Source organism: Rhodococcus olei, assembly GCF_039540555.1.
GTDB lineage: Bacteria > Actinomycetota > Actinomycetes > Mycobacteriales > Mycobacteriaceae > Rhodococcus_G > Rhodococcus_G olei.
In genome coordinates, this window is the sequence record NZ_BAABFB010000023.1 from 115344 (window position 1) to 173014 (window position 57671).

General features: G+C 69.8%; 53 protein-coding genes (2 of these 53 cut by a window edge). 33 read left to right on the top strand and 20 right to left on the bottom strand.

Going from position 1 to position 57671, the window contains the following annotated elements; all coding sequences use genetic code 11:
* The 11 genes from ABD951_RS05175 to ABD951_RS05225 form a co-directional block, all read right to left on the bottom strand.
* On the bottom strand, nucleotides 1-607 hold the 5' portion of the coding sequence (locus ABD951_RS05175) for a TIGR02677 family protein (protein ID WP_345342767.1). Its footprint begins 830 nt before the window's first position; only the first 607 of its 1437 coding nucleotides appear in the window; its start codon is at nucleotides 605-607; its stop codon lies off the left edge, out of view.
* Nucleotides 608-838: 231 nt separating this feature from the next.
* Nucleotides 839-1537: an MspA family porin gene (locus ABD951_RS05180; protein WP_345342676.1), complete on the bottom strand. Its 699-nt coding sequence runs from the start codon at nucleotides 1535-1537 to the stop codon at nucleotides 839-841.
* A gap of 169 nt (nucleotides 1538-1706) precedes the next feature.
* Complete coding sequence (locus ABD951_RS05185; RefSeq protein ID WP_345342678.1) at nucleotides 1707-2405, bottom strand: MspA family porin; 699 nt, start codon at nucleotides 2403-2405, stop codon at nucleotides 1707-1709.
* A 134-nt stretch (nucleotides 2406-2539) separates the two neighbouring features.
* The gene (gene narI / locus ABD951_RS05190; RefSeq protein WP_345342679.1) at nucleotides 2540-3274 is read right to left on the bottom strand and encodes a respiratory nitrate reductase subunit gamma; all 735 of its coding nucleotides are present in this window, start codon (nucleotides 3272-3274) and stop codon (nucleotides 2540-2542) included.
* The gene (gene narJ / locus ABD951_RS05195) at nucleotides 3271-3978 is read right to left on the bottom strand and encodes a nitrate reductase molybdenum cofactor assembly chaperone (protein ID WP_345342680.1); all 708 of its coding nucleotides are present in this window, start codon (nucleotides 3976-3978) and stop codon (nucleotides 3271-3273) included. The genes narI and narJ overlap by 4 nt, the downstream gene beginning before the upstream one ends.
* Entirely contained in the window at nucleotides 3978-5624 is a 1647-nt protein-coding gene (gene narH, locus ABD951_RS05200; RefSeq protein ID WP_425569780.1) for a nitrate reductase subunit beta, read from the bottom strand. Before narH ends, narJ begins: the two co-directional genes overlap by 1 nt.
* 1 nt (nucleotide 5625) lies before the next feature.
* Nucleotides 5626-9300, bottom strand: coding sequence for a nitrate reductase subunit alpha (locus tag ABD951_RS05205; protein WP_345342682.1), 3675 nt, complete (start codon nucleotides 9298-9300; stop codon nucleotides 5626-5628).
* 45 nt (nucleotides 9301-9345) lie between these two features.
* The gene (locus tag ABD951_RS05210; protein ID WP_345342683.1) at nucleotides 9346-9666 is read right to left on the bottom strand and encodes a Rieske (2Fe-2S) protein; all 321 of its coding nucleotides are present in this window, start codon (nucleotides 9664-9666) and stop codon (nucleotides 9346-9348) included.
* On the bottom strand, nucleotides 9663-12161 hold the full coding sequence (gene nirB, locus ABD951_RS05215) for a nitrite reductase large subunit NirB (protein WP_345342684.1): 2499 nt from the start codon (nucleotides 12159-12161) through the stop codon (nucleotides 9663-9665). Before nirB ends, ABD951_RS05210 begins: the two co-directional genes overlap by 4 nt.
* A 138-nt stretch (nucleotides 12162-12299) precedes the next feature.
* Nucleotides 12300-13157: a haloalkane dehalogenase gene (locus ABD951_RS05220; protein WP_345342685.1), complete on the bottom strand. Its 858-nt coding sequence runs from the start codon at nucleotides 13155-13157 to the stop codon at nucleotides 12300-12302.
* Nucleotides 13158-13187: 30 nt separating this feature from the next.
* Entirely contained in the window at nucleotides 13188-15518 is a 2331-nt protein-coding gene (locus tag ABD951_RS05225; protein ID WP_425569781.1) for an amino acid permease, read from the bottom strand.
* Between the two features lie 210 nt (nucleotides 15519-15728).
* Between ABD951_RS05225 and ABD951_RS05230 the strand changes: the two genes are divergently transcribed.
* Genes ABD951_RS05230 through ABD951_RS05240 form a run of 3 tightly spaced genes read left to right on the top strand, consistent with a single transcriptional unit; the run spans nucleotide 15729 to nucleotide 17630 of the window.
* Nucleotides 15729-16115 carry an ArsR/SmtB family transcription factor gene (locus ABD951_RS05230; protein WP_345342687.1) on the top strand — a complete coding sequence of 129 codons (387 nt, stop codon included), beginning with the start codon at nucleotides 15729-15731 and terminating at the stop codon, nucleotides 16113-16115.
* On the top strand, nucleotides 16112-17215 hold the full coding sequence (arsB, locus tag ABD951_RS05235; protein WP_345342688.1) for an ACR3 family arsenite efflux transporter: 1104 nt from the start codon (nucleotides 16112-16114) through the stop codon (nucleotides 17213-17215). Before ABD951_RS05230 ends, arsB begins: the two co-directional genes overlap by 4 nt.
* A 4-nt stretch (nucleotides 17216-17219) precedes the next feature.
* Entirely contained in the window at nucleotides 17220-17630 is a 411-nt protein-coding gene (locus ABD951_RS05240; RefSeq protein ID WP_345342689.1) for an arsenate reductase ArsC, read from the top strand.
* 49 nt (nucleotides 17631-17679) lie between these two features.
* On the opposite strand, the gene ABD951_RS05245 is transcribed toward ABD951_RS05240, so the two are convergent.
* Nucleotides 17680-18165: an ArsI/CadI family heavy metal resistance metalloenzyme gene (locus ABD951_RS05245; protein WP_345342690.1), complete on the bottom strand. Its 486-nt coding sequence runs from the start codon at nucleotides 18163-18165 to the stop codon at nucleotides 17680-17682.
* 93 nt (nucleotides 18166-18258) lie between these two features.
* On the opposite strand from ABD951_RS05245, the gene ABD951_RS05250 reads away from it, so the two are divergent.
* On the top strand, nucleotides 18259-18618 hold the full coding sequence (locus ABD951_RS05250; protein WP_345342691.1) for an Rv2640c family ArsR-like transcriptional regulator: 360 nt from the start codon (nucleotides 18259-18261) through the stop codon (nucleotides 18616-18618).
* Between the two features lie 175 nt (nucleotides 18619-18793).
* Here ABD951_RS05250 and ABD951_RS05255 read toward each other — a convergent pair whose 3' ends face one another.
* Together ABD951_RS05255 and ABD951_RS05260 are read right to left on the bottom strand one after the other, a co-directional pair.
* The gene (locus ABD951_RS05255) at nucleotides 18794-19930 is read right to left on the bottom strand and encodes an MFS transporter (RefSeq protein WP_345342692.1); all 1137 of its coding nucleotides are present in this window, start codon (nucleotides 19928-19930) and stop codon (nucleotides 18794-18796) included.
* Nucleotides 19931-19934: 4 nt separating this feature from the next.
* Complete coding sequence (locus tag ABD951_RS05260) at nucleotides 19935-20846, bottom strand: PAC2 family protein (protein ID WP_425569782.1); 912 nt, start codon at nucleotides 20844-20846, stop codon at nucleotides 19935-19937.
* A gap of 51 nt (nucleotides 20847-20897) precedes the next feature.
* Between ABD951_RS05260 and metH the strand changes: the two genes are divergently transcribed.
* The 4 genes from metH to ABD951_RS05280 are packed head-to-tail and all read left to right on the top strand — an operon-like array spanning nucleotide 20898 to nucleotide 26907.
* A complete protein-coding gene (metH, locus tag ABD951_RS05265; RefSeq protein ID WP_345342693.1) occupies nucleotides 20898-24467 on the top strand; it encodes a methionine synthase in 3570 nt (1189 codons plus the stop codon).
* Nucleotides 24460-25134, top strand: coding sequence for an HAD family hydrolase (locus ABD951_RS05270; RefSeq protein WP_345342694.1), 675 nt, complete (start codon nucleotides 24460-24462; stop codon nucleotides 25132-25134). The genes metH and ABD951_RS05270 overlap by 8 nt, the downstream gene beginning before the upstream one ends.
* Entirely contained in the window at nucleotides 25135-25986 is an 852-nt protein-coding gene (trhO, locus tag ABD951_RS05275) for an oxygen-dependent tRNA uridine(34) hydroxylase TrhO (protein WP_345342695.1), read from the top strand.
* Between the two features lie 6 nt (nucleotides 25987-25992).
* Nucleotides 25993-26907 (top strand): pseudouridine synthase, encoded by a 915-nt coding sequence (locus ABD951_RS05280; RefSeq protein WP_345342696.1) that lies wholly within the window; start codon nucleotides 25993-25995, stop codon nucleotides 26905-26907.
* 75 nt (nucleotides 26908-26982) lie between these two features.
* Here ABD951_RS05280 and ABD951_RS05285 read toward each other — a convergent pair whose 3' ends face one another.
* Complete coding sequence (locus tag ABD951_RS05285) at nucleotides 26983-28155, bottom strand: adenine nucleotide alpha hydrolase family protein (protein WP_345342697.1); 1173 nt, start codon at nucleotides 28153-28155, stop codon at nucleotides 26983-26985.
* Between the two features lie 227 nt (nucleotides 28156-28382).
* Here ABD951_RS05285 and ABD951_RS05290 point away from each other — a divergent pair, with 227 nt between their 5' ends.
* The 12 genes from ABD951_RS05290 (at nucleotide 28383) to ABD951_RS05345 (ending at nucleotide 40371) form a co-directional block, all read left to right on the top strand.
* Nucleotides 28383-29849: a wax ester/triacylglycerol synthase domain-containing protein gene (locus tag ABD951_RS05290; RefSeq protein WP_345342698.1), complete on the top strand. Its 1467-nt coding sequence runs from the start codon at nucleotides 28383-28385 to the stop codon at nucleotides 29847-29849.
* 63 nt (nucleotides 29850-29912) lie between these two features.
* The gene (locus ABD951_RS05295; RefSeq protein WP_345342699.1) at nucleotides 29913-31076 is read left to right on the top strand and encodes an adenine nucleotide alpha hydrolase family protein; all 1164 of its coding nucleotides are present in this window, start codon (nucleotides 29913-29915) and stop codon (nucleotides 31074-31076) included.
* A 72-nt stretch (nucleotides 31077-31148) separates the two neighbouring features.
* Nucleotides 31149-32621, top strand: coding sequence for an ABC transporter substrate-binding protein (locus ABD951_RS05300; RefSeq protein WP_345342700.1), 1473 nt, complete (start codon nucleotides 31149-31151; stop codon nucleotides 32619-32621).
* 5 nt (nucleotides 32622-32626) lie between these two features.
* Nucleotides 32627-33574, top strand: coding sequence for an ABC transporter permease (locus tag ABD951_RS05305; protein ID WP_345342701.1), 948 nt, complete (start codon nucleotides 32627-32629; stop codon nucleotides 33572-33574).
* 64 nt (nucleotides 33575-33638) lie between these two features.
* A complete protein-coding gene (locus ABD951_RS05310; protein ID WP_345342702.1) occupies nucleotides 33639-34481 on the top strand; it encodes an ABC transporter permease in 843 nt (280 codons plus the stop codon).
* 8 nt (nucleotides 34482-34489) lie between these two features.
* Nucleotides 34490-36118: a dipeptide ABC transporter ATP-binding protein gene (locus ABD951_RS05315; protein WP_345342769.1), complete on the top strand. Its 1629-nt coding sequence runs from the start codon at nucleotides 34490-34492 to the stop codon at nucleotides 36116-36118.
* A 74-nt stretch (nucleotides 36119-36192) separates the two neighbouring features.
* The gene (locus ABD951_RS05320) at nucleotides 36193-36456 is read left to right on the top strand and encodes a phosphoribosyl-ATP diphosphatase (protein WP_345342703.1); all 264 of its coding nucleotides are present in this window, start codon (nucleotides 36193-36195) and stop codon (nucleotides 36454-36456) included.
* A gap of 71 nt (nucleotides 36457-36527) precedes the next feature.
* Nucleotides 36528-37379, top strand: a complete 852-nt coding sequence (hisG, locus tag ABD951_RS05325; protein WP_345342704.1) for an ATP phosphoribosyltransferase — start codon at nucleotides 36528-36530, stop codon at nucleotides 37377-37379.
* A 278-nt stretch (nucleotides 37380-37657) separates the two neighbouring features.
* Nucleotides 37658-38803, top strand: coding sequence for a 3-ketosteroid-9-alpha-monooxygenase, oxygenase component (locus tag ABD951_RS05330; RefSeq protein ID WP_345342705.1), 1146 nt, complete (start codon nucleotides 37658-37660; stop codon nucleotides 38801-38803).
* Nucleotides 38803-39030 carry a hypothetical protein gene (locus ABD951_RS05335; protein ID WP_345342706.1) on the top strand — a complete coding sequence of 76 codons (228 nt, stop codon included), beginning with the start codon at nucleotides 38803-38805 and terminating at the stop codon, nucleotides 39028-39030. Before ABD951_RS05330 ends, ABD951_RS05335 begins: the two co-directional genes overlap by 1 nt.
* Before the next feature lie 28 nt (nucleotides 39031-39058).
* Complete coding sequence (locus ABD951_RS05340) at nucleotides 39059-39850, top strand: SDR family NAD(P)-dependent oxidoreductase (RefSeq protein ID WP_345342707.1); 792 nt, start codon at nucleotides 39059-39061, stop codon at nucleotides 39848-39850.
* Nucleotides 39847-40371: a nuclear transport factor 2 family protein gene (locus ABD951_RS05345; protein ID WP_345342708.1), complete on the top strand. Its 525-nt coding sequence runs from the start codon at nucleotides 39847-39849 to the stop codon at nucleotides 40369-40371. The genes ABD951_RS05340 and ABD951_RS05345 overlap by 4 nt, the downstream gene beginning before the upstream one ends.
* Before the next feature lie 49 nt (nucleotides 40372-40420).
* On the opposite strand, the gene ABD951_RS05350 is transcribed toward ABD951_RS05345, so the two are convergent.
* Together ABD951_RS05350 and ABD951_RS05355 are read right to left on the bottom strand one after the other, a co-directional pair.
* Nucleotides 40421-41230 (bottom strand): thioesterase family protein, encoded by an 810-nt coding sequence (locus ABD951_RS05350; RefSeq protein ID WP_345342709.1) that lies wholly within the window; start codon nucleotides 41228-41230, stop codon nucleotides 40421-40423.
* A complete protein-coding gene (locus ABD951_RS05355; protein WP_425569783.1) occupies nucleotides 41223-42101 on the bottom strand; it encodes a RecB family exonuclease in 879 nt (292 codons plus the stop codon). Before ABD951_RS05355 ends, ABD951_RS05350 begins: the two co-directional genes overlap by 8 nt.
* Before the next feature lie 112 nt (nucleotides 42102-42213).
* Between ABD951_RS05355 and ABD951_RS05360 the strand changes: the two genes are divergently transcribed.
* Nucleotides 42214-43065 (top strand): tRNA (adenine-N1)-methyltransferase, encoded by an 852-nt coding sequence (locus tag ABD951_RS05360; RefSeq protein ID WP_345342710.1) that lies wholly within the window; start codon nucleotides 42214-42216, stop codon nucleotides 43063-43065.
* Between the two features lie 58 nt (nucleotides 43066-43123).
* Here ABD951_RS05360 and ABD951_RS05365 read toward each other — a convergent pair whose 3' ends face one another.
* Complete coding sequence (locus tag ABD951_RS05365; RefSeq protein WP_345342711.1) at nucleotides 43124-43609, bottom strand: WKL family lipoprotein; 486 nt, start codon at nucleotides 43607-43609, stop codon at nucleotides 43124-43126.
* A gap of 166 nt (nucleotides 43610-43775) precedes the next feature.
* Here ABD951_RS05365 and arc point away from each other — a divergent pair, with 166 nt between their 5' ends.
* Nucleotides 43776-45551 carry a proteasome ATPase gene (gene arc, locus ABD951_RS05370; RefSeq protein ID WP_345342712.1) on the top strand — a complete coding sequence of 592 codons (1776 nt, stop codon included), beginning with the start codon at nucleotides 43776-43778 and terminating at the stop codon, nucleotides 45549-45551.
* 57 nt (nucleotides 45552-45608) lie between these two features.
* Here arc and ABD951_RS05375 read toward each other — a convergent pair whose 3' ends face one another.
* Nucleotides 45609-46148: an NUDIX hydrolase gene (locus tag ABD951_RS05375; protein ID WP_345342713.1), complete on the bottom strand. Its 540-nt coding sequence runs from the start codon at nucleotides 46146-46148 to the stop codon at nucleotides 45609-45611.
* A gap of 35 nt (nucleotides 46149-46183) precedes the next feature.
* On the opposite strand from ABD951_RS05375, the gene ABD951_RS05380 reads away from it, so the two are divergent.
* The 6 genes from ABD951_RS05380 to prcA all read left to right on the top strand — a co-directional run bounded on the left by ABD951_RS05380 (nucleotide 46184) and on the right by prcA (nucleotide 51835).
* A complete protein-coding gene (locus tag ABD951_RS05380) occupies nucleotides 46184-46570 on the top strand; it encodes a nitroreductase family deazaflavin-dependent oxidoreductase (protein ID WP_345342714.1) in 387 nt (128 codons plus the stop codon).
* Between the two features lie 88 nt (nucleotides 46571-46658).
* Complete coding sequence (locus ABD951_RS05385; RefSeq protein WP_345342715.1) at nucleotides 46659-47927, top strand: hypothetical protein; 1269 nt, start codon at nucleotides 46659-46661, stop codon at nucleotides 47925-47927.
* A 414-nt stretch (nucleotides 47928-48341) separates the two neighbouring features.
* Nucleotides 48342-49841 carry a depupylase/deamidase Dop gene (gene dop / locus ABD951_RS05390; protein WP_345342717.1) on the top strand — a complete coding sequence of 500 codons (1500 nt, stop codon included), beginning with the start codon at nucleotides 48342-48344 and terminating at the stop codon, nucleotides 49839-49841.
* Between the two features lie 124 nt (nucleotides 49842-49965).
* Nucleotides 49966-50160 (top strand): ubiquitin-like protein Pup, encoded by a 195-nt coding sequence (locus ABD951_RS05395; protein WP_345342718.1) that lies wholly within the window; start codon nucleotides 49966-49968, stop codon nucleotides 50158-50160.
* Nucleotides 50157-51044, top strand: coding sequence for a proteasome subunit beta (gene prcB / locus ABD951_RS05400; protein ID WP_345342719.1), 888 nt, complete (start codon nucleotides 50157-50159; stop codon nucleotides 51042-51044). The genes ABD951_RS05395 and prcB overlap by 4 nt, the downstream gene beginning before the upstream one ends.
* The gene (prcA, locus tag ABD951_RS05405; RefSeq protein ID WP_345342720.1) at nucleotides 51041-51835 is read left to right on the top strand and encodes a proteasome subunit alpha; all 795 of its coding nucleotides are present in this window, start codon (nucleotides 51041-51043) and stop codon (nucleotides 51833-51835) included. The genes prcB and prcA overlap by 4 nt, the downstream gene beginning before the upstream one ends.
* Here prcA and ABD951_RS05410 read toward each other — a convergent pair.
* Nucleotides 51832-53250 carry a bifunctional phosphatase PAP2/diacylglycerol kinase family protein gene (locus ABD951_RS05410; protein WP_345342771.1) on the bottom strand — a complete coding sequence of 473 codons (1419 nt, stop codon included), beginning with the start codon at nucleotides 53248-53250 and terminating at the stop codon, nucleotides 51832-51834. The genes prcA and ABD951_RS05410 overlap by 4 nt on opposite strands.
* Nucleotides 53251-53367: 117 nt before the next feature.
* Here ABD951_RS05410 and pafA point away from each other — a divergent pair, with 117 nt between their 5' ends.
* From pafA to tatC, 5 genes are all read left to right on the top strand, one after another.
* Complete coding sequence (gene pafA / locus ABD951_RS05415) at nucleotides 53368-54726, top strand: Pup--protein ligase (RefSeq protein ID WP_345342721.1); 1359 nt, start codon at nucleotides 53368-53370, stop codon at nucleotides 54724-54726.
* Nucleotides 54727-54752: 26 nt separating this feature from the next.
* Nucleotides 54753-55739 (top strand): helix-turn-helix transcriptional regulator, encoded by a 987-nt coding sequence (locus ABD951_RS05420; protein ID WP_345342722.1) that lies wholly within the window; start codon nucleotides 54753-54755, stop codon nucleotides 55737-55739.
* Entirely contained in the window at nucleotides 55736-56704 is a 969-nt protein-coding gene (locus ABD951_RS05425) for a helix-turn-helix transcriptional regulator (RefSeq protein WP_345342723.1), read from the top strand. Before ABD951_RS05420 ends, ABD951_RS05425 begins: the two co-directional genes overlap by 4 nt.
* 72 nt (nucleotides 56705-56776) lie before the next feature.
* Nucleotides 56777-57049: a Sec-independent protein translocase subunit TatA gene (tatA, locus tag ABD951_RS05430; RefSeq protein WP_345342724.1), complete on the top strand. Its 273-nt coding sequence runs from the start codon at nucleotides 56777-56779 to the stop codon at nucleotides 57047-57049.
* Nucleotides 57050-57121: 72 nt separating this feature from the next.
* Nucleotides 57122-57671: the 5' portion of a twin-arginine translocase subunit TatC gene (gene tatC, locus ABD951_RS05435; protein WP_345342725.1), read on the top strand. The gene runs 392 nt beyond the window's last position; the window shows 550 of its 942 coding nt (coding positions 1-550); its start codon is at nucleotides 57122-57124; the stop codon falls past the right edge of the window.

A 57671-nucleotide genomic window follows, 5' to 3' on the forward strand; every position in this document is an offset into this window, starting at 1 on the left:
ACCTGGCGAGGTCGGAGCTGAACTCCCGCATGTGCGTCAGCAGCGCGTCCTTGTGCGCCAGGAACGCCTCGGGGGTGATCTCGGTGGTGCGGACCAGGTCTCCGAGCGTCAGGTAGAAGCGGGCGGCCCGCGTCGCCATGTCGGACAGGGTGTCGTCCAGCCTGCGCAGCTTGCGGTAGATCAGGTCGCCGTCGGCGGCCCGGTTCGCGTCCGCGAGCTCGTGCAGGTCCGCGAGCAGGTCGGGCAGGGCCAGCCGGGACAGCGCGGCGTCGTCGAGGCGGGCGGCGAGCACGTCCTCGACCGCGCGGAACGCCTGGTACCCGAGGCGGCTGAACTGGTAGACGAAGTGCCGGTTGCGGTACTCGGCGAGCGTCGCGGCCCGGGACCCGTCGTAGCTGCGTTCGAGCACGCCCCACTCGTGCAGCTGGTCGAGCAGGGGCGTGATCTCGGCGGCCGTCAGCGCGCGCTGCCCGATCCGGTCGAGAATCTGCGCGACGTCACCGGCGTGCAGCAGCACGACGTAGTTCGCCCGGGCGTCGTCGAAGGCGCGCAGGACCCCCAGGTAGTCGGTGCGCTTCTCCGCCGTCGCGAACGAGAAGAGCCGCAAACGGTCGGCCGCGCCGACGTCGTCGGCATCACCGCGGTGGGCCGCGTCGGCGTTGCCGTCGGGAATCGGACCGGAATCGTGCACCGTGACAGGGTAGGGGAGCCGGGCCCGGCAGCCCAGCCGACCTGCCGGTGGCAGGCCGTCGGGCGTCGCCGAGCCGCGGGGCGCAGGAATGCGTCGGGCGAGGTCCGGATGGACCTCGCCCGACGGGTGCGGCGTTCGGAACCGGGATCAGAGCGGAACGGGCCTGCCGTAGGTCATCACGATGTCGCCGCTGGCCATTTCGACCCTGGCGTAGGGGCGGAGGGTGACCTGCCCGATCGCGCCGGAGACGCTGCCGTGGACGCCGGCCACGCGGATCGTCGCGGCCGGACCGTCGAACGCCTTGCCGTCGACGATCGGGACGTCGGTGATCCCGCCGGGTTGCAGGTCGAACGTGAAGTTCTGCTGCGGGATGATGTCGCCGAGCAGCTCGGCGCGGTTGCCCGCGACGACGCCGACGGTGACCGGGGGCGGCGCCAGGCCGAGGGCGAGCGCGTTGGTGCCCTCGAGCTCGAAGCCCAGGCGCGGCGTGTTCAGCTGGATCGTGGCGCCGGTCAGCGCGATCGGGTACCCGAGTTGGTACCCGAAGGTCAGCTTGGTGCCGGTGGCGCCCGCCGCGCCGGGGCCGTCGATCCTGACCGCGGCGTAGCCGTCGTGGAAGAACTCGCGGCTGAGCGGGGAGCTGTCGAGCGGCGGCACGGGGGTGATGACCGTGTCGCCCTGGGACACCTCGACGCGGTCGCCGGCGGCGTCGATCAGGCTGTTGGCGTTGTCGACCCCGGCCGCGGCACTCCCGGTGCCGAGGGCCAGTCCCACGGCCACCACTCCCGCGGCAGCCGTGGCGCGGGTGACGGCCCGGCGAATCCGACGTTCCCTGCGAATCTCCATATGTCATCCCATCCGTTCGGTGACTGCCCGAGCAACGGTGGCGCTCGCGGTCACGAGATCACACGACGATCCCCGATCCGGGGCCGACGCTACTCGATACTCCTTGCGCCCGCAGGGATCTCGCGCCCGGTGTCGTGGCGCCTGGTCCCGGATCGGTTCGCGGCCGCCGCTACACCACGACAGGCTTGCCGTAGGTCATGACGATGTCACCACCGGAGGTCTCCACCCTTGCGTACGGGCGGACGGTGACCTGGCCGATTGCGCCGGAGACGCTGCCGTGGATGCCGGCGATCCGGAGCAGCGCGCCGGGGCCGTCGAACGTCTTGCCGTCGACGATCGGGACGTCGGTGATCCCGCCGGGTTGCAGGTCGAACGTGAAGTTCTGCTGCGGGATGATGTCGCCGAGCAGCTCGCCACGGTTGGCGGTGGTCACGCCGACGGAGACGGGAGGCGGCGCCAGGCCGAGGACGAGGGCGTTGGCACCCTCGAGCTCGAAGCCCAGGCGCGGAGTGTTGAGCTGGATCGTGGCGCCGGTGAGCGCGATCGGGTACCCGATCTGGTAGCCGAAGGTCAGCTTGGTGCCGGTGGCGCCCGCGGCGCCGGGACCGTCGATCCTGACCGCGGCGTAGCCGTCGTGGAAGAACTCGCGACTGAGTGGTGAGCTGTCCAGCGGTGGCACGATGTTGAAGACCGTGTCGCCCTGGGACACCTCGACGCGGTCTCCGGACGAGTCGATCAGGCTGCTGGCGTTGTCGACCCCGGCCGCGGCGCTTCCGGTGCCGAGGGCTATTCCGACGGCCACCACGCCTGCGGCGGCCGCAGCCCGCGTGACACCCCGGCGAATCCGACGTTCCCTGCGAATCTCCATGGTGAAATCCTCATTCGTTCGGTCGACGTCACCAGCGTGTGGTCGCACGTGGTCACGAGTGCAACGACGGGCCTGCTTTACACCACATAGACGCTAATGGATGGACCCGGTTCATGCGAGGATTTCCGGTCCCGTCACGCCCGGGATCGGTTCGCGGTCTCCCACGCCCGGTCGTACCGGTTGCCACCCGGACGCGTGGTGTCCTTGCTGCGGTAGACGACGTACGGTCGGCCGAGATAGCCGAGCGGGGCACTGAACACGTGCACCAGCCGGGTGTACGGCCAGATCGCCAGCAACGCAAGCACGGTCAGTCCGTGCAGCTGGAAGCTCCACGGCACACCCACCATCAGCTCGGGCTGCGGGCTCAGCGAGAACAGGCTGCGGAACCACGGGGACACGGTCGACCGGTAGTCGTAGTCGCCGAGGATCAGGTTCTCGCCGAGCGTGTTGTACATGCCCGTCGCGATCACGGCGACGAACAGCACGTACATGATCTTGTCGCTGGTGCTGCTGGCCTTGCGCACGCTGGGCACACTGATCCTGCGGTACACGAGAATCGACAGCCCGACCACGGTCGCCACGCCGGCCGGGACACCCATACCGATCGCAGCCAGGTGATAGGTGTGGTCGGAGATCCCCACGGCCTCGGTCCACGCGGCCGGGATCAACACGCCGCCGACGTGACCGGCGAGGACCGCGAGAATGCCGAAGTGGAACAGCGGGCTGCCCAGGCGCAGCAGCCGCGACTCGTACATCTGCGACGAGCGGGTGGTCCAGCCGAACTGGTCCTTGCGGTACCGCCACACGTGCCCGACCGCGAACGAGGTCAGGGCGATGTAGGGGAGGGTCAGCCACAGCAGCGTGCTCACCGGGCAACTCCGATCGGGGGATGGTCGTCGACGTGCGGGTGCAGGGCGGGGTCGAGTGCGTAGGTGTCCAGTCCCACGGTGTCTTCCGGCGGACCCTCGGCGGCCAGCTTCACGACCTGAGCGCGGTCGTCGGTGTCGAGGTCGGGCAGGGTCGCGCACACCGCGTCGAGCACGCCGGCGTACTCGGAGCCGCCGTCGTGCAGGGACAGGCGCAGCACCTCGATCACGGCGCGGTGCGTGGTGAGCAGCCGCCACCCGCGCGCCGGGTCGGTGGTGGCGGCGAACTCCAGCACCACCGGCAGGAAATCCGGGAGTTCGTGGTCGCCGAGTTCGAGCCCCGCGTTGCGGTACGCGGTCTTGAAGCGCAGCAACGCCATTCCGCGGTTGCGGGTGTCGCCGTACGCGTAGTACGACAGGTGCAGGCTGGACCGGCGCCGCAGGTCGAACGTCTCCACGTAGCGGGCCGCCAGCGCGATCGGGTCCTGTTCGCGCAGGTGGTCCAGGCACGCGAGCAGAGCCGCCCCGGCCGGGCCGGGGATGTCCGCGGCGGCGGCGCGCAGGTCGCCGAGCATGCCGAGCGTCTCCGGGTGCGGATAGTCCAGGACCAACGCCGCGATCCGCCAGACCAGGCGCTGCTGACGCTCGGTCAACGACTCGGCAGCGGGCCGGGCCCGGCGCGGGCGGCGCAATCCGAGCACGGCCATCAGGACTCCTCCCGGGATCCGGCCGGGACCAGACCCTCGGTGGCCCTGCCGTCCCAGTTCAGCAGGTTGATCCGGCCGGCCTTGTTCTCCGGTGCCGCGCTGTTCGCGTCCCCACCGACGAGGTGGAACTTGTCGGCGACCACGTCGAACGCCGTCATACCCGGGCCGTTCCCATCGGGCCCTCCCATACCCGGGCCGCCGTCGTCGTCGAGGCTGCAGCCGGTGGCCAGCGCGTCGAGCCGGTGCGCGTCGGAACCGGCGCCGGTCGGGATCACGTACCGGTCCTCGTATTTCGCCAGCGCGAGCAGCCGGTACATCGCGGTCAGCTCGTCCGGGGTGAGCCGGACCGCGGCCGCGACCTCGGGCCGGATCGGCTCGCCGAGGTTGACCTGCCGCATGTGGGCGCGCATCGCGGCGAGGCGCTGCAACGAGGCCCGCACCGGGCCGACCTCGCCGGCGGTGAACAGTTCCGCCAGGTACTCGACCGGAATACGCAGCGCGTCGATCGCGCCGAACAGGTTGTCGGCGGACTCGCCGTCGTGCCCGGTGTCCGACAGCGCCTCGACCATCGGCGAGAGCGGCGGGATGTACCAGACCATCGGCATCGTCCGGTACTCCGGATGCAGCGGCAGCGCCACCTGGTAGTCGACGATCAGCTTGTAGACGGGCGAATTCTGCGCGGCCTCGATGAATTCGGCGGAGATGCCGGCTCGCTCGGCCTCCGCGACCACGCGCGGGTCGTGCGGATTGAGGAACACCCCCAGCTGCGACGGGTACAGATCCTTCTCGTCGGTGACCGACGCGGCCTCCAGCACGGCGTCGGCGTCGTAGAGCATCACGCCGATGTAGCGCAGCCGGCCCACGCAGGTTTCCGAGCAGATGGTCGGGATGCCGACCTCGATCCGCGGGTAGCAGAACGTGCACTTCTCGGCCTTGCCGGTCTTGTGGTTGAAGTAGATCTTCTTGTACGGGCAGCCGGTGACGCACTGCCGCCAGCCGCGGCAGCGGTCCTGGTCGACGAGCACGATGCCGTCCTCGGAGCGCTTGTAGATCGCACCGGACGGGCACGAGGCCGCGCACGCGGGGTTGAGGCAGTGCTCGCAGATCCGCGGCAGGTAGAACATGAACGTCTGCTCGAACTCGAGCCGGACCTTGTCGGAGACCTTGGCCAGCAGCGGGTCCCGGCCCACCTGGTCCGGGCCGGAGCCCAGGTCGTCGTCCCAGTTCGCGCCCCAGGTGACCTTGGTGTCCTGGCCGGTGATCAGGGACTTCGGTCGCGCGACCGGTGTGGTGTCCATCGGCGCCGCCGCGAGCAGGTTGTCGTAGTCGTACGTCCAGGGCTCGTAGTAGTCGGTGATCGTCGGCAGGTCCGGGTTCGCGAAGATGTTCAGCAGTCGCTTGACGCGCGAGCCCGACTTCAGGGTCAGCGCGCCGCGCCGGTTCAGCGTCCAGCCGCCCTTCCACCGCTCCTGATCCTGGTACTGCCGCGGATAGCCCTGGCCGGGACGGGTTTCCACGTTGTTGAACCAGGCGTACTCGACGCCGCCGCGGTTGGTCCACGCCTGCTTGCAGGTGACGCTGCAGGTGTGGCAGCCGATGCACTTGTCCAGGTTCATCACCATGGCCAGCTGCGCCATGACTCTCATGTCAGTACGTCACTTCCTGGTCGCGGCGGCGGATCGTGGTGACCTCGTCGCGCTGGTTTCCGGTGGGGCCGTGGTAGTTCAGGGCGAAGGACTGCTGCGCGTAGCCACCGATCAGGTGCGACGGCTTGATCATCACGCGGGTCAGCGCGTTGTGGATGCCGCCGCGCTTGCCGGTGCGTTCGGTGCGCGGCACGTCCACCGCCCGGTCCTGGGCGTGGTACATGAACACCGTTCCCTCGGGCATCCGGTGGCTGACGATCGCGCGGGCCACGACGATGCCGTTGCGGTTGGTCGCCTCGATCCAGTCGTTGTCCGCCACACCGATCTTCGCGGCGTCCACGTCGGACATCCAGATCGTCTGGCCGCCCCGGGACAGGGTGAGCATGTGCAGGTTGTCCTGGTACGCGGAGTGGATCGACCACTTGCTGTGCGGGGTGAGGTAGCGGACCGTGACGCTTCCGCCGACGCCGTTGCCGTGCGTCTCGCCGACCGCCGGCTCGGCGAACAACGCGGTCATGTCCAGCGGCGGCCGGAAGATCGGCAGCTGCTCGCCGAGTTCGGCCATCCAGTCGTGGTCGAGGTAGAAGTGCTGCCTGCCGGTCAGGGTGTGCCACGGCTTGAGGCGTTCGGTGTTGATCGTGAACGGCGAGTAGCGGCGGCCGCCGGTCTCGCTGCCCGACCACTCCGGCGACGTGATCACCGGCACCGGACGGGCCTGGGTGTCGGAGAACCGGATCCGGGTGCCCTCGTTCTCCGCGGCCAGGTCCACGAGAGGGGTCCCGGTGCGTTCCTGCAGGTGCTCGAAACCCTGGGTGGCCAGGCGGCCGTTGGTGGTGCCGGACAGCGCGAGGATCGCTTCGGCGGCGTGCCGGTCCTTCGCCAGGGACGGTCGCCCCGCCGCGGCTCCCGACGGCACGGTGCCGTTGACGGCCCGGAGGTAGTCGACCTCCTCGGTCGGGTGCGTGGTCACCCCCTTCGTGGTCAGCCCGAGCTCCTCGACCAGCGGTCCGAGCGCGCCCATCTTCTCCGCGATGGTCGTGTAGTCCCGCTCGACGACCACGAGCTTCGGCATCGTCTTGCCCGGGATCGGTTCGCACTCGCCGCGCTTCCAGTCCAGGACCGTGCCGCCGGGTTGGGCGGTCGCGTCCGCGGTGTCGTGCATCAGTGGCACGGCGACGATGTCGCGCCGGGTGCCGAGGTGTTTCTCCGCGAGCCAGCTGAACCCGCGGGCGATCCGGTGGAACGCCTCGAAGTCGGTCTTCGACTCCCACGGCGGGGAGATCGCCGGCGAGAAGGCGTGCACGAACGGGTGCATGTCGGTGGAGGAGAGGTCGTGCTTCTCGTACCAGGTCGCCGCCGGCAGCACCACGTCCGAGAACAGGGTGGTGCTGGTCATCCGGAAGTCCAGCGTGGTCAGCAGATCCAGCTTCCCGGCCGGTGCCTCGTCCCGCCAGACCAGGTCCTGCGGCCGCACCCCGGTCGCGTCCGAGGCGCGCAGGTTCGACCCGGCCCCGAGCAGGTGCTCGAGGAAGTACTCGTTGCCCTTCGCGGACGAGCCGAGCAGGTTCGAACGCCACACGATCAGCGTGCGCGGGAAGTTCTCCGGGGCGTCCGGGTCCTCGACCGCGAACTGCAGGTGCCCGGTCTTCAGGCCGTCGACGACGTGGTCGGCCGCGTCCTTCCCGAGCCGATCCGCCTCGTCGGCCAGGTCGAGCGGATTGCGGTTGAACGTCGGGTAACTCGGCATCCAGCCGAGCCGGGTGGCGAGAGCGATGTTGTCGGCGGCGGTGCGGCCCGCGAACGCACCGTCGGCGAGCGGGGACGCCATCGCCTCCGAGGTGAACGGGTCGTAGCGCCACTGATCGGTGGCCAGGTACCAGAACACGGTGCCCTGCATCTGCCGGGCGGGCCGCACCCAGTCGGAACCGAATGCCAGTGTCGCCCAGCCGGTCACGGGCCGGCACTTCTCCTGGCCGACGTAGTGCGCCCAGCCGCCGCCGTTGACGCCCTGGCAGCCGGTGAGCAGCGTCAGGGTCAGGAACGACCGGTAGATCTGGTCGGAGTGGAACCAGTGGTTGGTGCCTGCGCCCATCAGGATCATCGAGCGGCCGCCGGACCGGTCGGCGTTGTCGGCGAACTCGCGCGCGACCCGGGCCGCGGCGGCGGCAGGCACCCCGGTGACGGCCTCCTGCCACGCCGGGGTGTACGGCTCGTCGGCGTCGTCGTAGCCGGACGGCCAGGTGCCGGGCAGCCCGTCGCGCGCGACCCCGTACTGCGCGAGCATCAGGTCGTACACCGTGGTGACGAGCCGGCCGGCGACGGTGCGGACCGGGACCCCGCGGCGCAGCACACCGGGTGTGTCGGTGTCGTACCGCGGCAGGTCCACCACCACCGCGTGGGCACCGCCGTGAAGGCTCAGTTGCGGGTCGACGCCACCGAGGTCGAGGTTCCACTTCCCCTTGCCGGACTCGGTGAACCGGTCGCCGAGCGAGCCGTTCGGGACGACCGGCTGACCGGTCGCGGCGTCGAGCAGGACCGGTTTGAACTCGGCGCCCTCGTCGGTCCTGCCGAGGTCGGCGGCGGTGACGAACTTCCCCGGGACGTAGGCGTCGCCGCGCTCGGTGAGGGTCACGAGGTACGGCAGGTCCGTGAACTTCTTCACGTAGTCGAGGAACCGCGGAACCTGCTTGCGGACGAAGAACTCCGTGAGGATCACGTGGCCCATCGCCATCGCGAGCGCACCGTCGGTGCCGGGGCGGGCCGGCAGCCACTGGTCGGCGAACTTGGTGTTGTCGGCGTAGTCGGGGGAGACCACGACCACCTTCTGACCGCGGTAGCGGGCCTCGGTCATGTAGTGCGCGTCCGGCGTCCGGGTGACCGGAACGTTCGACCCCCACATGATCAGGTAGCCCGCGTCGAACCAGTCCGCGGACTCGGGCACGTCGGTCTGATCGCCGAACACCTGGGGCGACGCCTCGGGCAGGTCCGCGTACCAGTCGTAGAACGAGAGCATCGCCCCGCCGAGGAGAGAGACGAACCGCGCGCCGATCGCGTGGCTGACCATCGACATCGCCGGGATCGGCGAGAACCCGGCGACCCGGTCCGGCCCGTAGCGCTTGATAGTGTGGACGTGCGCGGCCGCGACGATCTCCGCGGCCTCCCACCACTCGGCCCGAACGAACCCGCCCTTGCCGCGTGCGGCCTTGTAGCGAGCGGACTTCTCGGGGTCTTCGGTGATGTCCGCCCAGGCCAGCACCGGATCCTTCAGCCGAGCCTTGGCGTCTCGGTACATCTCGAGCAGCACCCCGCGCACGTACGGGTACCGCACCCGCGACGGCGAATACGTGTACCAGGAGAACGACGCCCCCCGCGGGCACCCGCGCGGCTCGTACTCCGGCTTGTCGGGTCCGATCGACGGGTAGTCGGTCTGCTGCGCCTCCCAGGTGATCACGCCGTCCTTGACGTAGATCTTCCACGAGCACGACCCGGTGCAGTTCACGCCGTGCGTCGACCGCACCACCTTGTCGTAGGAAATCCGGTCCCGGTAGAAGTCGTCGGAGGTGCGGCCACCGATCTGATGCAGGGTGCGCAGGTCGGCGGACGCCTCGCCGCGCTGGAAGTGCTTGCCGAACCGCAGGAGTGCATCCGCGTCCGGTCCGCCGGTGGTCTGGGACATGTGTACCTCTCGAAAGGAAAAGTGCGACAACGGGAGTCGGGGGTGTCAGATCCGGACGACCACCGCACCGTCCCGGATCGCTGCCGGGTAGACCCGCACCGGGGCGACGGACTCGGTGGTGCATGTCCCGGTGTCGAACCGGAAGGCGTACTGGTGCAGCGGGCACACCACGGCGGCGCCGTCGATCTGGCCGTCGGCGAGCGGGCCGGCCCGGTGCGGGCACACGGCGTCCGTCGCGCGCACCGTGCCGTCGGGGAGCAGGAACACCGCGATCTGCCTGCCGTCGACGACGTACGTGCGACCCTCGCCGGGCGTCAGGTCGGTGAGGCTTCCGACCGTCACCTGCCCGTCCACCAGCGCGGTCATCGGACCGGGACCTGAGGGAGCGGCAGCAGCGGGAGCGCCGGCGCGAACTGGGCCGGCGACTTCGGGGCGCTGCGTTCGCGCCACGGGTCGCGGTACCCGGCGACCGCGGTCGCCATTCGCTCGTCCAGTCCGGCCACGATGCCCTCCTCGTCTCGAATCAACAACGCCTGCAACCGCTCCAGGCCGACCCTCGGCACCCAGTCGTAGGTGCGTTCGAGCCACTTCGCGTCCTCGCGGTAGTGCTGGATGAACCGGCCCGCCAGTTCGACCACGGCGGCGGCCGAGTCGACGGTGGCGAGCAGGTCGCCCTTGCGGATGTGCGCACCGGCGGCGCCGCCGACGTACACCTCCCAGCGGCCGTCGCCGACCGCGACGACCCCGAGGTCCTTGCACAGTGCCTCCGAGCAGTTGCGGGGGCAGCCGGCGACCGCGAGCTTGAGCTTCGCGGGGGTCTCGAGACCCTGGAACCGCTCCTCGAGCGCGATGCCGAGGCTCGTGGAGTCCCCGAGGCCGAAGCGGCAGAAGTCGCTGCCGACGCAGGTTTTCACGGTCCGCATGCTCTTGCCGTAGGCGTACCCGGACGGCATGTCCAGATCACCCCACACCTTCGGCAGGTCCTCCTTCCTGACGCCGAGCAGGTCGATGCGCTGGCCGCCGGTGACCTTGACCAGCGGCACCGCGTACTTGTCGGCGACGTCCGCGATCCGGCGCAGCTGGTCCGGGGTGGTGACCCCACCCCTCATCTGCGGGACGACCGAGAACGTGCCGTCCCGCTGGATGTTCGCGTGCACCCGGTCGTTGATGAACAACGCGCCACGCTCGTCGACCCAGTCCGGCCCCCAGACCGTCCGCAGCAGCGACGCCAGCGGCATCTTCGCGGTCGCGTCCTCGCGGCCGCCCTCGGCCAGCGCGGCGAACACCTGGGACACCGCGCGCAGGTCCCGCTCGCGGATTGCGGCGATCAGTTCCGCCTTGGTCATCGGGATGCACGGGACGTACCAGTCGGCGGCCGGGTCCGCGGCCAGGTCGCCGCGGGCCGCAGCCGCGACGACGTCGGCGACGAGGGACTTGCACGAGCCGCAGCCCTTGCCCGCGCGGGTCTTCGCGCACACCTCGGTCAGCGTCCGGGCGCCCGCGTGGACGCACGCGACCAGGTCGCCCTTGGTGACGCCGTTGCAGTTGCACACCTGGGTGTCCTCGGGCAGGTCCGCCGCGGATGCGGTCTCGCCGACGCCGGCGAGGTCGAACAGCAGGGAAAGCCGGTCCTCGGGCAGGTCCACCCGGCCCTCGAACACCTGGGTCAGCAGCGGGGCCTTCCCGGTCTCGCCCATCAGCGTCGCACCGATCAGCCTGCCCGCTCGGACGACGACGTTCTTGTAGACGCCGGTGCGGGAGTCGTAGAACTGGACGAACTCGTCCCCGTCCTGCTCCGGCCCCTTGACGCCCATCGCCGCGACGTCGAGTCCGGCCACCTTCAGTTTCGTCGTCGAACTCGAACCGCTGTACGCGGCAGCGGGATTCGCGCCGGTGAGGTGCTCGGCGAGGACCACGGCCTGTTCCCACACCGGCGCGACCAGACCGTAGAGCTCGCCGCGGTGCTGCGCGCACTCGCCGACCGCGTACACCGAACCCTCGTCCTCGCAGCGCATCTGGTCGTCGACGACGATGCCGCGCTCGACGACGAGCCCGCCGGCGCGGGCCAGCTCGGTGTTCGGCCGGATCCCGGCGGTGACCACCACCATGTCCGCAGGCAGGCTGGTGCCGTCGGTGAACGCCACCCCGGTGACGGCGCCACGGTCGTCGCGCAGCACCGCGGTCGTGCGCATTGCGGTGTGCACCCCGACGCCGAGGGCCTCGATCTTCGCCCGCAGCACCTGCCCGCCGCGCTCGTCGAGTTGCTGGTTCATCAGGTGCCCGGGCGAGTGCACGACGTCGACCGTCAGGCCCTGCGTGCGGAGTCCGTACGCGGCCTCGAGGCCGAGCAGGCCGCCGCCGATCACGACGGCGGTGACCCCGTCGCGCGACTGCGCCAACTGCAGCATCCCGTTGGTGTCGGCGATCGTCCGGAACCCGAACACGCCGCGGCCGAGCCGGCCGTCGGGCTCGCGCAGGCCGTCCATGTTCGGGAAGAAGGTGTTCGAGCCGGTCGCGACGACGAGGATGTCGTAGCCGACGACACGCTCGCTCTCGCAGGTGACGGTCTTGGCGAACCGGTCCAGCCGCACGGCCCGGTCCCCGACGTGCAGCGTGACGCCGTTCTCCCGGTACCAGCTCATCGGGTTGAGGATGATGTCCTCGTCGTCCGTCCGCGCCGCGCCGGCGAGGACGTGGGAGAGCATGATCCGGTTGTAGTTGCCGTACGGCTCGTCGCCGATCATCGTGATGTCGAACATGTCCCGGCCGCCGCGGGCGAGGATCTCCTCGACCGTTCGGGCGCCGGCCATGCCGTTGCCGATCACCAGCAGCCGCTTCCTCGCCCCACCTGTCGTCGCCATGCGCCTCAGGGTGCTGCCGACCGGTGACGCGGTGGCTGCAGGGACGTTACGCCCGAATCAGGAAGTACTCACGACGTGACCGGCCCGGATGTCAGGGATCGTTCACACACGAGGCGGGCCGCGGCCTCGCACCGGTTCTCAGCCGAATCGCGCCGCGATGGCGTCCGCGATCGCCTCGGGCGCGTCCTCCTGGATGTAGTGCCCGGCCGTCGGCAGTTCGACCACCACGTGGTCTGGGAAGGCCGACTTCATGCGGGGCAGCATGCCGGGCCTGAACGCCGGGTCCTTCATCCCCCACACGAACAGCGCCGGTTTGGCGCCGAGCCGGGCCGGGACCTCGGCCGCGAGCCGTTCCAGCAGGGGCGTCGCGGCGAGGATCTGCCGCGGCATCTCGGCAACGCCGAGGCGGAGGCCCGGTGCCGGCTGGACCTGCCGGTAGTGGTCCATCACCCGGGGCCCGAGCGGGCGTGCGGCGCCGCGCGGCAGGATCCGCTCGACGAAGAAGTTCTTCTCGACGATCGCGTGCTGCAGCCATCGGCTGGACATCACGCGGCTGAAGGTCTTCATCGTCATGCTGTCCGCCGGCCAGAACCACGTGTTGCCGAGCACGACGCCGCGGACCCGGTCGGCGCGGTCGACGTCGACCGCCATGCTGACGGGCCCACCCCAGTCCTGGCCCATCGAGACGAACCCGTCGAGGTCGAGGTGGTCGACGAGCGCGCCGACCGCACGGGCGTGCTCGGCGATCGTGTAACCGAACCCGGCGGGCCGGTCCGAGAGCCCGAATCCGAGGTAGTCCATGGCGATACATCGGAACCGGTCGCGCAGCAGCGTCACGACGTGGCGGTACAGGAAGCTCCAGGTGGGGTTGCCGTGGCACAGCAGCAGCGGCGTCCCGGCGCCCTCGTCGACGTAGTGCATTCGGCCGGGTCCGGCGTCGAACCAGTGCGACTCGAACGGATACAGCGCCGGGTCCGGAGTGAACTCGATGGTCATCGGACCTCCCCGGGAAGGTGTCCGTCCAGGCTACTGCCGTGCGGGGTCGACGATCTGGTAGCGGGGGTCGACCATGTACGCGGGCCGGTGCCCGGACTGGCGCGCCTTGCCGGTCACCCTCAGGAGCTGCCCGGGGGTGAGATCGGTGCCGTGATTCGCGGTGAACTCGATCCGCAGGGTGCCCGTGCTGTCACCGAGTTCCACCGTCAGGGCGCGCGCACCGCGACGGGTGTTCTCGACGACCTCCTGCACCCGGCCCTCGACGGTCGCGCGTTGTCCGCCGATCAGAGCCCGGATCGCGATGATCGTGGCGGGCGCCTCGGGGTGCTCGTAGGCCTCGATCCGCGAGTCGTCCCGGCCCGCGATCCGGGTCTGGACCTGCTCGACGCGCCGGGTCACACGTTCCTCCCACAGGTCGGGGAACGCCTGCCGGATCTGGGACTGCACGTCGAACGGGACGATGGTGGCCGCGGCGTTCGGGACGCGGCTGATCGCGTGCGCGACGCGGTCCGCGGTGCGGTCGTGCAGGAGCCGGCCGAGGAACGGGGCGTAGCTGCGGCGCGGAAGCAGGACCGTGACGTGGCTGTTCGGGTTTCGTGCCAGCGATTCGAGCACCTCGTGCTGCGCCGCGTGCGGGACCCGGCGGTCGGGGCAGTCGATGATCTTGAGCGGCGTCTCGAGCCCGTAGTGGTCCCACCGGGCCCGGAGCCGCCGGGCGTGGTCCGCGTCGATCATGAAGTGCACCGCGATCAGCTGGTCGGCGCGCAGTCCCCGCCCGTACCGCAGTGCCTCGAGCACCGCCAGGTCCACCGAGCTGACGAGCACGAACACCTGGTGCCGCGCGTAGTTCACGGTGTCGGGACGGTCGGTGCGGAACTCCTCCAGGATCGCGGCCTCGGCGCGGTACTCCCGGTTCAGGCGCATCAGCACCACGACCAGGAGCGGGAACACCACCACGACCAGCCACGCGCCCTCGGTGAACTTCGCGACCGCGAAGATGCCGACGATGATCGTCGACGCCACTCCCGCGGACAGGTTGATCGCGAGCTTGTGGCGCCAGCCGGGCTCGCGGTGGGTCAGGTGGTGCCTGGTCATGCCGAAGCCGGCCATCGCGAACCCGGTGAACACGCCGATCGCGTAGAACGGCACCAGCGCGTTCACCGACGCGCCGGTGACGACCAGCAGCACCACCGACAGGACGGTCAGCACCACGATGCCGTTGGAGAACACGAGCCGGTGCCCACGTTTGGTCAGCTGCCGCGGCAGGAACCGGTCCTCGGCGACGAAATTCGCCAGCGCGGGGAACCCGTTGAAGCTGGTGTTCGCGCCGGTGAACAGGATCAGGGCCGTCGCGATCTGCACCAGTGCGTACGCCGCGGTACCGACCACACCGCCGCCGAACACCGCCCGCGCCACCTCGGACAGCACCGACGGGTACCCGCTCACGTACGGGGTCGCGTGCGTGACGTGCGCCAGGTAGGCCACCCCGGCCAGGAGCGTCGCCAGGATGCACGCGATCACCGTGAGCACCTTGCGCGCGTTGACACCCTCCGGCTTGCGGAAGGAGCCGACCGTGTTCGAGATCGCCTCGACGCCCGTCAACGAGGAACCGCCGTTCGCGAAGGCGCGCAGCAACACCAGCACCGTCGCACCCATCACCAGGCCGTTGCCCTGGTGGACCTGCACGGCGCCCGCGATGTTCTCCGAGTCGTACACCGGCAGCCCCCAGAACACCTCCCGGGCCACACCGACGACGATCATCAGCAGCAGCATCGCGACGAAGAAGTACGTCGGCACTGCGAACGGCCGGCCCGCCTCCCGCAGCCCGCGCAGGTTCGCGTAACACATCGCGACGACGATGCCGACCGTGATCTCGAGGTGGTAGGGGCCCAGTGCGGGCACCGCCGACACCACCGCCACCGTGCCGGCCGCCGTCTGCACCGCGACAGTCACCACGTAGTCGATCAGCAACGCCGCCGCGGCGATCTGGGCCACCCGGGGTCCGAAGTTGTCCCGCGCGACGATGTACGAGCCGCCCGCCCGCGTGTACGCCATCACCACCTGCCGGTACGACGCCGCCACGAGGATCAGGACGAGCAGGATCACCCCGGTGATCGGCAGCAGCAGCGCGAACGCGGCCAGGCCCGCGAACGGCAGCAGCTCGACCAGCACCTCCTCGGAGCCGTATGCGGTCGACGAGATGGAGTCCGCGGCCAGAACGCCGAGTGCCACCGGGTTGGACAGTCGCTCGCTGTGCAGCTGCTCGGTGATCAGAGGGCGGCCGAGGAACAGCCGCTTGAGTGCGTACCCGATCGTTTCGGGCGCACGCGGTCGCGTCACGGCCCCACCCTCCGAGGTCACCACCACGGTCCCTCACTCCGTTGCCGGTGCAGCAGGCAGACTGCCTGTGGCAGAGCGCGATTCATTGCCCCGATGAGCACACTAGGCCGGTCGCGGCGCCCCGGCCGTCAAGATCCCGCAAGGATTCGTCGGGGGGTGGGGCGTGCGCACAGCCGATGTCGTGCGATGCCCGCACCCGCGAGCTGATTCGACAGATGTCAATATAGACGGGTGTCGAAACAACCCGATCGCGACGACGATGTGTGCTGTTCACCCCTGGTGCGGGAACCGCCTGCCGAGAGCCGGGCGGGGGATCTCGCGCGGATGTTCAAGGCGCTCGGGGATCCGGTGCGTCTGCGGCTTCTGTCGCTGGTGGCATCCCACGCCGGTGGAGAGGCGTGCGTGTGCGACATCTCCGGTTCGTTCGACCTGTCGCAGCCGACGATCTCCCACCACCTGAAGGTGCTGCGTGATGCGGGTCTGGTGGACTGCGAACGTCGTGGAACGTGGGTGTACTACTGGGTTGTTCCCTCTGCCCTGCAGCAACTTTCGTCCGTTCTGGTGATCGAAGGCGGCCCGGCGGCAGTGCCTTCGACATGCGCGGAGGTGACGGCATGAGCGGGGTCACCACCACGACCGACCACCCGGCGGTCGTCGGGAAGCTCTCGACCCTCGACCGGTTCCTGCCGGTGTGGATCGGTGTCGCGATGGTCGTCGGCCTGCTGATGGGGCGAATGATCCCGGGGCTCGGTGACGTGCTGTCCGCGGTCGAGATCGACGGCATCTCGCTGCCGATCGCGCTCGGTCTGCTGATCATGATGTACCCGGTGCTGGCGAAGGTCCGCTACGACCGCCTCGACACGGTCACCGGCGACCGCAGGCTCCTGGCCGGGTCGCTGGTGCTGAACTGGATCGTCGGCCCGGCGCTGATGTTCGCGTTGGCGTGGATCTTCCTCGCGGATCTGCCCGAGTACCGGACCGGGCTGATCATCGTGGGTCTGGCCCGGTGCATCGCGATGGTGATCATCTGGAACGACCTCGCCTGCGGTGATCGGGAGGCCGCGGCCGTGCTGGTGGCGATCAACTCGGTGTTCCAGGTGCTGATGTTCGCCGCGCTGGGCTGGTTCTACCTCTCCGTGCTGCCGGGATGGTTGGGGCTCGAGCAGACCACGATCGACACCTCGCCGTGGCAGATCGCGAAGTCGGTGCTGATCTTCCTCGGCATCCCCCTGCTGGCCGGCTTTCTGACCCGCCGCTACGGCGAGAAGGCGAAGGGCCGCACCTGGTACGAGCAGACGTTCCTGCCCCGGATCGGGCCGTGGGCCCTGTACGGGCTGCTGTTCACGATCGTGATCCTGTTCGCACTCCAGGGCGACCGGATCACCTCGAACCCGATCGACGTCGTGCGGATCGCGATCCCGCTGCTCGCGTACTTCGCGATCATGTGGGGCGGCGGATATCTCCTGGGCGCCGTCCTGGGCCTCGGATACGAGCGCACGACCACCCTCGCGTTCACCGCGGCGGGCAACAACTTCGAACTCGCCATCGCCGTCGCGATCGCCACCTATGGCGCCGCCTCGGGTCAGGCTCTCGCCGGGGTGGTCGGCCCGCTGATCGAGGTCCCCGTCCTGGTCGGCCTGGTGTACGTCTCGCTAGCACTGCGTCCGCGCTTCGCCCGCCACGAGCCGCCTGCTGCACCGGCATCGAAGGAGTCCTGAATCAATGGCCACACCGAGCGTGTTGTTCGTCTGCGTCCACAACGCCGGCCGGTCCCAGATGGCCGCGGGGTTCCTCACCGCGCTCGCCGGCGACCGGATCGAGGTCCGCTCCGCAGGAAGCGCACCCGCCGACCAGGTGAACCCGGCCGCGGTCGCGGCGATGGCCGAGGTCGGAATCGACATCTCCGGCGAGAATCCGAAGGTCCTCACCGTCGACGCGGTGCGGGCATCGGACGTGGTGATCACGATGGGCTGCGGTGACACCTGCCCGATCTTCCCCGGTAAGAGCTACCGGGACTGGGTCCTCGACGACCCCGCCGGCCAGGGCGTCGACGCCGTCCGCCCGATTCGCGACGAGATCAGGACCAAGGTCGAAGCCCTGATCGCCGAGCTGACCACGAGTCCTCGTTCCTGACGCGGGTGTGGGGCCGCCCTTCCGGGCGGCCCCACACCCGTGTCGGCGTTCAGCAGCAGGACTTCTCGGCGTCCGCCCCTTCCGTCCCTGTCGGGGCTGCGGTTCCGCAGCACACGCCGCCGGCGACAGCGGTCGCGTCGTCGAGGTGCTGCGGGCTCGACCCGAACGTCTCCGAATCGGCGAGCACGGTGTAGACCTCCCACCTCTCTCCGGCCGGCCCGGTCACCCACACCTTGTCCTGAGTCGCGAAGCAACAGGTGGTGCCGATCTCCTCGTCGGTGAACAGGCCCTCGCCGGTCAGCCGGGCGATCTCCGCGTGCACCTTCTCGCTCGACTCGACCTCCACTCCGAGGTGGTTGATCGTGCCGCCCTTGCCCGGGTTCTCGAACAACACCAGCTTCAGCGGCGGCTCGGCGATGGCGAAGTTCGCATACCCGGGCTCGAGCTTCGCGGGCGCCGTGCCGAACAGCTTCGAGTAGAACGTGACCGCTTCCTGCAGGTCATCGACGTTGAGGGCGAGTTGTGCGCGTGACATGACCATCCACCTTTGCGATATATGTCGAAGTAGTTGCGCTCCAGCGTGCCACCTTTTCGACATAAGTCAAGAAACTTGGGTAGGGTTGACGCCATGCCCAAGGCACTCCCGGTGATCGACGTCTCTGCGCCGATCTGCTGCGCTCCGGTCTCCGCCGGACCGATGACCGACGCCGCCGCCCTCGAGGTCGCCCTGCGGCTCAAGGCGCTCGCCGACCCGGTCCGCATCAAACTGATGTCCATTCTGCTCACCGCCGCCGACGGCGCCGTGTGTACGTGCGACCTCGCCACCGGGGTCGACCTCGCCGAATCCACCGTCAGCCACCATCTCGGCCAACTCCGCAAGGCGGGCATGGTCGAGTCCGAACGTCGCGGCATGAACGTCCACCACCGGGCCCGGGTCGACGCACTCGACGCACTCCGGCTCGTCCTCGATCCGGACTGCTGCCGCTGAACCCTCCGATTGCGGGTCGCGGAACACAGGCGATCTGATGCGCACCGGGGATTCGGGCGAGTACTGATCGAAACCGACACCGGCTCAAAGCGCTTCGATGGAGGTTGGGTGGCAGGCCGTGTCGGTCGGCCGCCCCGGACGCCGCACGGCGTGGTGGTGGCCGGTGTCGGCGTCCTCAGGTGCCGTGTCGCTCCGGCCGCGGCATCAGCAGCGGGGTGGCCACCGCGAGCATCGCGGTGGGCAGCACGAACGCCGCGGTCGGGCTGGCGGCGTACAGGGGAGTCAGGGCGACCGGGGCGAGGGCCGCGCCGGCGAACCGCAGCGCCTGCACCACCGACACGGCGCCGCCCCGGTTCGCGCCCTCCGACGACAGGATCGCCGAATTGACGCCGACGAGCACGAACTGTCCCGCGACACCCGCCAGCGCCCACGCGACCGCGACCGCGCCGACGGTACCGAGGAACCCGGTCGCGGCGACCAGCGCGGCGCCGCCGACCGCGCCGGTGACGACCGCGGCGCGCGGGCCGTAACGGTCGATGGCCGAGCCGACCGGCCGGGCCGCGATCATCCCGGCCAGACCGAACCCGGTCAGCAGCAACCCCCGGCTCCCGGGATCGAGACCGAGCGCGTCCTCGGCGCGGAACGCGACCAGGAAGCTCAATCCGCCGAGTGCACCCCAGCCGAGCAGCGCCACCAACCCGACCCGCAGCACCGTCGGCTGCAGGGCGTCCCGCAACCGCGGCGGCGGGCCCGGCCGCGCGGGTCCCGGCGACGGTGGCAGGCCGATCGCGCCGAGTCCGAGCGCGACGACCGCGATCACCACGAACGCGAGCCGCCAGTTCACCTCCGCCGCGAAGCCTCCGACGAGCGGCGCGCTGGTCTGCCCGGCGGCCTGCAACGCCCCGAACAGGCCCAGCGCCCGGCCCAGACGCGCCTGCGGGGTGACCGCGGCCAGTGCGGCCAGCAGCAGTGGGGTGGTGAAGGCGTTGGCGCAGCCCTGCAGCACCCGGCCGAGCTGGAACACCGTGAACGTCGGTGCCAGGACCGACACCGTCGCCGCCGCGGCGTAGACGCCGTACGCGATCCGCACCGTCCGCAGGCCGCCCCACCGGGCGCCGTACGTGCCCGACACCAGCATCAGCGCCGCGAACGGCAGCAGGTACGCGGTCAGCGACGCCGCCGCCTCCGCGGTGCCGACACCGAGCGAGTCGCCGAGCTCGGGGAGCATCGAGGTGACCACGCCGCCGCCGAACGGGCCCAGGAACCCGCCGGCGTACAGCGCGCCGCGCTGCAGTCGGGAACGTGCAGGCACCGCTCTACAGACCGCCGAAACTGCCGGGACCCCGCCGGCGCAGGTAGCGCTCGAACTCGGCGGCGATCGCGTCGCCGTCGATCTTCGAGATCACCTCGGAGATGTCCACCTCGGCGTCGCCGCGCTCCTCGAGGGATCGGACGTACTCGGAGATCTCCTCGTCCTCGGCGGTCATCTCGGTGACGGACGTCTCCCAGTCCTCGGCCTGGGTGGGCAGCTCGCCCAGGGGAACCTCGACATCGAGCACGTCCTCGACGCGGCGCAGCAACGCGACGGTCGCCTTCGGGTTCGGCGGCTGGGACACGTAGTGCGGGATCGCCGCCCAGAACGAGATGGCCGGGACCCCGGCCTTGACGCACTCGTCCTGCAGGACCCCGGTGATACCGGTCGGCCCCTCGTACCGGGTCTGTTCGAGGTTGAAGTGCTGCGCCGACTCGGTGCTGTAGGCGGTGCCGGTGACCGGCACCGGGCGCGTGTGCGGGGTGTCGGCGAGCAGAGCGCCGAGGATCACGACGGTGGTGACCCCGAGTTCCTCGATGATCTCGATCAGGTCCTCGCAGAAGCTGCGCCAGCGCATGTTGGGTTCGATGCCGCGCAGCAGGAGGACGTCGCGCTCGCTGCCGGGGGGCGAGCACGCGGAGATGCGGGTCGCGGGCCACTGGATCTCGCGGGTGACGCCGTCGACCTGCCGCACCTGCGGACGGTTGACCTGGTAGTCGTAGTAGTCCTCGGAGTCCAGCTCGGCGAGCGGGCGGGCGTCCCAGATCAGTTCGAGATGCTCGACCGCGCCGCTGGCGGCGTCCCCGGCGTCGTTCCAGCCCTCGAACGCGGCCACCAGGATCGGGTCGCGCAGGGTGGGACTCTCGTCGTCGGATTCGTGGCTCTCGGGCACCGCGAAGGGTTCGGTTGGACTCACCTACCCAGCCTACGGCCAGGGTGGTCCGGGTCGCCCACTACTCTGGACGGCATGTCTGCCTCATTCCATTCCGCACTCCTGGATGCGCTCACCGAGCGCGTTGTCATCGGCGACGGTGCCATGGGAACGATGCTGCAGGCCGCGAACCTCACCCTGGACGACTTCCTCGGCCTCGAAGGCTGCAACGAGATCCTCAACGAGACCCGCCCCGACGTGCTGCGCGAGATCCACGCCGCGTACTACGAGGCCGGCGCCGATGCCGTCGAGACCAACACATTCGGCTGCAACCTGTCGAACCTCGCCGACTACGACATCGCGCACCGGATCCGGGACCTGTCCGAGCGCGGCACCCGCATCGCCCGCGAGGTCGCCGACGAGATGGGGCCCGGCCGTGACGGGATGGCCCGGTTCGTGCTCGGATCGATGGGGCCGGGCACCAAGCTCCCGACGCTCGGGCACGCGCCGTTCGCGGTGCTCCGCGACGCGTACACCGACGCCGCGCTCGGCATGATCGACGGCGGCGCGGACGCGATCCTCGTCGAGACCTGTCAGGACCTGCTGCAGGTCAAGGCCGCGGTGATCGGCAGCCAGCACGCGATGGATCGCGCCGGGCGCCGGCTGCCGATCATCACCCACGTCACCGTCGAGACGACCGGAACGATGCTGCTGGGCAGTGAGATCGGGGCGGCGCTCACCGCGCTCGAACCGCTCGGCATCGACATGATCGGGCTGAACTGCGCGACCGGCCCGGACGAGATGAGCGAACACCTGCGGCACCTGTCCAAGCACTCGCGGCTGCCGGTGTCCGTGATGCCGAACGCCGGCCTGCCGGTCCTCGGCGCGAACGGGGCCGAATACCCGCTCACCGCCGAGGAACTGGCGCAGGCGCTGACCGCGTTCGTGAGCGAGTTCGGGCTGTCGATGGTCGGCGGCTGCTGCGGTACGACACCCGAGCACATCGCCCGCGTCGCGGAGGCGGTGCGCCTGGTCGAACGCGGGCTCCGCGCGCCCGAGCCGGAACCGGGCACCTCGTCGCTGTACGCGCCGGTGCCGTTCGAACAGGACGCCAGCTTCCTGGTGATCGGCGAACGCACGAACTCCAACGGCAGCAAGGCGTTCCGCGAAGCGATGATCGCCGAGGACTACCAGAAGTGCCTCGACATCGCGAAGGACCAGACCCGCGACGGCGCCCACATGCTCGACCTGAACGTGGACTACGTCGGCCGCGACGGCGCCGCCGACATGGCCGCGCTGGCAAGCCGTTTCGCGACGGCGTCGACGTTGCCGATCATGATCGACTCGACCGAGCCCGACGTGATCCGGGCCGGTCTCGAACACCTCGGCGGTCGCAGCGCCGTCAACTCCGTGAACTACGAGGACGGCGACGACGAGAACTCGCGGTTCCAGCGGATCATGCGGCTGGTCAAGGAGCACGGCGCCGCGGTGGTCGCGTTGACGATCGACGAGGAGGGCCAGGCCCGCACCGCCGATCACAAGGTGCGGATCGCGGAGCGGCTGATCGCGGACATCACCGGGAACTGGGGACTGTCCGAGCACGACATCATCATCGACGCGCTGACCTTCCCGATCTCCACCGGCCAGGAGGAGGTGCGGCGTGACGGCATCGAAACCATCGAGGCGATCCGGGAACTGAAGAAGCGGCACCCGGACGTGCACTTCACGCTGGGCATCTCGAACATCTCGTTCGGCCTGAACCCGGCCGCGCGGCAGGTGCTGAACTCGGTGTTCCTGCACGAGTGCGTCCAGGCGGGGCTCGACACCGCGATCGTGCACGCCTCGAAGATCCTGCCGATGTCCCGGATCCCCGACGACCAGCGCGAGACCGCCCTCGATCTCGTGTACGACCGCCGCCACGACGGCTACGACCCGCTGCAGAAGCTGATGGAACTGTTCGAGGGTGTCTCGGCGGCGTCGGCCCGCGAGACCCGGGCCCAGGAACTCGCGGCGCTGCCGCTGTTCGAGCGGCTGGAACGGCGCATCGTCGACGGCGAACGCGGCGGCCTCGAAGCGGACCTCGACGAGGCGATGACGACCCGCCCGCCGCTCGAGATCATCAACGACACCCTGCTGTCGGGCATGAAGACGGTCGGTGAGCTGTTCGGCTCCGGGCAGATGCAGCTGCCGTTCGTCCTGCAGTCCGCCGAGGTGATGAAGGCGGCTGTCGCACACCTCGAACCGCACATGGAGGCCACCGACGAGGCAGGCAAGGGCCGGATCGTGCTGGCCACCGTCAAGGGCGACGTCCACGACATCGGCAAGAACCTCGTCGACATCATCCTGTCCAACAACGGCTACGAGGTCGTCAACCTCGGCATCAAACAGCCGATCGCGACGATCCTGGACGCGGCCCTGGACAAGAAGGCCGACGTGATCGGCATGTCCGGTCTGCTCGTGAAGTCGACCGTGGTGATGAAGGAGAACCTCGAGGAACTCAACGCCCGGAACGTCGCCCACCAGTTCCCGGTCCTGCTCGGCGGCGCGGCGCTGACCCGTGCCTACGTCGAGAACGACCTCGCCGAGATCTACGAGGGCGAGGTCAGCTACGCGCGCGACGCGTTCGAGGGCCTGCACCTGATGGACACGATCATGGCCACCAAGCGCGGCGAGGGCCCGGACCCGGACAGCCCGGAGGCCGTCGCGGCGCGGGAGAAGGCCGCCGAACGCAAGGCGCGGCACGAGCGTTCGAAGCGGATCGCGGAGGCACGCAAGGCGGCCGAGACGCCGGTCGACGTGCCGGCGCGGTCCGACGTGGCCGCGGACCTGCCGGTGCCGACACCGCCGTTCTGGGGCACCCGGATCGTCAAGGGCATCGCCCTGGCCGAGTACTCCGGGCTGCTCGACGAGCGTGCGCTGTTCCTGGGGCAGTGGGGACTGCGTGGCCAGCGTGCCGGCGACGGACCCACCTACGAGGAGCTCGTCGAGACCGAGGGCCGGCCGCGACTGCGGTACTGGCTGGACCGCCTCGCCACCGAGGGCATCCTCGCGCACGCGGCCTTGGTGTACGGCTACTTCCCGGCGGTGTCGGAGGGCGACGACGTCGTCGTGCTCGAGTCGCCCGACCCGGACGCACAGGAGCGGTACCGCTTCACCTTCCCGCGCCAGCAACGGGACCGGTTCCTGTGCATCGCGGACTTCCTGCGCTCCCGTGACGACGCCCGCGCGTCCGGCCAGGTGGACGTGCTGCCGTTCCAGCTCGTCACGATGGGCCAGCCGATCGCGGACTTCGCCAACGAGCTGTTCGCGGCGAACAACTACCGCGACTACCTCGAGGTGCACGGCATCGGCGTCCAGCTGACCGAGGCACTCGCCGAGTACTGGCATCGGCGGGTCCGTGAGGAACTGACCATGCCCGGCGGCGACGCGGTCGCGAAGGAGGACCCGGCCGACGTGGAGGAGTTCTTCAAACTCGGATATCGCGGCGCCCGTTACTCGTTCGGCTACGGCGCGTGCCCGGAGCTCGAGGACCGTCGGAAGATGGTCGAACTGCTCGAGCCGGAGCGGATCGGGGTGACCCTGTCCGAGGAACTGCAGCTGCACCCCGAGCAGTCCACCGATGCGTTCGTCCTGACCCACCCGGAGGCGAAGTACTTCAATGTCTGAGCACTTGCTGGCCGTCCTGTGGGACATGGACGGCACGCTGCTCGAGTCGGAGGAGTTGTGGGACAGCGGCGTCCGTGAGCTGTCCGCGCACCTCGGCGGACCGATGTCGGAGGAGACGCGGCAGGCGACGATCGGGGCGTCCAGCCCCGACGCCCTGGCGATCATCTTCGCCTCGCTGGGTCTCGAACAGTCGCCGGAAGCGTTGGCGCACGCCAAGTCCTGGCTGTATGCCCGGATGGCGGAACTGTTCGCGGCGGGCCTGCCGTGGCGCCCGGGGGCGCGGGAGGCGCTGTCGCTGGTCCGCTCCCTCGGTCTCGGTTCGGCGTTGGTCACCAACACCGAGCGCGAGCTGTGCGAGTTCGCGCTCGACACCCTCGGGCGTGAGCACTTCGACCACTCGGTGTGCGGCGACGAGGTCGCCGCGGGCAAGCCGGATCCGGCGCCCTACCTGCGGGCGGCGGAGTTGCTGGGAGTGGACCCGGAGCACTGCCTGGCGGTGGAGGATTCGCCGACCGGTGCCGCGGCCGCGCAGGCGGCGGGCTGCGCGGTGCTGGTGGTGCCGTCCCTGATCGAGGTCCCCTCCGGCCCGCGGCGGACCTTCCGGGACAGCTTGGTCGGGCTCGCCGCCGACGACCTGCGTTCGCTGCACGCGCTCGCGGTGGTCTGAGTGTCGATTCCGAAGATCGTCCTGTTCTACCGGTTCACGCCGCTCGCGGATCCGGAGGCGATCCGCCTGTGGCAGTACACCCTTGCCTCGGCCAACGGCCTGACCGGACGCATCCTGGTGTCGGAGCACGGCATCAACGCGACGGTCGGCGGGGACGTGGCCGCGGTCAAGCGCTACGTCCGCGGCACCCGCGAGTACGCGCCGTTCGCCGACGCCGACATCAAGTGGTCCGACGGCACCGGCGCCGACTTCCCCCGCCTGTCGGTGAAGGTGCGCCCGGAGATCGTCACCTTCGGTGCGCCGGACGAGCTGCACGTCGACGCCGGCGGAGTGGTGGGCGGTGGCGCCCACCTGTCGCCGACCGATCTGCACGACCTCGTCGACCGGCGCGGCGACGAGGTGGTCTTCTTCGACGGCCGTAACGCGTTCGAGGCGGAGATCGGCCGCTTCCGCGGCGCGGTGGTGCCCGACGTGGCGACCACCCGCGACTTCGTGTCCGAACTCGACAGCGGCCGCTACGACCACCTCAAGGCGAAACCCGTCGTCACCTACTGCACCGGTGGCGTGCGGTGCGAGGTGCTCTCGGCGTTGATGCGGCGGCGCGGGTTCGAAGAGGTCTACCAGCTCGACGGGGGGATCGTCCGCTACGGCGAGACCTTCGGAGACGACGGACTGTGGGACGGGTCCCTGTACGTCTTCGACGGTCGCGGGAAGGTCGAGTTCTCCGACCACGCCGCGATTCTCGGCCGGTGTACCGGCTGCGGCGCGCCGACCTCGCGTCACGTCGACCACAACACCGCCGAGGGGCGGGCGCGGACACTGCTCTGCACCGCCTGCGTTCCGGACGCCTGAACGGCGATGGCGCGCCGGCGGACGGCGACCCGTCCACCCCTACCGCTGCGGGACGGACTCGGACCCGACCGGATCCGGGTGCCCGATGACCACCCGGCGACGGCGTTGGGTGTCCACCTGCGCGCGGTCGCGCCCGAGGACGACTGGGATGCCCGGTTCGCCGCCGGTGAGGTCGTCAACCGGACCGGCCGACCGCTCGGGCCCGCGGATGCCTGCCCGCCGGGGCTGCTGGTGTACTTCTACCGGGAACCGCCGGTCGAGGATCCGGTGCCGTTCGAGGTGGACGTGCTCCACCATGCCGACGGGCTGCTCGTCGTCGACAAGCCGCACTTCCTGGCGACGATCCCGCGCGGCAGGCACATCCGGGAATCGGTGGTGGTGCGACTGCGGCGGGAACTGGACGTGCCGGATCTCGTTCCGGTCCACCGCCTGGACCGGATGACGGCGGGGGTGCTCGTCTGCACGACGGACCCGCGGCTGCGCAAGCCGTACCAGCAGCTGTTCGAGCAGCGCCGCGTGGTCAAGGAGTACGAGGCGGTCGCGGGGCACGCGCCGGGCCGGGAGTTCCCCTGCACGGTGCGCAGCCGCATCGCCAAGCGCCACGGTGAGCCGACCGCCCGAGAGGTTCCGGGAGAACCCAACGCGCACACGGAGATCGACCTGATCGAGGTGGCCGGCGAGCATGCCCGCTATCGCCTGCTCCCGACCACCGGACGGACCCACCAACTGCGGCTGCACATGTGGTCACTGGGTGTGCCGGTCGTCGGCGACGACTTCTATCCGACGCTGCGCGACCGCGCGCCCGGCGACTTCACCGACCCGCTGCGCCTGCTGGCGCGCAGCGTGCGGTTCCCCGACCCGGTCACCGGGGAAACGCGCGTGTTCACAAGCCGGAGAACGCTGCCCGTCGGCACGCGGTGACCGGATCGCCGGGTGGTCTCCCGTCCGGCGGGTTCGGCGTTCGGCCCCGCACCGCGCCGACCCGGGCCGGTGTGGTCAGCCGCGACCGGAACCGAGTTGTGCGCGACCCTGCTTCCAGACGAACTTCACGAACTCCGGTGCCAGTGACGCCAACTTGCGTGCATGCAGCAGCTCGTTGGCCAGCCAGGGTCGGTCGATGGCGCGCCGCAGCGCGGCCTCGAGCTCGGGATCCTCGTAGCCCATGACCTTCATGACGTTCAGGTTCTCCTTCGCGGATTCGACACCGCCGGAGTTCATGTACGTGTGGTCGTAGAGATCGAGGTCGACCTCGGCGGGCAGCGTCCTGCACTTGCCCGCGGCGCCGGCGATCTTGATGTTGATCATGGTGCGCAGGCACTTTTCGCACCGGCCGCAGTTGTAGTCGTTGTCCTTGTTGTACCAGCACACGCGGAGGTTGTTCATCGCCGCCTCGTTGTCGGCGAACGCGGCGATCTTCTGAGCGCGCGCGGCCTCGAGCCCGTCGTGCACGATGTCGACCCGGCTCGACGACCAGAGCGGGTCGAGATCCGGGTGCGTCGCATACGGCACCAGTTCACCGGCGACGAAGGACGACGGCAGGTAGACCTTGCGCAGATGCGGCGCCAGCAGCAAGGACACGTGCGCGAGCAGGCTGCCGTGGGAGTGGGCCTCCCAGTCCAGGCCGAACCGGGCGTGGACCTGCCGCAGGTTGGTGCGCACCTCGATCAGCGGCCGGCCGAGGTCTCGGGCGGCCTCTCGCAGCGCGCGGCGGCTCCTCTCGGCCAGGTCCTCGTTGTCGAGCGCGATGTCGAAACCGTGGATGAAGATCAGGTGCGTGATCTCGTCGAGGTGCTTGACCGTCGAGTAGAACGAGTCCACACCCCCGGAGAAGAAGCAGCCGACGCCCCGTCCGTCCGGCGCGGTCTCCGGCTCCGCAGGCGTCGCGTCGACCTCGACCCTCCGCATACGCTGCGGATACCAGGTGTTCAGCACCTTCTGCGCCTGGTCGGCGCCCTCGAGCGCCGTCGCGTCGACGGACCCCGGCAGGGTCACGGAGACGTCGTGGCGCATCGCGACCAGGAGTGCCGGCGCCAGCCAGGGAGTTGCGCTCTGGTCGAGAGGCACACTGGCGGAGGTCTCGACGGTCAGCGACTTTTTGCCGAGGGAAAGCTGCGCGGAGGTCGAATTCTCGTCCCTCGTGTGCGGGGTGACTGTTACCTCGAGAGACACGAAGAAACTCCTTAGGGAAGCTAAGATAGCTACGGGTGTGCTGTAGCAGCTTCTGGATGTTACGCGCCGAGCAGCGAACATGGGGCAAAGAGGCGGTAAAACTTCCCGTCGATCGAATGGGTCGATCCGCGGTGCTACGTTCGGAGCCGTCGCTCCCGTGTCGCCGGCAGCCGTCTGTCCGTGCGTTTCGGAGCGGGCGTGGCGGCAACCGACCCCGAGGAGCCCTGGTGCAGCAACTGGATCCGTTCGACGCGGCCTACATTCACCTCGAGACACCGACCACACCGCCCCAGGTCCTCGCGGTCTACGTCTTCGACAGTGGTGCCGCGGCGGCCGGGTCGCTCACGAGGGAATCCGTGACCGACCGGTTCGTCGCGCGGATCGCCCGGATCCCGGCGCTGCGCCACCGGGTCTGCACCGTCCCGCTGAGTCTCGACCATCCGTACTGGGTGGACGACACATCCTTCGACGCCGCACGGCACCTCCACTTCCACGACTCCCAGGGGGGTGACTGGGCCGCGTTGCGGCGTCGGCTGATCGAGATCGCCGAGTCGCCGATGGACCTGTCCCGGCCGCCGTGGGAGATCCACGTCGTCACGGGGCTCCGCGACGTCGACGGTGCCGCCGAGGCGACCGCGGTCGTGATCCGGCTGCACCACGTCTTCGGGGACGGTCTGGCCAGCGTGGAGATCGCCCGCACGCTGTTCACCGACGAGGTGCAGGACGCGTCGTTCGGTGCGGCCCACGCGGACGTCGGATCGCAGGCCCCGAACGGGACGGACCTGGTGTGGCGGGCCCTGCGGCAGGCGCCCCGGCGGCTGGTCGAGGCGGGGCGCGGGGTGCGGGACACGGTCGCGGCGTCGCGTGAGGCGGGCGATCGCGCCAGACAGGGGGCAATCACGCTTCCGCAACCGACCCGGCCGCGCACCCGCTTCAACCATCGGCCCACGCGTGCGCGAACGTTCGACGCCGCACGTTTCACCGTCGCCGAGGTCAAGGTCGCGCGGGCGATGGTCCCCGGCACGACCGTCAACGACGTTCTGCTGACGACGGTCTCCGCGGCGCTCGGGCGGTACCTGGAGGAGAAGGGTGAGCTGCCGCCGGAATCGCTGGCGGCGTTGGTGCCGATGTCGACCCGGGGCATCCTCGAACGGGGATCGGTGAACCAGTACGACCCGCTGATCGTCGATCTGTACACCACCGAACCGGACCTGCGCCGCCGGCTCGAGCTGATCAGTGCCTCGATCCGGGAGGACAAGCAGCGTGATCTGGACGATGCGGTCCAGCGATCGCGCGGGTTGGTCCGGGTGCTGCCCGCGCCCGGGGTCGCGGTGTTGTCGGTGGTCTCCCGGTACTGGCCCGAGTCCGGTGACCGGGTCTCGCTGTCGAACACGATGGTCACCAACGTCATGCGAGGGCCGGCCGACATGCGGCTGGGCGACGCGCCGGTGGTGAGCAGTTACGGATTGCCCTCGCCCGACGACCACACCGCGCTGTGCCACGGGATCTACTCGATCGGCGACAGCCTGTCGTTGTGCTTCGTGTCCGACCCGCAGATGCTCCCGGATCCCGAGCGGTACAGTGCATTGCTCCGGCAGTCGTTCGACGAACTCGTACGTGCGCTCGGAGAATCGGGGGAGGGATCGGGGGAGGATGCAGTGGTGCCGACTCCCGGTTCGCCCGCACCACGATGATCGACGAGGTCGGACGAACACGCTCGCGACAGAAGTGGTCGCGACCCTAGCCGAGGAGTTGTCATGTCTTCCGTAGTCACCGTGCGCCCGCGTGCCGGGGGGCCCAACGAGGCGGGCGCCGAGGTGTCGTGGGGATCGGAGACCTTCGTCGTGGAGGAATCCGCGAACGTCTCCCTGTACAACTCGGCCACCGCCTGGCTGGCGCCCGGGCTGGCGATCGCGATGGAGCATGCGATGCCGCTGCGCATCGACGGCGAGGTGGACGCGCAGGCGCTGTCGACGACCGGCCCGGCGCAGGACCTTCTCGTGTCCTGGTGGCCGGAGAAGATGACCAGGATCTCGATCGACGCGCCCACCACGACCGAGCCCGCGCGCGACGGTCGCGGTGTGGGTTGCTTCTTCAGTGGCGGCGTGGACTCGTTCTACTCGGTGGTGGCCAACCAGTCCGAGATCACCCACCTCGTGTTCGTCCACGGCTTCGACATCTTCCTGAACAACCAGAAGTACTACGAGCGGACGCTGGCGGATCTGCGTCGGGCAGCCGCCGACCTCGGCAAGGAGCTGATCGAGGTCCGGACCAACATCCGGCACCTGTACGAGGGGTACCGGGGCGGATGGGATCTCGGACACGGCGTTGCCCTCGCACACGTGGCACTGCTGCTGTCCGAGCATCTGCACACGGTGCTGGTCCCGGCCTCCCACGCCGAAAGCAATCTCGAGCCCTACGGCACGCATCCCGAGCTCGATCCGCTCTGGTCGAGCAGCGCGACCAGCGTCGTGTACGACGGGCTCGAGGCGACCCGGGTGATGAAGGCCCAGCTGATCAAGAACAGCGACGCGGCGATGCGGAACCTCCGAGTGTGCTGGTGGAACCGCACCGACCGGAAGAACTGTGGCGAGTGCGAGAAGTGTGTCCGTACCGCGATCAACATGCGGATCGCCGGTGCCGGCGACCGGTGCACGGCACTCCCGGCGATCGATCCGGTCCGGGCGCTGCCCCGGGTCGTCCTGGACGAGGAGAGCGGATTGTTCTTCGTCCGCGAGAACCTGGACGCCATGCGGGCGGCCGGAGTCCACGACCCGGAGCTGGAGGCCGCCCTCGAGCAGGCCCTGCAACGGGGCGCGGTGGACAAGCTCAGGGCCCAGTTCTGGCAGGGGCTCGTGGTGGGGAAGGTGCTGTCGATGTCGTTGCGCGAGAGGCTGGCCGAGCGTCTGCAGCGTGCCTGACGTGACGGTCGACCACGCTCCGAGCGCGCATCCACCGACATGACGGTGCGCGCTCGTGCACCCTTCCGGGCAGTGCTCGTCGCCACCGCGCTCCTCGTCAGCAGCGGGTGCGCGGCCGGCGCGGGCCTGTCCGGAACCAGCGGGCCGGACACCCTGACGGTGGCGTTGACCGCGAAGCCCGACAACCTCGACTTCACCCGCACGGCAGGCGCCGCGATCCCTCAGGCATTGCTCGACAACGTGTACGAGGGCCTGGTCCGGCTCGACGACGCAGGCGCGATCGTCCCGCTCCTCGCGGCCTCCTGGACGATCAGCCCGGACCGCACGGTGTACGAGTTCACGCTGCGGCCCGACGTCGTGTTCAGCAACGGCGCGTCGTTCACCTCCGAGGACGTGAGGTTCAGCATCGAGCGGGTCACGACCGACTGGACGGCGAACGGCCCCGCCGCGATGGCGGTGGTCGACCGGGTCGAGACGCCGCGACCCGACCTCGCGCGGGTGGTGTTGCGCCGGCCCAGCAACGAGTGGCTGTTCGCGATGACCGGCCCGGTCGGTGCGATGTTCAGCCCGACCGGTGTCGCGCAGCTGGCGACCACCGCAATCGGGACCGGTCCGTACACCGTGACGCGGTGGAATCCGGGCTCGGAGCTGCAGCTGGGCGCCAACCCCCGATACTGGGGACCGGCTCCCGCGATGAAGCACGTCCGACTGCGCTACTTCGCGGACGCCACCGCGCAGGCCAACGCGCTGCTCAGCGGCGGTGTCGACGTCATCTACAGCCTCGGCGCCCCACAGTTGCTCGGCCAGTTCGCCGGCAACCCGAGGTATCGGGTCACCGAGGGCACCACGAACGGCGAGGTGGTGCTGTCGATGAACGGTGCCGTCGCCCCGTTCGACGACGTCCGCGTGCGGCGCGCGGTGATGTACGCGGTGGACCGGAAGGCGGTGCGTGACACCGCCTATGCCGGGTACGGCCAGCTGATCGGGTCGATGGTGCCGCCGACCGACCCGTGGTACGAGGACCTGACCGGTGTGTACCCGTACGACCCGGACCGGGCCCGCGCCCTTCTCGCCGAGGCCGGAGCGCCGCATCCGGCGGTGCGTTTCGACGTGCCGAACCTGCCGTACGCGACGGCGGCCGCTCAGGTCGTCGCGTCCCAGCTGCAGCAGGTCGGGTTCGCGGTGCAGATCAACCCGGTCGAGTTCCCGGCGGTGTGGCTGGATCGGGTGTTCACCCGGCACGATTACCAGATGTCGGTGATCCAGCACGTCGAGCCGCACGACATCGTCACCTTCGGCAACCCGAAGTTCTACTGGGGCTACGACAATCCGGCGGTGACCGCACTGCTCGCCGAGGCGGACGCCGCCGACGACGCCGGCTGTGTCACTCGGATGCGCGAGGTGGCCCGCACCATCACCGACGACGCCGCCGCAGACTGGTTGTTCCTGTTCCCGCTTCTGGTGGTGGCGGATTCAGACCTGACCGGCCTGCCGCGCAACGCGACCAGTCTCGCGCTGGACGTGTCCCGGGTGCGCCGGGGGTAGCGGCGATGATGGTGGCGATCGCCCGCCGGCTGGGCATCTTCGCGTTGACCGTGACCCTCGCGTCGGTGCTGGTGTTCGCGATGCTCTCGATCCTGCCCGGCGATCCGGCGCGGATCGCGTTGGGAGTGCAGGCATCCGAGGCCGATGTCGCCCGGGAGCGGGTCGCGATGGGTCTGGACGCGTCTCCGCTGCAGCGGTACTCGACCTGGGTGTGGGCGATGCTGCGCGGCGACATGGGGAACTCCTACCTGACCCGGCAGCCCGTCGGCCCGGAGATCCTCGACCGCCTGCAGGTGACGTTGTGGCTCGTCGGTGCCGGCATGGTCGTCGCGCTCGTCGTCGCCCTGCCCCTCGGCGTCGCGGCCGCAATGCGTGCAGGCAAACCCGACGCACTGCTGATCGGCGGTGTCAGCCAGATCGGCATCGCCATTCCCGCGTTCCTCGCCGGTGTGCTGCTCGCGACCGTGTTCGCGGTCGGGCTGGGGTGGCTCCCGTCCAGCGGCTGGCAGGCGCCGATCGAGGGCGTCGGCGGGTTCCTGTCCTACCTGACGCTGCCTGCGCTGGCACTCGGTCTGGTGCAGGGGTCGGTGCTCACCCGCTATGTGCGGTCCGCGGTGCTCGACGAGCTGGGGGAGGACTACCTGCGCACGGCCCGCGCGAAGGGCCTGACCCGAACCCGGGCACTGCTGCGGCACGGCCTGCGCAACGCCGCGGTTCCGGTGGTCACCGTGGTCGGCGTGCAACTGAGCACCCTGCTCATCGGTGCGGTCGTGATCGAGCGGGTGTTCGTGGTACCCGGCCTCGGCAGCCTGCTGCTCGACAAGGTCGGTCAACGCGACATGGCCGAGGTGCAGTCGATCGTGATGGTGCTCGTGCTGATGGTGCTGGTGCTCAACCTGGTGGTCGACCTGGCGTACACGGTGATCGATCCACGATTGCGGAGCAATGGATGACACGTGTTGCGGAGCAATGGATGACACGTGTTGCGGAGCAATGGATGACACGTGTTGCGGAGCAATGGACGACTCGATTGCGGAGCGTGCGGTGACACGGCGGCTACCGGGGACGCTCGTCGTGGGCGGACTGCTCGTCGCGCTGGTCGTGGCCGCCGCGGTGCTGTCGCTCGTGTGGACGCCGTTCGATCCGACGGTCGTGGATCCGTCGGCGCGATTGCAGTCGCCGAGCGCCGCACATTGGCTCGGCACCGACGACTTCGGCCGCGACATCGCCAGCATCCTGCTGGTCGGTGCCCGAACCACGCTGCTCGTCGGTGTCGTCGCGGTGGGGGTCGCGGCCGTCCTGGGGATCCCGGTCGGGGTGAGCGCCGGAATGCGGCCGGGTGTGCCGGACGAAATCCTGATGCGCGGCAACGACGTGCTGCTGGCGTTTCCCGCGTTGCTGTTGGCGATCGTGTTCGCCGCGATCTGGGGCGGGTCGACCGTCACGGCGATGGTGGCGCTGGGTATCGGGGCGGCGCCGGCGTTCGCGCGGGTCGCCCGAGCGGGTACCCGCCGGGTGATGGCACAGGACTACGTTCTCGCCGCCCGGGCCTGCGGACGCGGCTCCGCGTCGATCGCGGGTCGCCATGTGCTGCCGAACATTTCGAGTTCGCTGATCGTGCAGGGATCGGTGACGTTCGCGATCGCGGTCCTCGCCGAGGCGGCGCTGTCGTACCTGGGCTTCGGGACCCCGCCGCCGACTCCGTCCTGGGGGCGGATGCTGCAGGAGACGCAGCCGTACCTGTATCTGCAGCCGATGGTGATGCTGTGGCCGGGGCTGGCGATCGCGGTGACCGTGCTCGGGTTCAACCTCCTCGGCGACGGGCTCCGGGACCGACTCGACCCGAGGCTGGTCCGGTGAGCGCGCCAATGCTGGAGGTGTCCGGACTCGGGGTGCGGGCAGGTGATCGGACCCTGCTGGCCGATGTCGGATTCCACCTGGAACCGGGGGAGCGGCTCGGCCTGATCGGCGAGTCCGGGTCAGGTAAATCGCTGACCGCATTGAACCTGATGGGACTGTTGCCGGACCAGCTCACCGCGACCGGGTCGGTGCGACTCGACGGCGTCGACGGCAACCTGCTCGACCTGTCCGAGCGGGCGTGGACACGGCTGCGCGGCGACGACGTGTCGATGGTGTTCCAGGAACCGATGAGCGCACTGAACCCGCTGATGCGCGTCGGCAACCAGGTCGGCGAGGTGCTGGCCTTGCACCGCGACCTCGGACGGCGGGAACGGCGGTCGGTGGTACTCGATCTGCTGACGGCGGTGAATCTGCCCGACCCGCAACGGATCGCGCGCTCGTATCCGCACGAGTTGTCCGGCGGACAGCGGCAGCGGGTCCTGATCGCGATCGCGATGGCCAACCGTCCGAGGCTGCTGATCTGCGACGAACCGTCCACCGCGCTGGACGTCACGGTGCAGGCGCAGATCCTCGATCTGATCGACGGCACGGTCCGCGAGCACGGCACCGCCCTGCTGCTGATCACCCACGACCTCGCGGTCGTGTCGCAGCTGTGCGACCGGGCGTTGGTGATGCGCGGCGGCGAGATCGTGGAGGCCGGCCCGATCGGAAAGGTGCTCGGCGACCCCGAACACCCGTACACACGGTCGTTGCTCGACGCATCCCGGCTCGGCCACGGCCGGTCGGCCGACACCGCGCATGCCTCCGGTGCGCCGGTCGTGTTCAACGAGCAGCCGGTGTCCGAGGGCGGACCCGCGCCGCTGATCGCGGTACGGGGCCTGTCGCGCACCTACCGTGGTTCCCGCGAGTCGCTGCGTCGTCGGCGGCAGCCGGTGCCTGCCCTGAGTGGTGTGTCGTTCGACATCGCTGCCGGTCAGCGGTTCGGGATCGTCGGCGAGTCGGGGTCGGGGAAATCGACGCTGATCCGGCTGTTGTGTGCCCTCGACGCCCCGAGCACCGGCTCGATCCGGGTCGCGGGCCAGGAGATCGTCGGCGCCCGGCCTCGGGACCTCGCCGACCTGCGTCGCGACGTCTCGATCGTCTTCCAGGACCCGATGGGCTCACTGGACCCACGGATGCGGGTGCGCGACATCGTCGCCGAGCCGCTCACCGACCGGACCGACGCCGACGACCTCGTGAGCCGGATGCTCGTCGAGGTCGGACTCGACCCCGACTCGGCGCAGCGGTACCCGCACCAGTTCTCCGGTGGTCAGCGGCAGCGGATCTCGATAGCCCGCGCGCTGGTCACGAGGCCGCGGTTTCTGGTCGCCGACGAACCGGTCAGCGCACTCGACGTCTCGGTCCGCGCCCAGGTCCTCGACCTGTTGGCGCGGCTGGTCGCCGACCACGACCTGACACTGTTGCTGGTCTCCCACGACCTGGCCGTGATCCGGCACGTCTGCGACGTGGTCGCAGTGATGCAGGCGGGCCGGATCGTCGAGTGCGGGCCCACCGAGCAGGTGTACGAGCGTCCGCTCGAGCCGTACACCCGCACCCTGATCGCCAGCGCACCGACCCTCGCCGCGCGGGACGGTTGAGTGCGCCGATGGCGACGGGACACGGCGCGACCGCAGCGCAGCGGCGGTGAGAGGCTGTGAAACAATGGCGCCCCGTGAAGACCTTCGATGCGTTGTTCGCCGAGCTGTCCGAGCGTGCCGCCACCCGTCCAGAGGGATCCGGCACCGTCGCCGCGCTGGATGCCGGCGTCCACGCCCAGGGCAAGAAGGTGATCGAGGAGGCCGGCGAGGTGTGGATCGCCGCCGAGTACCAGAGCGACGAACAACTCTCCGAAGAGATCTCGCAGTTGCTGTACTGGGTGCAGGTCTTGATGATCGGACGCGGACTGAAGCTCGAGGACGTCTACCGACATCTGTGATGTCGCAGCACGCCGACTTGCCGTCGTCTCACCACCCGGAGGCCCCGACCGCCTTCGAAGGAAGGAACACCATGCTGCGCGTCGCAGTACCCAACAAGGGCTCCCTGTCCGAATCCGCCGCCGAGATCCTCACCGAGGCCGGCTACCGCCGCCGCGTCGACTCCCGCGAGCTGACCGTCCTCGACCAGGTGAACCAGGTCGAGTTCTTCTTCCTGCGTCCCAAGGACATCGCGATCTACGTCGGGTCCGGGGAACTGGACCTGGGCATCACCGGCCGTGACCTGTCGCTGGACTCGGGCGCGCCTGTCACCGAACGTCTTTCGCTCGGCTTCGGCCGGTCGAGCTTCCGCTACGCGGCCCCGGCAGGCAAGGCCTGGGCGCCCGAGGACCTCGCCGGTCTGCGGATCGCGACGTCCTACCCGAACCTGGTGCGCAGCGACCTCGCCCGCCGGGGTGTCGAGGCCACGGTCATCCGCCTCGACGGTGCGGTCGAGATCTCGATCCAGCTCGGTGTCGCGGACGCGATCGCCGATGTCGTCGGTTCCGGCCGCACCCTGCGCCAGCACAACCTCGTCGCCTTCGGTGAGCCGCTGTGCGACTCCGAGGGTGTGCTGATCGAGCGGGACGGTTCCGACCCGGAGGACAAGGCCCGCAACCAGTTGATCGCCCGCGTGCAGGGCGTCGTGCGCGCCCAGCAGTACCTGATGCTCGACTACGACTGCCCGCGGGACCGGCTGCCCGAGGCACTCGCCGTCACCCCGGGTCTGCAGTCGCCGACGATTGCGCCGCTCGCGGACGAGCAGTGGGTGGCCATTCGCGCGATGGTGCCGCGCAAGGGCAGCAACGACATGATGGACCGGCTTGCCGAGATCGGCGCGAAGGCGATCCTGGCCACCGACATCCGGACCTGCCGGGCGTTCTGAGCCGACAGCCGAACGGCCCCGACCACACTGTGGTCGGGGCCGTTCGTGTTCTCCGGGGTCCGAGGCCCGCGGGCGGTGCACCCGGTGGGACCGCCGCACGGCGAGGCGGTGGTCGACCCTGCCCGCGTACCCGCTGACCTGCATCTATTCCGGTCAGCGGGTGCGCGAATTGAGGCTGGTTCGCCGGGTTGGGAGGGTCACCTCACGCGGCGACGGAGATCACATCGACCGGCCGCGGCCAACCTTGTGAATGCGCCTGACGACCGAAAGGAACCACTGTGGACATCGAGGAAAACGGCGAGGTTCGCGTCATCGACGAGGGCACACCGCCCGCTCGCTTCGCGCGGGGCTGGCACTGCCTGGGGCTGGTCGAAGAATTCCAGGACGGCGCACCGCACTCCGTCGAGGCCTTCGGTACCAAGCTCGTCGTGTTCGCCGACAGCAGCGGTGAGATCAAGATCCTGGACGCCTACTGCAGGCACATGGGCGGCGACCTGAGCCAGGGCTCGGTCAAGGGCGACTCGATCGCCTGCCCGTTCCACGACTGGCGATGGGGCGGCAACGGCAGGTGCACCGCCATTCCCTATGCACGGCGGGTTCCGCCGCTGGCCCGGACCCGCGCCTGGACGTCCGCGGAGCAGGACGACCTGCTGTTCGTCTGGCACGATCCGGAGGGCAACCCGCCGTCGCCGGAGGTCGCGATCCCCGCCATGCGGACCGACGACGCCGAGTGGACCGACTGGCAGTGGAAGTCGATCGTCATCGACACCAACTGCCGCGAGATCATCGACAACGTCGTCGACATGGCGCACTTCTTCTACGTCCACTACTCGTTCCCGACCTATTTCAAGAACATCTTCGAGGGTCACGTCGCGATCCAGGAACAGGCCGGCGTGGGTCGTGAGGACATCACCGAGTGGACCGACCCGGACGTCCCCAAGCTGCTCGGTCACCGCTCGGTCGCGGCGTATCACGGGCCGTCGTTCATGATCGACGATCTCGTCTACCGGTACGACGGGTACGACGTGGAGGCCGTGCTCATCAACTGCCACTACCCGATCTCCCCGAACCGGTTCGTGCTGATGTACGGCATCTCCGTCAAGAAGACCGAGCAGGTTCCGGCCGAGTTCGCCGATCAGCTGGTCGACGCGATGATCGGCTACATCGGCGTCGGCTTCGAGCAGGACATCGAGATCTGGAAGAACAAGTCCCGCATCGAGAACCCGCTGCTGACCAACGAGGACGGCCCCGTCTACCAGCTGCGCCGGTGGTACGAGCAGTTCTACGTCGACGTCGCCGACATCACCCCCGACATGGTCGACCGATTCGAGTTCGAACTCGACACCACCAAACCGGTCGAGGCGTGGAAGAGGGAGGTCGCCGACATCCTCGCTCGCCGCGCCGACGCGGAGTTGCCGGCCTGATGGAGCCCGTCGACTGTGCGCGCTGCGGGGCCGGGGTCCTCGTGGAGAAGAACAGCTGGGAGCACACCAGCGTCCAGTGGGACACCGCCCGACCCGACACCGTCTGCGCCGAGTACCGGGACGATCCGTCGCTGACGCTGCGCGGCGCCCGCGTGGGTCGTTGCTCCGCGCTGCGCGACTCGATCGCCGCAGCCGCGGTGGACGGCCGCGTCCCGGTACCCGACTGACCGCCGATCCGGAAGAAACGAGAGAACGATGATCGACAAGGACAAGTACGGCCCGTGGGCCTTCGTCGCCGGCGGCTCGGAGGGCGTCGGCGCCGGGTTCGCCGAGGAACTGGCGATGGCCGGGCTCAACCTCGTGCTGCTCGCCCGCAAGCCGGGCCCGCTCGAGGAGACCGCGGCAACGGCGCGGGCTCACGGCGTCGAGGTGCGGACGCTCGCCCTCGACCTGCTGGCGGATGACGCGGTCGAGCGGATCCGCGAGACGACCGCAGATCTCGAGGTGGGGCTGCTGATCTTCAACGCCGGCGCCAACACCTACGGCCACGAGTTCGTGACCGGTGATCTCGACGCCTGCCGACGGGTGCTCACGCTCAACATCGACCGCCAACTCGAGCTCTCCCAGATCTTCGGCGCACCGATGCGCGAGCGCGGTCGTGGCGGCATCATCCTGCTCGGCTCGCTGGCCGGCTTCGTCGGCGCCGAGCACATGAGCATCTACGCGGCGGCGAAGGCATTCGGTCGCGTCTTCGCCGAGGGACTCTGGTTGGAGATGGCCGGCCACGGCGTCGACGTGCTCCACCTGGTGCTCGGTGTCACCCGGACGCCGGCGATGGAGCGAGCCGGCCTCGACTTCGATCTGCCCGGGCTCGACGCGGCGGATCCGTACGCGGTCGCCCGCGAGGGCCTCGACCATCTCTCCGACGGCCCGATCCGGGTCGCGGGCGGCAACCACGCGCTGGCCGCCGGCCGTGCCGGATTCCCCCGCGCAGAGATCGTCCGGTCGGCGTCCGCCGAGGCCCGCGCGATGATGGGCCGCCGATGACCACGAGTGAAGGTCCGGTGGATGGCGGCTCGTGGATGCGCAGCCTCGAACAGCGCGTTCGGGTGCTCGAGGACCACAACGCGATCATGCGACTGATGTACTCCTACGGCCCGAGCGTCGACAGCGGCCTGGCCGCCGTGGTCGCCGGCCTCTGGACGGAGGACGGCGTCTACGACGTCGACACCGGCCGGATGGACGGCAGGCACGAGATCGCGAACATGGTCCGGACGCACCCGCATCAGGGCTTCATCCAGCACGGGTGTGGGCACGTCATGAGTCCGGCGCACATCACCGTCGACGGCGACACCGCCGTCGCGGTGTGCCACACCCAGCTGATCCTCCGCCTGCCCGACGGGAGCGGCTACCAGGTCAGCCGGGTCACGGCCAACCGATGGGAGCTGATCCGCACCGTGGACGGATGGCGGGTCACGTCGCGGACCAGCCGCATTCTCGACGGGCAGGAGGAGTCGCGAGCGATCCTCGCGAGCGCCTTCGATCCGGCAGACGACGGGGTGCGGTGACGGACGGCCCGGCCGCGCAGGGGTGCGCGCGGCCGGGCCGTCTCGCCCGCTACCGTGCCCGGACCTGCACGGTCTGCGTGACCCGGGCGACCGGGCCCGCGTCGTCGTGCAGCACGCCCGACGACATCGCTATCCCGTCCGGGCCGTAGGACGTCTCGGCCGACACCCCAATCCAGTCGCCGGAGGGGACGCGGAAGATGTGCACGGTCACGTCGGTGTTGAGGAACGTCCAGTGCACCGGGTCCAGCTTGGTACCGACCCCGTTGGCGGTGTCGGCGATCAGGAAGAGCCGATCGACCGGGTCGAGGGGCTCGCCCTCCACCAGCACCGGCTCCGGCCGCCCCCAGGCGTGCCCGACACCGGGAGACCCGAACGGGGTGAGCCACGCCCACTCCACCGAATCGACGAAGCCGGTTCGCCAGAAGGTGTTGTCCGGCAGCGGTGCCCGCTCGCCGGAGCGCGGGGGCATGGCCGGGTCCGCGGGGCGTGCTATCGAGGTGGTGTCCGCCGTCTGAAGGCGCCAGCCGGTGCCCCGGGCGACGGCGCGCCACGACCCGTCGGGCCCGGCCGCGACGAGTTCGGCGACGACGAGTTCGATCCGGCGACCGGGCCGCTCGATCCACGAGCGCACCCGAATCTCCGTCAGCGGCACCGGACCGAGGATCTCGATCACGACGCGCGAGAGCCGGGTGTCGGGACGGGCCTCCAGGCGTCGCAACGCCCGGGCCAGCAGCGCGGACGGCGGGGAACCGTGCTGCATGTCGTCCGCCCAGGTGCTCATCGTGTGGGGGGAGGGCTGAAACCGTTCGGTTCCGTCCGGCAGTGGTTCCAGTGGAACGAAATAGGACCGGTCACTCACCGGGCAACTCCTCGCTTTCCTGTGGCCAGCCCGGATAGGGCGGCGGGGTGCCGCCGAATGCGGGGCACACATCTCGGTGGTCGCAGAATTTGCACATGCGGCCGGGGTTGGGCGCGAAGTCCCCGGTCTCTCCGGCCACCAGAATCGCCCGCCAGAGCGCACCGACCGTCCGCTCGAAGCGGCGCAGCTCGTCGTGATCCGGTGTGTACGTGAGAATTTCGCGGTCGGCGAGATACAGCAGGCGCAATTGCGCCGGCACCACGCCGCGGGACTGCAGCAGCATCAGCGCATAGAACTTCATCTGGAACAGCGCGCCCTGCTCGAAGCCGTCGCCCGGCGCCCGCCCGGTCTTGTAGTCGACGACCCGCAATTCGCCGGTCGGCGCGACATCGATCCGGTCCACGAACCCGCGCAGCGGGACGCCGTCGTCGAGGTCCGTCTCGATCCGGTGCTCGCACGACTCCGGGTCGAACCGGGTGGGGTCCTCGAGGAGGTAGTAGGCCTCGACGAGCCGGCGCGCCTCGGCGAGGAGCTGGTCGAGCTCGGCCTCGGGGACGGCATCGGTCGCCTCGGGACGCTCCGCCAGGACCCGCTCCCACGCCGGTCCGACCAGCGTGACCGCCGTCCGGACGTGGCGCTCGGCGGCGGGGAGCGCGTACAGCGCCTCTAGGGCGGCGTGCACGACGGTGCCGCGCACCTGCGCCTTCGACTGCTTCTCGGGCAACCGGTCCACGGCCCGGAACCGGTACAGCAGCGGGCACTGCTTGAAGTCGCCGGCGCGGGACGGGGACAGCGCGGGCCGCGACCGAGGTCGCCTCGCATCGACGGCAGCGGCCGGTTCGGTGGGGTGCGTCGTCACGGGACTGCTCACACCTGGCAGGGTATGCGGACGGCCCGACACGCCGGCGGGCCGGCACGGGTGCACGGTTGTCGGGGGTCGGCGCACGGGTCGCCGGAGCACAACAGCAGAGGAGTAGCGAGAAATGTCAGCGTTGCAGGGTCGTCCGAGCGGACCGTTCCGGGTCGGCGACCGCGTCCAGCTCACCGACGCGAAGGCACGCAAGTACACGGTGGTGCTCGAGCCGGGCAAGGAGTTCCACACCCACCGGGGCGGCATCCTCCACGACGACCTGATCGGCACCCCCGAGGGCAGCGTCGTCACCTCCACGAACGGGACCCCCTACCTGGCGCTGCGGCCGCTGCTCGTCGACTACGTGCTCTCGATGCCCCGCGGCGCGCAGGTCATCTACCCCAAGGACGCCGCGCAGATCGTGCACGAGGGCGACGTGTTCCCCGGTGCCCGGGTGCTCGAGGCCGGCGCCGGATCGGGCGCACTGACCTGCTCGCTGCTGCGTGCGGTCGGGCCCGAGGGCCGGGTGACGTCGTGGGAGGTCCGGGAGGACCACGCCGAGCACGCGGTCCGGAATGTCGAGACGTTCTTCGGCGGGCGCCCCGACAACTGGGACCTGACGATCGGCGACCTGGCCGACTACGACGCCGACGTCCACGGCACCGTGGACCGGGTGGTGCTGGACATGCTGGCGCCGTGGGACGTCCTGCCCGCCGTCTCGAAGGCACTGGTTCCGGGTGGCGTGCTGATCGTGTACGTGGCCACGACGACGCAGCTGTCGACGGTGGTCGAGGCGCTGCGCGCACAGGAGTGCTGGACCGAACCGCGGTCTTGGGAGTCGATCGTCCGCGGCTGGCACGTGGTCGGGCTGGCGGTGCGGCCCGAGCACCGCATGCAGGGCCACACCGCGTTCCTGGTCAGCGCCCGGCGCCTCGCCGAGGGCACGGTCACCCCGAAGCCGCAGCGGCGCCCCAGCAAGGGCTGACGCACTGTGAGTGGTCGTCACCCCGAGGGGTGACGACCACTCACAGTGCGCGGGGCGCTCACTTCACGCAGGCGAGGCGGCCCATGCCGAGGATCGTGCAGGTGGCGTCGTCGGAGACGACCCACTCGCCGTTCACCTCGTCGAACGTGATGTCGGTGGGCGCTCCGCCGTGCGGTCCGGCGATCGTGGTGGTGGCGGTGACCGTGTCGTCGTCGACGGTCGCGACCTTGGTGACATCGGCGGTCAGCGGGTAGCCCTGGAGCACGGTGTTGAACTGGTCGAGGACGGCGGCCTGCTTGGCGCCGTCCTCGACCAGTACCACCTTGTCGGCTGCGGGGACCGCCGGGTCGAAGAACGTCGTCAGCGTCGCGTTCAGCGCCTCGGCGCTCGGGGCGGCGACCGCGTTCGCGCTGGTCGCAGCCACCGAGGTGGTGCTCGACGGGGTCCCGCTCGCAGAGTTGCCGGAGTCCTCGGAGCCGCACGCGGTGACGCCCAGGGTGACGAGGACGGCTCCGGCGGCGATGACAGACGTACGGATGATCACGAGGAGGCCTCTCCCTGGTCGGCAAGTAATGTAGGTGAGGCTAACATGAGATGGACCGGGTTCGGATTTCGGTGAACATCCCACAGTGTGCGATGTCGCAAGTGTCGCAACACAGTTTCGTCCGCACGGCGGTAGCGTTGATAGATCGAACTGGGAGGAGCCGCACATGAGCGCAACAGAGAATCCGGACTCGCTGGCTGCCAGGGCGGAACTCGAAGCCCTCAAGCTCGAGGCCGCTGCACTTCGCCGACAACTTGCCCAGTCACCCGAGCAGGTGCGTGAACTCGAGTCACGGGTGGATTCCCTGTCGATCCGCAACTCGAAGCTGATGGACACCCTCAAGGAGGCGCGTCAGCAGCTGATCGCGTTGCGTGAGGAGGTCGACCGGCTCGGTCAGCCGCCCAGTGGTTACGGCGTGCTCGTCCTCGCTCACGAGGACCAGACCGTCGACGTGTTCACGTCGGGCCGCAAGATGCGGCTGACGTGCTCCCCGAACGTCGATGCCGAGCAGCTGAAGCCGGGTCAGACGGTCCGCCTCAACGAGGCGCTCACGGTGGTCGAAGCCGGCTCGTTCGAGCGGATCGGGGAGATCTGTGCGTTGCGCGAGGTCCTCGACGACGGGGAACGCGCCCTGGTGGTCGGGCACGCGGACGAGGAGCGGGTGGTGTGGCTCGCCCATCCGCTGGCGGTCGCGGCGTCGGAGACCACGCTGCACCCGGAGGACGAGGACATCGACTCGCCGACCCGCAAGCTCCGTCCCGGTGACTCGCTGCTCGTCGACACCAAGGCCGGGTACGCGTTCGAGCGGATCCCGAAGGCCGAGGTCGAGGACCTGGTGCTCGAGGAGGTGCCGGACGTCGACTACAACGACATCGGTGGCCTCGGCAGGCAGATCGAACAGATCCGGGACGCGGTGGAGCTGCCGTTCCTGCACAAGGACCTCTTCCACGAGTACGCCCTGCGACCGCCGAAGGGCGTCCTGCTGTACGGCCCGCCGGGCTGTGGCAAGACGCTGATCGCGAAGGCGGTCGCGAACTCGCTCGCGAAGAAGATCGCGGAGGCCCGGGGCCAGGACGCGAAGGAGGCCAAGTCCTACTTCCTGAACATCAAGGGACCCGAGCTCCTGAACAAGTTCGTCGGCGAGACCGAGCGGCACATCCGGATGATCTTCCAGCGTGCCCGCGAGAAGGCGTCCGAGGGCACCCCGGTGATCGTGTTCTTCGACGAGATGGACTCGATCTTCCGGACCCGCGGGTCCGGTGTCTCGTCGGACGTCGAGACGACGGTGGTCCCGCAGCTGCTCAGCGAGATCGACGGCGTCGAGGGGCTCGAGAACGTCATCGTGATCGGTGCGTCCAACCGGGAGGACATGATCGATCCCGCGATCCTGCGTCCCGGCCGGCTCGACGTGAAGATCAAGATCGAGCGTCCGGACGCGGAGTCCGCGCAGGACATCTTCTCGAAGTACCTGACCGAGCACCTGCCGGTGCATGCGGACGACCTCGCCGAGTTCCGCGGCGATCACGCGCTCTGCATCAAGGCGATGATCGAGCGGGTCGTCGATCGGATGTACGCGGAGAGCGACGAGAACCGCTTCCTCGAGGTGACGTATGCCAATGGCGACAAGGAGGTCCTGTACTTCAAGGACTTCAACTCGGGTGCGATGATCCAGAACATCGTCGACCGGTCGAAGAAGTACGCGATCAAGGCGGTCCTCGAGACCGGTGCGCCGGGTCTTCGCGTGCAGCATCTGTTCGATTCCATCGTCGACGAGTTCTCGGAGAACGAGGATCTGCCGAACACCACGAATCCCGATGACTGGGCACGGATCTCGGGCAAGAAGGGTGAGCGGATCGTCTACATCCGCACGCTGGTCACCGGCAAGAACGCCAGCGCCAGCCGCGCGATCGACACCGAGTCGAACACCGGTCAGTACCTGTAGGACGGCCGCCGGGATGGGCCGGAAGCGGAATGCCGCTTCCGGCCCACCCCGCTGCGCTCACAGGACGACGTCGGTCAGCAGGGCGCGGGTGTCGGGCACGAACGGCCACGTCGGATCGGCGAGGTGGGTACGCAGCTGCTCGACGGTCCACCACCAGCCGTCGACGATCTCGCTGGCCTGGTGCACGATCGGTCCGCCCCAACGCCCCTCGAACGCGAACAGGTGACAGCGCAACGGTTTCCCGTTCCAGAGGCCGTCCCAGGCGACGCGCGCGAGCGGGGTGAGCGTGATGCCGTGGACTCCCAGCTCCTCGGCGAGTTCGCGCTCGGCGGTGTCCCGCGGCGTCTCTCCGGGGTCGACGACGCCGCCGGCGAGGCAGTCGTGCATGCCCCCGAACACGGCCTTCGCCGGGGACCGGCGGTGCACGTAGATCCGGTTGTCGTCGGCCGAGCGCAGCAGCACCCCGGAGCTGGCGTGCCACAGACCTTCCGCGTACACCCGCGAGCGCGCCGCGGTACCGGTGACCCGGCCGCGCCCGTCGTACACGGCGACGACCTCGTCCCGGGCCGGGCCGCCCGCGCCGGGCATCTGATCCATTCCCTCATCGTGTCACGCGGCGTTAGGCTCGCGACGTGGCCCTTCCTCGGCGGCTGGCACGCTTCAACCGGGTGGTGACGAACCGCGTGGTGCTGCTGCTGGCGGGCTGGGTCCCGGGAATCGCGATCGTGCTGCACCGCGGTCGCCGCAGCGGGCGCCTCTACCGAACCCCGGTCAACGTGTTCCGGTACGGGGACGGCTACCGGTTCGCGCTGACCTACGGTCCGGACAGCGACTGGGTACGCAACGTGCTCGCCGCCGGCCGAGTGGACGTCACGACCAGGGGACACCTGGTGAGCCTGACCGAGCCACGCCGGGGGAGCGACCCCGAGGCGCGGTGGGCACCGTGGCCGGCGCGGTCCGTGTTGCGGAGGATCCGCGCGAGCGAGTACCTGCAGTGTCGTCTCGAGCGCGGATCGTGAGCGTTCGGCCGCCGAATCGGGCCCGTCGGCGCCGGTAGCGCGTTACCGTTGGGATTCGCGCATCAGCCACACCGAGAGGCGCAGCTCGATGAGAACACTCAGTCGAGAAGTGGGTTTGGCCGGCGTGGCGCTGACCTTCGTGGCCGCCGCATTCATCGCGATTCCGCCGCCCGCGGCGCAGGGGTTCGCGGAGGACGTCTGCTACACCGAGAACGGCGCACCGCCGCACAACTGCGGACCGCTGCCGCCCGAGTGCCCGATCGACGATCCGGACGTGCCGCTCTGCGGTCTGGGGGCGTTCGCGACCTACGGATTCACGCTCCGGCGACCGCTCGGGGGCCGCAGCCTCGTGCACACCGACTCGACGTACATCATCGCTCGCAGCGTCGGCTTCTCGGCGCAGGACGCGTACTGGATCGCGGCGTACGACGAGGCGACCGACCTCGGGAGCTTCGTCCCGCGCGAGGTCGACGGCCGGCCCGTACCGGATGCCGATGCGCTCACGACGAAGGACATCAGCGGACTGGTGCGCACCCACTTCGCCACCGGCGGATTCCTCTTCCACTTCCTGCCGACGATGCGTGGACCGCTCGATCCGCTGCCGGACGGGCTGCACCCCGACGTCGACGACACCGCACACGAGGTGATGCTCACGCACCTGCGGCGCTGGGCCATGGCCGGGCCGGGCAGCGCCGCGCCGTTGTGCACCGCCGGCTTCACCGATCCCGGACCCGACGGTGACCACGCCACCGGCACAACGTGTTACGGATCACCACAGCCCGCGCAGATCGACGGCACGTACGCGGTGGTGGCTCCGGTCGCCTACCCGTTCACCAACGAGACGGGGGAGCAGATCATCTCCGGCACGGTCCGGTCGTCGCAGTTCGACTCCTGGATCGGCGACAACTCCTGGAACGCGAGGATCGGCATCTACCTGCACGCCCTCGGTGACCGCATCTCGCACCACGTCTGCACCGACGCCGGCACGATCACACCGCCGAGACCGGACCAGCCGGAGTTTCGGATCGACCTGAACGTGCCCACCTGCGATCAGGGTCCGCACGCTCTCCGCCACGAGTACGAGACCGGAGTGAACTTCACGGGGCTCGCCGCCGAGGACCGCACGACCGAGGCGATGCTGTCGATGGCCTACGACGAACTCGTCGCGTTCGCGCGAGAACGGGGCACCCTCGACCAGCGTGCGACCACCCCGGACGTCAAGGCCGCACTCGTGACCGACGGCCTGGTACCGGCGCTCCAGATCCACGATCCGGTGGCTCGGCTGAACGCGGTCGTCGACGTCGGCTGTCGCGCCGGGGTGCCGGCGTTCCCGGGAAATCCGCACTGCCGGGGCTGACGAACGTCGTTCGCCATCCGGGCGTCGCCGAACGGGTGGTTGGTTGTCCTGCTTCCCGCGACCGGGAGCGAGACCCAATCGGCGCACCGACAACCCATCTGCGGCCCGGTGGGGGCGGAGTGAACCGCCCCCACCGGGCATCGAGCGAGGTCCAGGGCCTGTCGAGGTAGGGGAGAGGGTGCCACCGGCAGGCGCCCCGGATGTCTCGACGGGGCCGAGCGCAGCAGGCAATCCAGGAGTGATCGTCCCCTGACAGTGCGCGCCACCACCTGCAATAATGTCATAACGCAACTTATCGGCACAAAAGTTCGGCTCCGGTTTCCCTCCCGCCTCACCACACGACACCGCCCCGACACGGCCGGGCCCGGGCGCTGCCTTCCGTGTGGTGCCGCCCGACGTTCTAGGCTCGACGCCATGCAGCGGATCATCGGAATCGAGGTCGAGTACGGGATTTCCTCCCCGTCGGAGCCGACGGCGAATCCCATCCTGACCTCCACCCAGGCGGTGCTCGCATACGCGGCCGCCGCCGGCGTACCTCGGGCCAAGCGGACACGCTGGGACTACGAGGTGGAATCGCCCCTGCGGGACGCCCGGGGATTCGATCTCGGGCGATTCAACGGTCCGGCCCCGGTGATCGACGCCGACGAGGTCGGCGCGGCCAACATGATCCTCACCAACGGCGCTCGGCTGTACGTCGACCACGCGCACCCGGAGTACTCGGCGCCGGAGGTGACCGACCCGCTCGACGCGGTGATCTGGGACAAGGCGGGGGAGCGGGTGATGGAGGCCGCCGCGCGGCACGCGTCGAGCGTGCCCGGTGCGCCGCGCCTGCAGCTGTACAAGAACAACGTCGACGGCAAGGGCGCGTCGTACGGCACCCACGAGAACTACCTGTGCTCGCGGGAGACGCCGTTCTCGGCGATCATCGCCGGTCTGACGCCGTTCTTCGCGTCGCGGCAGGTGATCACCGGGTCGGGCCGGGTCGGGATCGGGCAGTCGGGCGACGAGGCCGGCTTCCAGCTGTCGCAGCGCGCCGACTACATCGAGGTCGAGGTCGGTCTGGAGACCACGCTCAAGCGCGGCATCATCAACACCCGCGACGAGCCGCACGCGGACGCCGAGAAGTACCGCCGCCTGCACGTGATCATCGGGGACGCGAACCTCGCCGAGTGGTCGACGTACCTCAAGGTCGGAACGACGGCGCTGGTGCTCGACCTGATCGAGGCCGGGGTCGATCTGTCCGACCTGCAGCTGGCCCGGCCGGTCACGGCCGTGCACCAGATCAGCCACGATCCGACCCTGCGGCGGACGGTCGCCCTCGCCGACGGCCGGGAGATGACCGGTCTTGCGCTGCAGCGGATCTACCAGGAGCGGGTCGCGAAGTTCGTCGAGCAGGAGGGGGCCGGCGACCCCCGCGTGCGCGACATCCTCGACAAGTGGGCGACCGTGCTCGACCTGCTCGAGCGCGACCCGATGGAATGCGCGCACCTGCTGGACTGGCCCGCGAAACTGCGGATCCTCGAGGGCTTCCGCAACCGGGAGGGGCTGGCGTGGTCGGCGCCGAAGCTGCACATGCTCGACCTGCAGTACTCGGATGTCCGACTCGACAAGGGTCTGTACAACCGCCTCGTCGCGCGTGGGTCGATCGAACGGCTGGTCACCGAGCAGAGCGTTCTCGACGCCATCCACAACCCACCGACCGACACCCGGGCCTATTTCCGTGGCGAGTGCCTGCGGCGGTTCGGAGCCGACATCGCGGCCGCGAGCTGGGACTCGGTGATCTTCGATCTGGGTCGTGACTCCCTCGTCCGGATCCCGACTCTGGAGCCGCTGCGCGGCAGCAAGGCGCACGTCGGAGCGTTGCTCGAGGCCGCGGATTCGGCGGCCGACCTGGTCGATCAGCTGACCACGTGACCCGAAAGTCACGACACGACTGCGAATCGGCCGACCGCCGGTCCCGATCGGTAGGGTGAAGGTCCGAGCACGAGCGCACACTGGTGTGCAGGTGCAGTGCACGAGAACGAGGAGGTCGGCGGCTATGGCGCAGGAGCAGACCAAGCGCGGCGGCGGTGGCGACGACGACGATGCCGCCATCGGCGACGCGGGCGCGGGTCAGGAACGTCGGGAGAAGCTTGCGGAGGACACGGACGATCTGCTCGACGAGATCGACGACGTCCTCGAGGAGAACGCCGAGGACTTCGTGCGCGCGTACGTGCAAAAGGGCGGCCAGTGACGCCGGATTCCCCGGCGGCGCGCTCGGTGGCGGGGGGCGGGGTGCTGCGGTTCGACTCGCAGCTGTCCTCGTTCACGGAGCATCTGCGTGCCCATGCGCCGGAGCTTTTGCCGGAGAACCGATTCGATCTCGGTCCACTGTCCGGAGGAAGGGGTGAGCCGGTGAACGGGCGGGCGGACATCGCCCCGCACGGCACGACGATCGTGGCGTTGACCTTCGCCGAAGGCGTTCTGATCGCCGGCGACCGTCGGGCCACGATGGGCAACATGATCGCCAGCCGCGACGTCGAGAAGGTGTACGTCACCGACGACTACTCGGCGGCCGGGATCGCCGGTACCGCGGGCGTCGCCATCGAACTGGTCCGGCTGTTCGCGGTCGAACTCGAGCACTACGAGAAGATCGAGGGCGTGCCGCTCACGTTCGACGGCAAGGCCAATCGGCTCTCGTCGATGGTCCGTGGCAATCTCGGTGCGGCGATGCAGGGTTTGGCCGTGGTGCCGCTGCTGGTCGGATACGACCTGGACACCGCCGAGCCCGCCAAGGCCGGCCGGATCGTCTCGTACGACATGGTCGGTGGCCGGTACGAGGAACGCGCCGGCTATCACGCGGTCGGGTCGGGTTCGCTGTTCGCGAAGTCGTCGCTCAAGAAGATCCACGACCCCGCGGCCGACGAGGCGGGTGCGCTGCGCACGGCGGTCGAGGCGCTGTACGACGCCGCGGACGACGACTCCGCGACCGGTGGTCCCGACCTGACCCGGGGGATCTACCCGACGGCGATCGTGATCACCTCCGACGGCGCCGAGGTCGTCGCGGAGGACCGGCTCGCCGACTTCGCCCGGGCCGTGATCGCCGACCGCACCGAGAAGGCAGGTGACACGCCGTGACGATGCCGTACTACGCCTCCGCCGAGCAGATCATGCGCGATCGCTCGGAGCTGGCGCGCAAGGGTATTGCGCGTGGCCGCAGCGTGATCGCGCTGATCTACGCGGACGGTGTGCTGTTCGTCGCCGAGAACCCGTCGTCGTCGCTGCACAAGGTCAGCGAGCTCTACGACCGGCTCGGTTTCGCGGCCGTGGGCAAGTACAACGAGTTCGAGAACCTGCGGCGCGCCGGCATCATGCACGCCGACATGCGTGGCTACTCCTACGACCGCCGCGACGTCACCGGACGTTCGATCGCGAACGCGTACGCGCAGACGCTCGGCACCATCTTCACCGAGCAACCGAAGCCGTACGAGGTCGAACTGTGCGTCGCGGAGGTCGGACGGGTCGCACAGCCGCGGCACGCGCAGCTGTACCGGATAACCTACGACGGGTCGATCGTCGACGAGAACCACTTCGTCGTGATGGGCGGCGCCACCGAACCGATCGCGACAGCGCTCAAGGCGTCGTACGAGGAGGGCATGCCCCTCGCGAAGGCGGTCGCGGTGGCGGTCGACGCGCTGCAGATCGGCACCGCGCACCCGGGCAACGGCGAGGCCGAACGGCGCCGGATCGGCGTCGAGTCCCTCGAGGTCGCGGTGCTCGACCAGAACCGTCCGCGACGTGCCTTCCGTCGACTGACCGGGTCCACCCTGGAGTCCTTGCTTCCGGTCGTCGCGACACCGACCGAGGCCACCGGCGCGCAGGACACCGAATCGACGGACACCACCGACGCGGGCGGGGACGCCGGCTAGGGCCGGCGGTAGAGCAGCACCCGCCCGGGCTCACTCCGGAATTCGAACCGGCGGCCGTCGGCGACAACCTCGCCGTCGGCCGCCAGCGCGACCGGCTCGCCGACGATGCCGACGGACACCGCGGGAACGCGCTGCTGCGTGTACGTGTCCGACGTCGCGAGGGTGCCGGTCAGCGCCGCCCCGACCAGCCTCAGCCGGGACCACCGACGGTCCGCGGGCAGGAAGCGGACGTCGAGGGTGCCCTCGTTGATGGCCGGCCGGGACATCGGCACCTGGTCGGCGGGAGCGTACCGGCCGTTGCCGACGAACAGCATCCACACCGAGTGACGGGCACCGTCGATCGTCACGGTCAGCGGTTGCGCCGAGGCGAGGACACGGGTCATCGCGACCGCGGCCGCCGGCCACTTGCCGTATCGGGGTTCCCACCGCTCCCGCAGCCGGACCGTGTCCGGGTAGCCGCCCAGGCTCGACGTGTTGACGAACGCGGTCTCCGTGCCGCCGTCGACGCGGACGGCGCCCAGGTCGACCAGCTCGATGCTGCCGTCCGAGATCGCCTGCGCCGTCGAGGAAACGTCGCCGACCCCCGCGTCGCGGGCGAAGTGGTTGAGCGTCCCGCCGGGGAACACCGCGATCGGCAGGTCGTGCCGCACGGCCGCGTTCGCGACCGTGACCACCGTTCCGTCGCCGCCGCACACGCCGAGCGCGGCCGGGCCGCGGGCGGCGACCACGTCGTCGATCTGGTCGCCGAAGTCCCGGCCGGGATCGAACTCGACCACGGCCGCGCGCGGGAGGTGTTCCTCGACCTCCGCGCGGATCGGGTCGTCCTCGGTACCGGAGCCCGGGTTCACGAAGACGATCATGCCGTCACCGTCCGGCAGGGGCGTCGTCCGGCGCCGACGGCCGAGAGTGGCCGGCTCCTGCTCGCGGACCGCCCACCAGGTGCGCGTTCCGAGGGCCACGGCGGCACCCACCGCCGCGCCCACGATCACGTCGGACGGCCAGTGCACCCCGGTGTGCACGCGCGAGTACGCCACCGCCGCCGCGACGGGAGCGACCGCGGCGCCGGCCAGCGGGTACTCGAGGGCGACCCCGGTGGCGAACGCGGCGGCGGACGCGGAGTGGCCGGACGGGAAGGACGACGAACGGGGGATCGGTACGCCGCGCCGCAGCGTGAACTCGGGGGTGCCCGCCGGCGGGCGTCTTCTGGGCAGCAGCGGTTTGAGGACGGCGTTCGACAGTGCACTCGCGCCGGCCACGGAGAGCATGCCCCGGAGCGCAGCCCGGCGGGCCCTGCGACCGGACAGGCCCAGCCCCGCGGCGAGAACCGCCCACAGGACGCTGTGGTTGGCCGCGGTGGTCAGCGCGCGCAGGCCGGCATCCAGGCGCGACGGCGGCAGATCGGCGCTCAGGCGCATGACGATCCGGTCGGTATTCTTCGCGAAAGATCTCGCTTCGGCCACGTTCTCACCCTACGGACAGAACGCTCGTCGCGAACCCGGTGGCGAAGGCCCGCGGCGTTGTACTGTCGAAGTGTGCAGCGGCGAATCATGGGAATTGAGACCGAGTTCGGTGTGACGTGCACCTTCCACGGTCACAGGCGCCTGAGCCCCGACGAGGTGGCCCGGTACCTGTTCCGTCGGGTGGTGTCCTGGGGTCGCAGCTCGAATGTGTTCCTGCGCAACGGGGCGCGGCTGTACCTCGACGTGGGATCGCATCCCGAGTACGCCACCGCAGAGTGCGACGGGCTGGTCCAGCTCGTCACCCACGACCGCGCCGGTGAGCGCGTGCTCGAGGATCTGCTCGTCGATGCCGAACAGCGACTGGCCGAAGAGGGCATCGGGGGTGACATCTACCTGTTCAAGAACAACACCGACTCGGCGGGCAACTCGTACGGATGCCACGAGAACTTCCTCGTGGTCCGGGCAGGCGAGTTCTCCCGCATCTCGGACGTGTTGCTGCCGTTCCTGGTCACCCGGCAACTCATCTGCGGCGCGGGCAAGGTGCTGCAGACCCCGAAGTCGGCGACCTTCTGCCTGTCGCAGCGAGCCGAGCACATCTGGGAGGGCGTCTCGTCCGCCACCACCCGGTCCCGGCCGATCATCAACACGCGCGACGAGCCGCACGCCGACGCCGAGAAGTACCGCCGGCTGCACGTCATCGTCGGCGACTCGAACATGTCCGAGACCACCACGATGCTCAAGGTCGGCAGCGCGGCGCTGGTCCTGGAGATGATCGAGGCCGGCGTCTCGTTCCGCGACTTCGCACTCGACAACCCGATCCGCGCGATCCGGGAGGTCAGTCACGACCTGACTGGCCGACGCCCGGTCCGCCTCGCCGGCGGGCGCCAGGCCAGTGCGCTCGACATCCAGCGTGAGTACCACGCGCGGGCCGTCGAACACCTGCACAACCGGGAACCCGACCCGCAGGTCGCGCAGGTCGTCGAGCTGTGGGGGCGGGTGCTCGACGCCGTCGAGTCGCAGGACTTCGCGAAGGTCGACACCGAGGTCGACTGGGTGATGAAGCGCAAGCTGTTCCAGCGCTACCAGGACAAGCACAACCTCGAGTTGTCCGACCCCAGGATCGCGCAGCTCGACCTCGCGTACCACGACATCAAACGGGGTCGCGGCGTGTTCGACCTGCTGCAGCGCAAGGGACTCGCCAAGCGGGTCACCGAGGACGACCAGATCGACGCGGCGGTGAACACGCCGCCGCAGACGACCCGCGCCAAGCTGCGGGGCGACTTCATCGCGGCCGCGCAGGACGCGGGCCGGGACTTCACCGTCGACTGGGTACACCTCAAGCTCAACGACCAGGCCCAGCGGACGGTGCTGTGCAAGGACCCGTTCCGGGCCGTCGACGAGCGCGTCGAACGGCTGATCGCCTCGATGTAGGGGCCCTGCCGTTAGGCTGCTGCACCGTGGCGACCAGCAAAGTCGAGCGGCTGATGAACCTCGTCATCTGCCTGCTCTCGACCCGGCAGTTCCTGACGGCGGAGAAGATCCGTCAGAGCGTGGCCGGCTACGAGGAGTCGGCGAGCGACGAGGCGTTCAGCCGCATGTTCGAGCGGGACAAGAACGAGCTGCGGGACCTCGGCGTGCCGCTCGAGACCGGCCAGGCGTCGCGGTTCGGGACGATCGAGGGCTATCGGATCAGCCCGGAGGCCTACGCACTGCCGGAGATCGACCTGACCAGTGAGGAGTCCGCCGCGGTCGCGATCGCGGTCCGGTTGCTCGAATCACCCGAGCTGACGGCGGCCGCGCAGGGCGCGGTCCTGAAGCTGCGAGCCGCCGGTGTCGTCGTCGACCAGGAGTCCGCGTCGGCGCTGTTCACCGCGCTGCCGGCGCGGATCCGCGGCTCGGAACCGGTGCTCGAGCAGGTGCTCGCGGCGCTCGAGGCGGGCCGCGCGATTCGGTTCGAGCACCGCTCCGCCGCGAATGCGCCGTTCGTCACCCGCACGGTCGAACCGTGGGGTGTGGTCACCCACGACGGGCGCTGGTACCTGGTCGGGCACGACCGCGACCGGCAGGCGACCCGCACGTTCCGGCTGTCGCGGATCGGTGAGCCGGTGACCGCGTTCGGTCCCGCCGGCGCGGTGCACAAGCCGGCCGGTACGGACCTGCGGGCCGTCGTCGCCCGAACGGTCGGCACGGCCGGTGTCTCCGGAACGGCGACCGTGTGGGTACGCGACGGCCGCGCCCAGGAGCTGCGCCGACTCGGCCATGCCACGTCGCCCGGCGACATCGCCGGCCGCACCGGCACCCTGCTCGAGGTACCGGTGCGGTCCCGGGAATGGCTGTCGCGGCTGATCGCCGGATACGGAGAGGACGCCGTCGTGCTGGCACCGGACGGCCTGCGCGACGACGTGATCGCCCGGTTGACCGTGGCGGCGGGGGAGACCCGATGAGCCAGCGGTTGTCGCAGCGGCTGTCCCGACTGCTGAACATGGTCCCGTACTTCGTCGCGAACCCCGGCATCACGAAGGTGGAGGCGGCGGCCGAGCTCGGGGTCACGGTCGCGCAGCTGCAGACCGACCTGAACCAGTTGTGGGTCTGCGGCCTGCCCGGATACGGCCCCGGCGACCTGATCGACCTGTCGTTCGAGGAGGAGACCGTCGAGGTCACCTTCTCGGCCGGGATCGACCGGCCGCTGCGGCTGACGTCCACCGAGGCGACGGCGCTGTTGATCGCGCTGCGGGCACTGGTCGAGCTGCCGGGCACCGCTGACCCGTCGTCGGTGCAGGGAGCGATCGCGAAGATCGAATCCGCCGCCGGGGTCGCGGCCGGCGGGGTGGTGACGAACGCCGGCGGCGACCCCGAACCGGAGAGCCCGGTGGTCGCGACGGTGCGGTCCGCGGTACGACAGGGACATGCCCTCGACATCACCTACTTCTCGGCGTCCCGGGACGCGGTGACCCGCCGTACCGTCGACCCGATCCGGGTCGTGCTCGTCGACAATCACAGCTACCTGCAGGCGTGGTGCCGGCACGCGGACGGGGTGCGGCTGTTCCGCTTCGACCGCATCGACGCGGCCACGGAACTCGACGAGCCCGCACGCGCCCCCGAGGGGGCGTACGCCGAGTCGGCGTCGCTCGACCTGTTCCACGACGACGGCACGCTGCCGCGGGCGCGGCTGCTGATCGCCCCCGACCACGCGTGGGTGATGGACTACTACCCGATGACCGACGTGGTGGTGCGGGCGGACGGCTCCGTCGAGGCGTCGATGCGCTACGCGTCGCAGGAGTGGATGGCCCGGTTGATGGCCGGCTTCGGGACCGGCGTGCAGGTGCTCGGACCGACGGAATTGTCCGAGTCGATCCGGGCGCGGGCGGCGGCGGCGCTGGAGATGTACCGGCAGCCGATCGACCGGTGACTCCGCCCATTCGCCCCCGCCGACACCACCTGTGTCCGGTAGCATCGAGCCAACTGATCTCTGGAGGTTGAAATGGGTGCAATGAGCCCCTGGCACTGGGCCATTGTGGCGCTGGTTGTCGTGATCCTGTTCGGTTCGAAGAAGCTGCCCGACGCGGCCCGCGGCCTCGGTCGCTCGCTGCGCATCTTCAAGAGCGAGGTCAAGGAGATGCAGAACGACGGCGTCTCGACCGCCGCCGCACCGGCTCAGCCGGCCCAGCCGGCCCAGCTGCCCGCGGCCAACCCCGCTCCGGTACCGCAGACCACCGTGGCCGAGACCACGAACCCCGAGCCCAAGGCGTCGTAGACCGAGTACCGAGTGCACCCGGGGTCCCGACGCGCCCCGGGTGACGCCTGAGCAGAACCAGGGCCCGAATCAGTGCGAATCCCCTTCGACCCACGGCGCAGCAGGCGCCGGGTCAACCCCGACGGCACCATGTCGTTGATCGACCACCTCTACGAACTGCGGACGCGGCTGCTGTGGTCGCTTCTCGCGATCGTGGTGACCACCGCGTTCGGCTTCTACTGGTATTCGCACCAGCTGTTCGGGCTCGAGAGTCTCGGCGAGATCCTTCGCGAGCCCTACTGTTCGCTGCCCCCGGAGTCGCGGGCCGCGCTCACCACCGACGGTTCCTGCCGGTTGCTCGCGACCGGGCCGTTCGAGCAGTTCATGCTGCGGTTCAAGGTGGCGTTCACCGCCGGTGTCGTGCTGGCCTGCCCGGTGTGGCTCTACCAGCTGTGGGCGTTCGTCACCCCCGGCCTGTACGCCAAGGAACGCCGCTATGCGATCGGATTCGTCGTCTCGGCGGCGGCGCTGTTCGTCTTCGGCGCGGTGCTCGCCTACCTCGTCGTCTCGAAGGCCCTGCACTTCCTGCTGACGATCGGCGGCGACGTCCAGGTGACAGCCCTCGGCGGCGCCGAGTACTTCG

Bases quoted from the DNA above. Each gene is read 5' to 3' on its own strand.
- ABD951_RS05180 (WP_345342676.1), bottom strand. From the start codon at position 1,537: ATGGAGATTCGCAGGGAACGTCGGATTCGCCGGGCCGTCACCCGCGCC.
- ABD951_RS05185 (WP_345342678.1), bottom strand. From the start codon at position 2,405: ATGGAGATTCGCAGGGAACGTCGGATTCGCCGGGGTGTCACGCGGGCT.
- narJ (WP_345342680.1), bottom strand. From the start codon at position 3,978: ATGGCCGTGCTCGGATTGCGCCGCCCGCGCCGGGCCCGGCCCGCTGCC.
- narH (WP_425569780.1), bottom strand. From the start codon at position 5,624: ATGAGAGTCATGGCGCAGCTGGCCATGGTGATGAACCTGGACAAGTGC.
- ABD951_RS05205 (WP_345342682.1), bottom strand. From the start codon at position 9,300: ATGTCCCAGACCACCGGCGGACCGGACGCGGATGCACTCCTGCGGTTC.
- ABD951_RS05210 (WP_345342683.1), bottom strand. From the start codon at position 9,666: ATGACCGCGCTGGTGGACGGGCAGGTGACGGTCGGAAGCCTCACCGAC.
- nirB (WP_345342684.1), bottom strand. From the start codon at position 12,161: ATGGCGACGACAGGTGGGGCGAGGAAGCGGCTGCTGGTGATCGGCAAC.
- ABD951_RS05220 (WP_345342685.1), bottom strand. From the start codon at position 13,157: ATGACCATCGAGTTCACTCCGGACCCGGCGCTGTATCCGTTCGAGTCG.
- arsB (WP_345342688.1), top strand. From the start codon at position 16,112: ATGAGCGGGGTCACCACCACGACCGACCACCCGGCGGTCGTCGGGAAG.
- ABD951_RS05240 (WP_345342689.1), top strand. From the start codon at position 17,220: ATGGCCACACCGAGCGTGTTGTTCGTCTGCGTCCACAACGCCGGCCGG.
- ABD951_RS05245 (WP_345342690.1), bottom strand. From the start codon at position 18,165: ATGTCACGCGCACAACTCGCCCTCAACGTCGATGACCTGCAGGAAGCG.
- ABD951_RS05250 (WP_345342691.1), top strand. From the start codon at position 18,259: ATGCCCAAGGCACTCCCGGTGATCGACGTCTCTGCGCCGATCTGCTGC.
- metH (WP_345342693.1), top strand. From the start codon at position 20,898: ATGTCTGCCTCATTCCATTCCGCACTCCTGGATGCGCTCACCGAGCGC.
- ABD951_RS05270 (WP_345342694.1), top strand. From the start codon at position 24,460: ATGTCTGAGCACTTGCTGGCCGTCCTGTGGGACATGGACGGCACGCTG.
- ABD951_RS05280 (WP_345342696.1), top strand. From the start codon at position 25,993: ATGGCGCGCCGGCGGACGGCGACCCGTCCACCCCTACCGCTGCGGGAC.
- ABD951_RS05295 (WP_345342699.1), top strand. From the start codon at position 29,913: ATGTCTTCCGTAGTCACCGTGCGCCCGCGTGCCGGGGGGCCCAACGAG.
- ABD951_RS05305 (WP_345342701.1), top strand. From the start codon at position 32,627: ATGATGGTGGCGATCGCCCGCCGGCTGGGCATCTTCGCGTTGACCGTG.
- ABD951_RS05310 (WP_345342702.1), top strand. From the start codon at position 33,639: ATGGACGACTCGATTGCGGAGCGTGCGGTGACACGGCGGCTACCGGGG.
- ABD951_RS05315 (WP_345342769.1), top strand. From the start codon at position 34,490: ATGCTGGAGGTGTCCGGACTCGGGGTGCGGGCAGGTGATCGGACCCTG.
- hisG (WP_345342704.1), top strand. From the start codon at position 36,528: ATGCTGCGCGTCGCAGTACCCAACAAGGGCTCCCTGTCCGAATCCGCC.
- ABD951_RS05335 (WP_345342706.1), top strand. From the start codon at position 38,803: ATGGAGCCCGTCGACTGTGCGCGCTGCGGGGCCGGGGTCCTCGTGGAG.
- ABD951_RS05340 (WP_345342707.1), top strand. From the start codon at position 39,059: ATGATCGACAAGGACAAGTACGGCCCGTGGGCCTTCGTCGCCGGCGGC.
- ABD951_RS05345 (WP_345342708.1), top strand. From the start codon at position 39,847: ATGACCACGAGTGAAGGTCCGGTGGATGGCGGCTCGTGGATGCGCAGC.
- ABD951_RS05360 (WP_345342710.1), top strand. From the start codon at position 42,214: ATGTCAGCGTTGCAGGGTCGTCCGAGCGGACCGTTCCGGGTCGGCGAC.
- arc (WP_345342712.1), top strand. From the start codon at position 43,776: ATGAGCGCAACAGAGAATCCGGACTCGCTGGCTGCCAGGGCGGAACTC.
- ABD951_RS05375 (WP_345342713.1), bottom strand. From the start codon at position 46,148: ATGGATCAGATGCCCGGCGCGGGCGGCCCGGCCCGGGACGAGGTCGTC.
- ABD951_RS05385 (WP_345342715.1), top strand. From the start codon at position 46,659: ATGAGAACACTCAGTCGAGAAGTGGGTTTGGCCGGCGTGGCGCTGACC.
- dop (WP_345342717.1), top strand. From the start codon at position 48,342: ATGCAGCGGATCATCGGAATCGAGGTCGAGTACGGGATTTCCTCCCCG.
- ABD951_RS05395 (WP_345342718.1), top strand. From the start codon at position 49,966: ATGGCGCAGGAGCAGACCAAGCGCGGCGGCGGTGGCGACGACGACGAT.
- ABD951_RS05410 (WP_345342771.1), bottom strand. From the start codon at position 53,250: ATGCGCCTGAGCGCCGATCTGCCGCCGTCGCGCCTGGATGCCGGCCTG.
- ABD951_RS05425 (WP_345342723.1), top strand. From the start codon at position 55,736: ATGAGCCAGCGGTTGTCGCAGCGGCTGTCCCGACTGCTGAACATGGTC.
- tatA (WP_345342724.1), top strand. From the start codon at position 56,777: ATGGGTGCAATGAGCCCCTGGCACTGGGCCATTGTGGCGCTGGTTGTC.